55 protein-coding genes and 1 pseudogene (1 of these 56 cut by a window edge) are annotated in these 54964 nt (G+C 72.4%); 37 read left to right on the plus strand and 19 right to left on the minus strand.

Annotated elements, in window-relative coordinates; translation table 11 throughout:
- Positions 1–109: 109 nt before the first annotated feature.
- The 9 genes from IE94_RS0100005 (at position 110) to IE94_RS0100045 (ending at position 7827) form a co-directional block, all read left to right on the plus strand.
- On the plus strand, positions 110–757 hold the full coding sequence (locus IE94_RS0100005; protein ID WP_030145231.1) for an HAD family hydrolase: 648 nt from the start codon (positions 110–112) through the stop codon (positions 755–757).
- A gap of 76 nt (positions 758–833) precedes the next feature.
- Entirely contained in the window at positions 834–1568 is a 735-nt protein-coding gene (locus IE94_RS0100010) for a VC0807 family protein (RefSeq protein WP_030145232.1), read from the plus strand.
- Positions 1569–1591: 23 nt separating this feature from the next.
- The gene (locus IE94_RS0100015; RefSeq protein ID WP_030145233.1) at positions 1592–2839 is read left to right on the plus strand and encodes an MFS transporter; all 1248 of its coding nucleotides are present in this window, start codon (positions 1592–1594) and stop codon (positions 2837–2839) included.
- Positions 2790–3962, plus strand: coding sequence for an acetoin utilization protein AcuC (locus IE94_RS0100020; protein ID WP_030145234.1), 1173 nt, complete (start codon positions 2790–2792; stop codon positions 3960–3962). The genes IE94_RS0100015 and IE94_RS0100020 overlap by 50 nt, the downstream gene beginning before the upstream one ends.
- A 167-nt stretch (positions 3963–4129) precedes the next feature.
- Positions 4130–4945 (plus strand): phosphatase, encoded by an 816-nt coding sequence (locus IE94_RS0100025; protein WP_030145235.1) that lies wholly within the window; start codon positions 4130–4132, stop codon positions 4943–4945.
- Positions 4946–5074: 129 nt separating this feature from the next.
- Positions 5075–5287, plus strand: coding sequence for a helix-turn-helix domain-containing protein (locus IE94_RS0100030; protein WP_004984898.1), 213 nt, complete (start codon positions 5075–5077; stop codon positions 5285–5287).
- A gap of 109 nt (positions 5288–5396) precedes the next feature.
- Positions 5397–5495, plus strand: coding sequence for a 30S ribosomal protein bS22 (locus IE94_RS35070; protein WP_003948845.1), 99 nt, complete (start codon positions 5397–5399; stop codon positions 5493–5495).
- 191 nt (positions 5496–5686) lie between these two features.
- Positions 5687–6745, plus strand: coding sequence for an NAD-dependent epimerase/dehydratase family protein (locus IE94_RS0100040; protein WP_030145236.1), 1059 nt, complete (start codon positions 5687–5689; stop codon positions 6743–6745).
- 14 nt (positions 6746–6759) lie between these two features.
- Positions 6760–7827, plus strand: a complete 1068-nt coding sequence (locus IE94_RS0100045) for a lysophospholipid acyltransferase family protein (RefSeq protein ID WP_030145237.1) — start codon at positions 6760–6762, stop codon at positions 7825–7827.
- Between the two features lie 204 nt (positions 7828–8031).
- On the opposite strand, the gene IE94_RS0100050 is transcribed toward IE94_RS0100045, so the two are convergent.
- The 3 genes from IE94_RS0100050 to IE94_RS0100060 form a co-directional block, all read right to left on the minus strand.
- Positions 8032–9279 (minus strand): DUF5667 domain-containing protein, encoded by a 1248-nt coding sequence (locus IE94_RS0100050; RefSeq protein WP_030145238.1) that lies wholly within the window; start codon positions 9277–9279, stop codon positions 8032–8034.
- Positions 9280–9528: 249 nt separating this feature from the next.
- The gene (locus IE94_RS0100055; protein WP_030145239.1) at positions 9529–10323 is read right to left on the minus strand and encodes an ECF subfamily RNA polymerase sigma factor, BldN family; all 795 of its coding nucleotides are present in this window, start codon (positions 10321–10323) and stop codon (positions 9529–9531) included.
- A gap of 314 nt (positions 10324–10637) precedes the next feature.
- Complete coding sequence (locus IE94_RS0100060; RefSeq protein ID WP_051777215.1) at positions 10638–11582, minus strand: HAD family hydrolase; 945 nt, start codon at positions 11580–11582, stop codon at positions 10638–10640.
- Positions 11583–11702: 120 nt separating this feature from the next.
- Here IE94_RS0100060 and IE94_RS0100065 point away from each other — a divergent pair, with 120 nt between their 5' ends.
- From IE94_RS0100065 to IE94_RS0100090, 6 genes are all read left to right on the plus strand, one after another.
- Positions 11703–12008, plus strand: coding sequence for a glutaredoxin family protein (locus IE94_RS0100065; RefSeq protein WP_030145241.1), 306 nt, complete (start codon positions 11703–11705; stop codon positions 12006–12008).
- 274 nt (positions 12009–12282) lie between these two features.
- Positions 12283–13053: a redox-sensing transcriptional repressor Rex gene (locus tag IE94_RS0100070; protein ID WP_030145242.1), complete on the plus strand. Its 771-nt coding sequence runs from the start codon at positions 12283–12285 to the stop codon at positions 13051–13053.
- Complete coding sequence (locus IE94_RS0100075) at positions 13050–14765, plus strand: glutamyl-tRNA reductase (RefSeq protein WP_030145243.1); 1716 nt, start codon at positions 13050–13052, stop codon at positions 14763–14765. Before IE94_RS0100070 ends, IE94_RS0100075 begins: the two co-directional genes overlap by 4 nt.
- Positions 14762–15721 (plus strand): hydroxymethylbilane synthase, encoded by a 960-nt coding sequence (gene hemC, locus IE94_RS0100080; RefSeq protein ID WP_030145244.1) that lies wholly within the window; start codon positions 14762–14764, stop codon positions 15719–15721. The genes IE94_RS0100075 and hemC overlap by 4 nt, the downstream gene beginning before the upstream one ends.
- On the plus strand, positions 15718–17415 hold the full coding sequence (locus IE94_RS0100085; protein WP_030145245.1) for a bifunctional uroporphyrinogen-III C-methyltransferase/uroporphyrinogen-III synthase: 1698 nt from the start codon (positions 15718–15720) through the stop codon (positions 17413–17415). Before hemC ends, IE94_RS0100085 begins: the two co-directional genes overlap by 4 nt.
- A gap of 85 nt (positions 17416–17500) precedes the next feature.
- Positions 17501–18295, plus strand: coding sequence for an SDR family NAD(P)-dependent oxidoreductase (locus tag IE94_RS0100090; protein ID WP_030145246.1), 795 nt, complete (start codon positions 17501–17503; stop codon positions 18293–18295).
- Here the strand turns inward: IE94_RS0100090 and IE94_RS0100095 are convergent.
- Positions 18219–18989: a TetR/AcrR family transcriptional regulator gene (locus tag IE94_RS0100095; RefSeq protein ID WP_078606362.1), complete on the minus strand. Its 771-nt coding sequence runs from the start codon at positions 18987–18989 to the stop codon at positions 18219–18221. The genes IE94_RS0100090 and IE94_RS0100095 overlap by 77 nt on opposite strands.
- A 114-nt stretch (positions 18990–19103) precedes the next feature.
- Between IE94_RS0100095 and IE94_RS0100100 the strand changes: the two genes are divergently transcribed.
- A complete protein-coding gene (locus IE94_RS0100100) occupies positions 19104–20099 on the plus strand; it encodes an NAD(P)-dependent alcohol dehydrogenase (RefSeq protein WP_078606363.1) in 996 nt (331 codons plus the stop codon).
- Here the strand turns inward: IE94_RS0100100 and IE94_RS0100105 are convergent.
- Together IE94_RS0100105 and IE94_RS0100110 are read right to left on the minus strand one after the other, a co-directional pair.
- Positions 20096–20506: an SRPBCC family protein gene (locus tag IE94_RS0100105; RefSeq protein ID WP_030145249.1), complete on the minus strand. Its 411-nt coding sequence runs from the start codon at positions 20504–20506 to the stop codon at positions 20096–20098. The two genes, IE94_RS0100100 and IE94_RS0100105, sit on opposite strands and share 4 nt — an antisense overlap.
- A 55-nt stretch (positions 20507–20561) precedes the next feature.
- On the minus strand, positions 20562–21023 hold the full coding sequence (locus tag IE94_RS0100110) for a MarR family winged helix-turn-helix transcriptional regulator (protein WP_030145250.1): 462 nt from the start codon (positions 21021–21023) through the stop codon (positions 20562–20564).
- Positions 21024–21135: 112 nt separating this feature from the next.
- On the opposite strand from IE94_RS0100110, the gene hemB reads away from it, so the two are divergent.
- A complete protein-coding gene (gene hemB, locus IE94_RS0100115; protein ID WP_030145251.1) occupies positions 21136–22128 on the plus strand; it encodes a porphobilinogen synthase in 993 nt (330 codons plus the stop codon).
- A gap of 49 nt (positions 22129–22177) precedes the next feature.
- Here the strand turns inward: hemB and IE94_RS40225 are convergent, their stop codons facing one another.
- On the minus strand, positions 22178–22942 hold the full coding sequence (locus IE94_RS40225; protein WP_030145252.1) for a DUF4232 domain-containing protein: 765 nt from the start codon (positions 22940–22942) through the stop codon (positions 22178–22180).
- A gap of 211 nt (positions 22943–23153) precedes the next feature.
- Here IE94_RS40225 and IE94_RS0100125 point away from each other — a divergent pair, with 211 nt between their 5' ends.
- The 4 genes from IE94_RS0100125 to IE94_RS0100140 all read left to right on the plus strand — a co-directional run bounded on the left by IE94_RS0100125 (position 23154) and on the right by IE94_RS0100140 (position 27814).
- The gene (locus tag IE94_RS0100125; protein ID WP_030145253.1) at positions 23154–24488 is read left to right on the plus strand and encodes a helix-turn-helix domain-containing protein; all 1335 of its coding nucleotides are present in this window, start codon (positions 23154–23156) and stop codon (positions 24486–24488) included.
- 157 nt (positions 24489–24645) lie between these two features.
- The gene (locus tag IE94_RS0100130; protein WP_030145254.1) at positions 24646–25548 is read left to right on the plus strand and encodes an SAM-dependent methyltransferase; all 903 of its coding nucleotides are present in this window, start codon (positions 24646–24648) and stop codon (positions 25546–25548) included.
- A gap of 135 nt (positions 25549–25683) precedes the next feature.
- Complete coding sequence (locus IE94_RS0100135) at positions 25684–26967, plus strand: aminotransferase-like domain-containing protein (protein ID WP_051777218.1); 1284 nt, start codon at positions 25684–25686, stop codon at positions 26965–26967.
- 4 nt (positions 26968–26971) lie between these two features.
- Complete coding sequence (locus tag IE94_RS0100140; protein ID WP_030145256.1) at positions 26972–27814, plus strand: arylamine N-acetyltransferase family protein; 843 nt, start codon at positions 26972–26974, stop codon at positions 27812–27814.
- 6 nt (positions 27815–27820) lie between these two features.
- Here IE94_RS0100140 and argS read toward each other — a convergent pair whose 3' ends face one another.
- Positions 27821–29581, minus strand: coding sequence for an arginine--tRNA ligase (gene argS / locus IE94_RS0100145; RefSeq protein WP_030145257.1), 1761 nt, complete (start codon positions 29579–29581; stop codon positions 27821–27823).
- A 173-nt stretch (positions 29582–29754) separates the two neighbouring features.
- Here argS and lysS point away from each other — a divergent pair, with 173 nt between their 5' ends.
- Complete coding sequence (lysS, locus tag IE94_RS0100150) at positions 29755–31530, plus strand: lysine--tRNA ligase (protein WP_030145258.1); 1776 nt, start codon at positions 29755–29757, stop codon at positions 31528–31530.
- Between the two features lie 105 nt (positions 31531–31635).
- Here the strand turns inward: lysS and IE94_RS0100155 are convergent, their stop codons facing one another.
- The 3 genes from IE94_RS0100155 to IE94_RS0100165 all read right to left on the minus strand — a co-directional run bounded on the left by IE94_RS0100155 (position 31636) and on the right by IE94_RS0100165 (position 34879).
- Positions 31636–32907, minus strand: a complete 1272-nt coding sequence (locus IE94_RS0100155) for a DUF2637 domain-containing protein (RefSeq protein ID WP_030145259.1) — start codon at positions 32905–32907, stop codon at positions 31636–31638.
- A gap of 88 nt (positions 32908–32995) precedes the next feature.
- A complete protein-coding gene (locus IE94_RS0100160; protein ID WP_037921401.1) occupies positions 32996–33856 on the minus strand; it encodes a DUF3558 family protein in 861 nt (286 codons plus the stop codon).
- A gap of 117 nt (positions 33857–33973) precedes the next feature.
- Positions 33974–34879 (minus strand): hypothetical protein, encoded by a 906-nt coding sequence (locus IE94_RS0100165; protein ID WP_030145261.1) that lies wholly within the window; start codon positions 34877–34879, stop codon positions 33974–33976.
- 204 nt (positions 34880–35083) lie between these two features.
- Here IE94_RS0100165 and IE94_RS0100170 point away from each other — a divergent pair, with 204 nt between their 5' ends.
- Positions 35084–36277, plus strand: a complete 1194-nt coding sequence (locus IE94_RS0100170) for an RtcB family protein (protein ID WP_030145262.1) — start codon at positions 35084–35086, stop codon at positions 36275–36277.
- Between the two features lie 21 nt (positions 36278–36298).
- On the opposite strand, the gene IE94_RS0100175 is transcribed toward IE94_RS0100170, so the two are convergent.
- Entirely contained in the window at positions 36299–37081 is a 783-nt protein-coding gene (locus IE94_RS0100175) for an SDR family NAD(P)-dependent oxidoreductase (RefSeq protein ID WP_030145263.1), read from the minus strand.
- A 53-nt stretch (positions 37082–37134) separates the two neighbouring features.
- Complete coding sequence (locus tag IE94_RS0100180) at positions 37135–37473, minus strand: YnfA family protein (RefSeq protein ID WP_030145264.1); 339 nt, start codon at positions 37471–37473, stop codon at positions 37135–37137.
- A gap of 204 nt (positions 37474–37677) precedes the next feature.
- Here IE94_RS0100180 and IE94_RS0100185 point away from each other — a divergent pair, with 204 nt between their 5' ends.
- Both IE94_RS0100185 and IE94_RS0100190 read left to right on the plus strand, forming a co-directional pair.
- Positions 37678–38781, plus strand: a complete 1104-nt coding sequence (locus IE94_RS0100185) for an LLM class flavin-dependent oxidoreductase (RefSeq protein WP_030145265.1) — start codon at positions 37678–37680, stop codon at positions 38779–38781.
- On the plus strand, positions 38778–39440 hold the full coding sequence (locus IE94_RS0100190) for an FMN reductase (RefSeq protein WP_030145266.1): 663 nt from the start codon (positions 38778–38780) through the stop codon (positions 39438–39440). The genes IE94_RS0100185 and IE94_RS0100190 overlap by 4 nt, the downstream gene beginning before the upstream one ends.
- A gap of 198 nt (positions 39441–39638) precedes the next feature.
- Here IE94_RS0100190 and IE94_RS0100195 read toward each other — a convergent pair whose 3' ends face one another.
- A complete protein-coding gene (locus tag IE94_RS0100195; RefSeq protein ID WP_030145267.1) occupies positions 39639–41102 on the minus strand; it encodes an AfsR/SARP family transcriptional regulator in 1464 nt (487 codons plus the stop codon).
- A gap of 176 nt (positions 41103–41278) precedes the next feature.
- Here IE94_RS0100195 and IE94_RS0100200 point away from each other — a divergent pair, with 176 nt between their 5' ends.
- The gene (locus IE94_RS0100200) at positions 41279–42184 is read left to right on the plus strand and encodes a macro domain-containing protein (protein ID WP_245235136.1); all 906 of its coding nucleotides are present in this window, start codon (positions 41279–41281) and stop codon (positions 42182–42184) included.
- Positions 42185–42449: 265 nt separating this feature from the next.
- On the opposite strand, the gene IE94_RS0100205 is transcribed toward IE94_RS0100200, so the two are convergent.
- From IE94_RS0100205 to IE94_RS0100215, 3 genes are read right to left on the minus strand one after another with little or no spacing between them, the layout of a single operon-like run.
- Positions 42450–43199, minus strand: coding sequence for a TIR domain-containing protein (locus IE94_RS0100205; protein WP_030145269.1), 750 nt, complete (start codon positions 43197–43199; stop codon positions 42450–42452).
- Positions 43196–44806, minus strand: a complete 1611-nt coding sequence (locus IE94_RS0100210) for a hypothetical protein (RefSeq protein WP_030145270.1) — start codon at positions 44804–44806, stop codon at positions 43196–43198. The genes IE94_RS0100205 and IE94_RS0100210 overlap by 4 nt, the downstream gene beginning before the upstream one ends.
- 7 nt (positions 44807–44813) lie before the next feature.
- Complete coding sequence (locus tag IE94_RS0100215) at positions 44814–45539, minus strand: hypothetical protein (protein ID WP_030145271.1); 726 nt, start codon at positions 45537–45539, stop codon at positions 44814–44816.
- 421 nt (positions 45540–45960) lie between these two features.
- Here IE94_RS0100215 and IE94_RS0100220 point away from each other — a divergent pair, with 421 nt between their 5' ends.
- Entirely contained in the window at positions 45961–46734 is a 774-nt protein-coding gene (locus tag IE94_RS0100220; protein ID WP_030145272.1) for a cobalt-precorrin-6A reductase, read from the plus strand.
- Positions 46735–46761: 27 nt separating this feature from the next.
- Here IE94_RS0100220 and IE94_RS0100225 read toward each other — a convergent pair whose 3' ends face one another.
- On the minus strand, positions 46762–47448 hold the full coding sequence (locus IE94_RS0100225; protein ID WP_030145273.1) for a precorrin-8X methylmutase: 687 nt from the start codon (positions 47446–47448) through the stop codon (positions 46762–46764).
- A gap of 219 nt (positions 47449–47667) precedes the next feature.
- Between IE94_RS0100225 and IE94_RS0100230 the strand changes: the two genes are divergently transcribed.
- A complete protein-coding gene (locus tag IE94_RS0100230; RefSeq protein WP_030145274.1) occupies positions 47668–48078 on the plus strand; it encodes a four-helix bundle copper-binding protein in 411 nt (136 codons plus the stop codon).
- 22 nt (positions 48079–48100) lie between these two features.
- Here IE94_RS0100230 and IE94_RS0100235 read toward each other — a convergent pair whose 3' ends face one another.
- Positions 48101–48712 (minus strand): DUF4396 domain-containing protein, encoded by a 612-nt coding sequence (locus IE94_RS0100235; protein WP_030145275.1) that lies wholly within the window; start codon positions 48710–48712, stop codon positions 48101–48103.
- Between the two features lie 128 nt (positions 48713–48840).
- Here IE94_RS0100235 and IE94_RS0100240 point away from each other — a divergent pair, with 128 nt between their 5' ends.
- The 9 genes and pseudogenes from IE94_RS0100240 to IE94_RS0100280 all read left to right on the plus strand — a co-directional run.
- On the plus strand, positions 48841–49767 hold the full coding sequence (locus IE94_RS0100240) for an aminoglycoside phosphotransferase family protein (RefSeq protein WP_030145276.1): 927 nt from the start codon (positions 48841–48843) through the stop codon (positions 49765–49767).
- A 98-nt stretch (positions 49768–49865) separates the two neighbouring features.
- Positions 49866–50213 carry an ANTAR domain-containing protein gene (locus tag IE94_RS0100245; RefSeq protein WP_030145277.1) on the plus strand — a complete coding sequence of 116 codons (348 nt, stop codon included), beginning with the start codon at positions 49866–49868 and terminating at the stop codon, positions 50211–50213.
- 434 nt (positions 50214–50647) lie between these two features.
- Complete coding sequence (locus IE94_RS0100250; protein WP_037921405.1) at positions 50648–51067, plus strand: SAV_915 family protein; 420 nt, start codon at positions 50648–50650, stop codon at positions 51065–51067.
- A gap of 15 nt (positions 51068–51082) precedes the next feature.
- Entirely contained in the window at positions 51083–52417 is a 1335-nt protein-coding gene (gene lysA / locus IE94_RS0100255; protein WP_030145279.1) for a diaminopimelate decarboxylase, read from the plus strand.
- A gap of 180 nt (positions 52418–52597) precedes the next feature.
- Complete coding sequence (locus IE94_RS0100260; protein ID WP_030145280.1) at positions 52598–52924, plus strand: PadR family transcriptional regulator; 327 nt, start codon at positions 52598–52600, stop codon at positions 52922–52924.
- A complete protein-coding gene (locus tag IE94_RS0100265) occupies positions 52921–53277 on the plus strand; it encodes a DUF1048 domain-containing protein (RefSeq protein ID WP_030145281.1) in 357 nt (118 codons plus the stop codon). The genes IE94_RS0100260 and IE94_RS0100265 overlap by 4 nt, the downstream gene beginning before the upstream one ends.
- A 1-nt stretch (position 53278) precedes the next feature.
- A pseudogene (locus IE94_RS0100270) lies at positions 53279–53590 on the plus strand (DUF1048 domain-containing protein); the annotation flags it as partial.
- Between the two features lie 176 nt (positions 53591–53766).
- The gene (locus IE94_RS0100275; protein ID WP_030145283.1) at positions 53767–54753 is read left to right on the plus strand and encodes an ATP-binding cassette domain-containing protein; all 987 of its coding nucleotides are present in this window, start codon (positions 53767–53769) and stop codon (positions 54751–54753) included.
- Positions 54750–54964, plus strand: the beginning of a protein-coding gene (locus tag IE94_RS0100280) for an ABC transporter permease (RefSeq protein ID WP_030145284.1). The gene runs 580 nt beyond the window's last position; 215 of the gene's 795 nt are visible here — the first part of the coding sequence; it begins with the start codon at positions 54750–54752; the stop codon falls past the right edge of the window. The genes IE94_RS0100275 and IE94_RS0100280 overlap by 4 nt, the downstream gene beginning before the upstream one ends.

Raw genomic sequence — 54964 nt, forward strand, 5'->3', positions numbered from 1 at the left:
TGGTACTGCAGGGGGGACCCTGTGGGAGAGTAGGACGCCGCCGAACAATTATTGCGAGGAGACCCCGCACCGGGAACGGTGCGGGGTTTTCTGCGTTTAGGGTCTTTGTATGCGCTACGACCTGGTTATCTTCGACAACGACGGTGTTCTCGTCGACAGTGAACCGATCTCCAATCGGCTGCTCGCCGGCTATCTCACCGAGCTCGGGCACCCGACGTCCTACGAGGACTCGCTGCGGGACTACATGGGCGCCGCCCTGCACCGTGTGCACGACCTCGTCCTGGAACGGACGGGGCGCAGCCTGCCCGTGGACTTCGACGACGTGTTTCACGGGCGGGTGTTCGCCGCCTTCGAGCGGGAGCTGGAGCCGGTTCCCGGAGCTGTCGGCGTGCTGGAGAAGCTGGCCGCGGACCAGGTGGCGTACTGCGTGGCCTCGTCCGGGAGTCATGAGCGGATCCGGGTGGGGCACCGGAAGACCGGGCTGGACCGGTGGTTCGACGACGGGCGGATCTTCAGTTCCCAGGACGTGGGGCGGGGGAAGCCGGCGCCGGATCTGTTCCTGCACGCGGCCGAGCGGATGGGAGTGGCGCCGGAGCGGTGTGTCGTGGTCGAGGACAGCCCGCTCGGTGTGCGGGCCGCCGTCGCGGCCGGTATGGACGTGTACGGGTTCACCGCGATGACGCCCGCCGACAGGCTCGCCGGGGCGACGCGCCTCTTCGGGGACATGGGGGAGCTGGCCGATCTGCTGCACGGCTGACGTCTGACATTTGTCATGCGCTGTTCTGGACGGTTGTTTCTACTGCGGGACCGTGCCCGGCCGCGAAGCTGAGTGCATGACCAAGCCTCGCAAGTCTCGGACCTTCGTGTCGCTGCTCCTGGACGTGGGAGTACCCGTCGGGTCGTACTACCTGCTGAAGGGCGCGTTCGGGATGAGCGCGGTCGCGGCGCTCGGCTGGAGCAGTCTCGTGCCCGTGCTGCGGACCGGGTGGGGGGTGCTCAGGCAGCGGGAGGTGAACGCGCTGCCGCTGCTCATCCTGCTGGCCAACCTGGTCGGGCTGCTGCTGGGCTTCGTGACGGGGGACGCCCGGCTGCTGCTGGCCAAGGACAGCGCGGTCACCAGCCTGGTCGGCTTCGCGCTGCTGGGGTCGGTGCTGCTCGGTCGGCCGATGATGACGGCGACGCTCAAGCCGTGGCTGGTCAGGGAGGACGCGGGCCGGGAGCTGGCCTGGGTGAGGCTGCGGCGGGAGTCGGCGGCCTTCAGGCGGGCGGAGCTGCGGTTCTCGGCGGTGTGGGGGGTCGCCTTCGTCGGCGAGTGCGCGGTGCGGATCGTGGGGGTCTACACGCTGCCCGTCGACACGATGGTGTGGCTGGGGACGGTCGTCATGATCGCCACGATGGTCGTCGCGTTCGTGGTGAGCGGTGCGTTGGGGGCGGGGCCCATGGTCCACATGATCGGGGCCGCCGTCGGGAACGCCCAGCCGGTCGAGCCTGTCGTCCCGGTCGGCACGGGCGGTGCGGTCGTGGAAGCTGAGAAGAATTCATCTTTGGTCGGATCTACCCACGGGTAGGCCGGGGCCCTACGCTCGCCGCCATGACTGATGTGCTGCGGCGCGGCAGGGCCTCGCTCGCGTTCGGCTTCTTCGCCCAGGGGGTCGCCTTCGCGCTGCTGGTGACGCGTATCCCGGCCATCCAGGACCGGTACGGCGTCTCCGACGCGCTGCTGCCCGTCTTCCTCGCCGCCGTGCCGATCCTGGCCGGTGTCGGGAGTTTGGTGAGCGAGCGCCTGGTGCGGCGGGTGCGGCCGAGCCGGCTGCTGCGCTGGTCCCAGCCGGTCGTGCTGCTGGCGCTGCTCGGCGTCGGGGCGGGGGACCGGGTGGCGGTGCTGGCCGTCGCCCTGGCCGTCTTCGGCCTGGCCGTGGGCGCGCTGGACGCGTCGATGAACATGCTCGGGGTGAGCCTGCAACGGGCGTACGGGCGCAGCATCATGCTCGGGTTCCACGCGGCGTACAGCCTGGGCGGGATCCTGGGGGCCTCGCTGGCGTGGGCGGGCGCGCAGCGGGGCTTGGCGCTGTGGGTGTCGTATCTGCCGGTCGTGGTGCTGTTGTTGCCGACCGCGCTGGTGGGGAGCCGGTGGTACGTCGACGGGGAGCGTGGCGGCGCGGAGGGTGAGGGTACGGGCGGAGGCGGAGGCGGAGCCGGCGGTGGTGTCGGCTTCAAGGTGCTGTTGCCGCTGTGCCTGGTGATGACGTTCGCGTACATCGGGGACTCGACGGTCTCCAACTGGAGCGCGAAGTACCTCCAGGACGTGCTGGGGAGTTCGGAGCAGCTGGCCACCGTGCCGTACAACGTCTACATGGTGACCACGCTGGTGGGGCGGGCCGTCGGGGACTTCGGGGTGCGGCGGCTCGGCGCGGTGGCGGTGGTGCGGGGCGGGGCGGTCGTCGCGGCGGTCGGGTTCGCCGTGGTGGCGTCGGCGCCGGGGGCTGGGGTGGGGATGCTGGGCTTCACGCTGCTGGGGTTCGGGCTGTGTGTGCTGGTGCCGCAGACGTTCGCGGCGGCGGGGCGGCTGGCGGCGGAGAGGGACGGGCGTCCGGGGGCGTCCGATGCCGCGGTGGCGCGGCTCAATGTCTTCAACTATGTGGGCTTTCTGATCGGTTCGCCGCTGGTGGGGGCGGTGGGGGACGCCTGGAGCTATCGCGGGGCGATGCTCGTGCCGATGGTGTTGGTGCTGGTGACGGTCGTGTACGCCAGGTCGTTCGGGGCTGGACCGGACCGATACGGTGGCGGTCATGAGCGGCCGCGCACAGCTGATGTGGGACGAGGCAGTAACGGGCTATGACTTCGGGCCGGAGCATCCGATGGACCCGGTCCGGCTCGCCCTGACGTGGAGTCTGGTCGCTGCCCTCGGTCTCGACCGGGAGATGGAGGTCGTCGCGGCGCGCCCGGCCGGGGAGTCGACGCTGCGGCTCGTCCACCGCGAGGACTACATCGACGCGGTGAAGGCGGCGTCGGCCGACCCGGCTGTGGCGGACGGGTCGTACGGGCTCGGGACGATCGACGATCCGGCCTTCGCGGGGATGCACGAGGTGTCCGCGCTGATCGCGGGGCAGTCGGTGGGGGCGGCGGAGGCGGTGTGGCGCGGGGACGCGCTGCACGCGGTGAACTTCGCGGGCGGGCTGCACCACGCGATGCCGGGCGCGGCGTCCGGGTTCTGCGTGTACAACGACGCGGCGCTGGCGGTGGCGCGGCTGCTGGAGCTGGGGGCCGAGCGGGTCGCGTACGTGGACGTCGACGTGCATCACGGGGACGGGGTGCAGGCGGCGTTCTGGGAGGACCCGCGGGTTTTGACGGTGTCGCTGCACGAGCATCCGGCGACGCTGTTCCCGCAGACCGGGTGGCCGGAGGAGACGGGGGCGGACCGCGCCGAGGGGTCGGCGGTGAACGTCGCGCTGCCGGCGGGGACCGGGGACGCGGGGTGGCTGCGGGCGTTCCACGCGGTGGTGCCGGAGGTCCTCGCGGAGTTCCGGCCGCAGGTGCTGGTGACGCAGCACGGTGCGGACACGCACTTCGAGGATCCGCTGGCGCACCTGGCGGTGTCGCTGGACGCGCAGCGGGCGGTGCAGGTGGTGTGCCATGACTTGGCGCACGAGTACGCCGGGGGGCGGTGGGTGGCGCTCGGCGGGGGTGGATACGCCGTGGTGGAGGTGGTGCCGCGGTCGTGGACACACCTGGTGGGGATCGCGGCGGGGCGGCCGGTGGAGCCGGAGACGGTGATCCCGGAGGGGTGGCGGCAGGAGGTGTTCGCGCGGACGCGGCAGCTGGGGCCGATGCGGATGACCGACGGGCGGTGGCCGGTGGCCTACGCCTCCTGGGAGGCGGGGTACGACCCCGCGGACCGGTTGGACCAGGCGGTGCGGGCGGCTCGGCGGGCGGTGTTCCCGTTGCGGGGGCTCTTGCCGTAGGGGTTGTTCGCAGCGCGCCGACTCGTGCCGCCTGGGGGTGCCTCCCAGGCGTTGAGGCACTGGGGGAGGCACGACTGCCCGCGGCTGCGGTGGGGGGTTACGCCGACCGTGCGTAGCTTCTTCCGTTTCGTGTCCGGGGTGTCGGATGAACCGGCAGCATCGGGGGTGTGCTGACCCGTGGAGCTCTTCGGGCTCATCTTCTTGATGTTCGGCTGGCCGGTGTGGTGGCGACCTCTCGGGAGGTGAGTCTGCGGAGCTACCGGTTGTTCGCCGCGCGGGATCCCCGGGTGCTGCTCGGGATCGATCCGGAGGGGGCCTGGGGGCAGCGGGAGCTGCTGGGGCTGATGGCGCAGAGGTGCGGGGTTTCGGCCGATCCGCGCGACATCTCGGGCCAGGACGTGATCGACCCGGACCGGACCCTCGCGGCGCTGGACGCCTTCGCCGACCGGCTCGCGGCGGTCGCCGGGCGGCGTGCCCCGGTGCTCCTCGGTACCGGGCATCCCCATCGGCTGCTCGGTTTCTACGTCGCCTTGGCCCAGGCGCTGTCGGCGGCGGGATGTGCTGTCCTCACCCCGGCGCAGGGTCGCTCTGTCGACATAACGACCCGGTTCGGTCTACGCACGTACCACCTCGACTACGTCCGTGGAGTCGCGTTGGTGCGGGAGCCCGGCGCCGGACGCGCCGGTGGTGAGACCGGCGCACACACGCACTCGCCGCTGCCGGTTCGGGTGGCGCTGGCCGCCGCGGCGGAGGACGGGGGGCCACTGCCCGAGTTGGTGATCGGGGACCACGGGTGGGCCTGCGGAGCAGGTCAGCTGGGGTTCGAGGCCATCGGTCCGGCCGATACGGACGATCCGGCGCTCTTCGTCGGTCAGGCCGAGGGGCGGGTGTCCGTCGCCGTTCCACTCGATGACGCTGTGCGGTCCGAGCACTACCGACCGCTTACCCGCTACGTACTCAATCGGGCCTGTCTGTCACGGTAGGGAAGCGATGGGTGCACCTCTTCCCCATTCGCATCACCCGCCCCTACATTGGGGAGTGAGCACGCAGCGACGAAGAGTCACCGGAAGGGGAAGCCGGTGGCCGTCGAGTGCGGAAGGTTCAGGTGTGTCATGGCTGCAGCTGGCGAAAGGCCTCTGAACGAGGTTCAGTTCCTTACCGTGGCGGAGGTCGCCTCGGTGATGCGCGTGTCCAAGATGACCGTGTACCGGTTGGTGCACAGCGGTCATCTGCCCGCGATCCGGGTGGGACGGTCGTTCCGTGTCCCGGAGCAAGCGGTTCACGAGTACCTCCGCGAGAGCTACGTGGGGGTGGAAACGGCCTGACGGCCCTCGATTACACCCTCAGCGCTCGGACCGGTAGGCTGACCCCTCGTAGGTCGTGTGGGCCCATGGCGCTCACCAACCGAGTGATGAGAAGTGAGCGAGGACTGTCGTGGGCTCTGTTATCAAGAAGCGGCGCAAGCGGATGGCCAAGAAGAAGCACCGCAAGCTGCTGAAGCGCACGCGCGTTCAGCGTCGCAACAAGAAGTAAGCGACGCAGCGCCGTCAGCGTGTCCTGTGGCCCCCCACCGCATCCGGTGGGGGGCCACAGTCGTACACGGGCGTTGTTTTTCGTCAGGTGCCGCGTCCGGCGGTCATCACGGCGCAACACCTACCGGCTAAGTTGGCCCGCACACGGGGAACGCGGCAGGCTACGGAGCAGGTGGAAGGAAGGCGCTGATCTTGGGCAAGGTCGTGCTCGTCACCGGAGTGGCCCGGCAGCTGGGCGGGCGGTTCGTCCGGCGCGTCCAGCGTGATCCCGACGTGGAGCGGGTCGTCGGCGTGGACGCCGTGGCGCCCGAGCACCATCTGGGCGGTGCGGAGTTCGTCCAGGCGGACATCCGGCAGTCGGCCATCGGGCGGGTGCTCGCCGAGACGCGGGCGGACACGGTCGTCCACCTGGACGTGACGGGCACGCCGCTGGGCAGCGGGAGCCGCACGTCGGTGAAGGAGACCAACGTCATCGGCACGATGCAGCTGCTCGGCGCCTGCCAGAAGTCGCCGACGGTGCGGCGGCTGGTGGTGAAGTCCAGTACGAACGTCTACGGCTCCGCCCCGCGCGACCCGGCGGTCTGCACCGAGACCACCGCGCCCAAGTCCCTGCCCAGCGGCGGCTTCGCCAAGGACGCGGTCGAGGTCGAGGGGTACGTGCGGGGCTTCGCGCGCCGGCGGCCGGACGTGTCGGTGACCGTGCTGCGGTTCGCCAACATCCTCGGCCCGGCCGCGGACACGCCGCTCGCCTCGTACTTCGGACTGCCGGTGCTGCCCACGGTGTTCGGCTACGACCCGCGGTTGCAGTTCGTGCACGAGGACGACGTGATCGAGGTGCTGCGGGTCTGCGCGGACGAGCCGCGGCGGGGGACGCTGAACAGCGGGACCTTCAACATCGCCGGGGACGGTGTGCTGCTGCTCTCGCAGTGCTCGCGGCGCCTCGGCCGTCCCACCGTGCCGTTGCTGCTGCCGGCGGTCACCTGGGCGGGTTCGCTCGTGCGTACGCTGGGGATGACGGACTTCTCCCCCGAGCAGATCCGGCTGCTCACCCATGGTCGGGCGGTGGACACCACGCAGATGCGCGAGACGCTGGGCTTCAGGCCGAAGTACTCGACGGCCGGGGCGTTCGCGGACTTCGCCCGCGGCCGTGCCGGGCTGCTGCCGCCCGAGGCTCTCGCCGGGGCCGTCGACCGGATCGCGCAGCTGTCCCTGCGGGGCAGCGGTCATCTCCCGACGCAGAGCGCCAACTGAGGAGCGCATCAACGATGGCGGACGCCAAGGTCATTCCGTTCGACGACGACCGGTCGCGGGGGAGCCGCGGCGCGGGGAGCCGACGCCGGGGCAGCTCTGCGGAGTCGGCGCCGGTGGGCGACGGCCCGGGGGGCGAGGTGCAGCCGCTGCCCGTACGGGGAGCCGCCGCCGGGGACCCCGCACCCGGGCCGGACGGGCCGTCCGGGGACCCGCCGGCGGCGGAGAGCGGCGGCGGTGAGGACGGCGGCCTGGAGCGGCGTGTCGCGGCCGGCCTGTCCTTCCTGCGCCGCCGGCTCACGGGGGACTACGAGGTCGACGACTTCGGCTACGACGCCGAGCTGACCGACCAGGTCCTGATGTCCCTGCTGCGCCCGGTGTACGAGAAGTACTTCCGGGTCGAGGTGAAGGGCGTGGAGAACATCCCGGCCCGGGGCGGTGCGCTGATCGTCGCCAACCACTCCGGGACGCTGCCGCTGGACGGACTGATGATGCAGGTCGCCGTGCACGACCACCATCCGGCCGACCGGCACCTGCGGCTGCTGGCGGCGGACCTGGTGTTCGTGCTGCCGGTCGTCAACGAGCTGGCCCGCAAGCTGGGCCACACCCTGGCCTGCGCGGAGGACGCCGAACGGCTGTTGGCGCAGGGCGAGCTGGTCGGGGTGATGCCGGAGGGCTTCAAGGGCATCGGCAAGCCGTTCGGCGAGCGCTACAAGCTCCAGCGATTCGGGCGGGGCGGCTTCGTGTCCACGGCCCTGCGGCAGGGGGTGCCGATCGTTCCGTGCTCGATCGTCGGGGCGGAGGAGATCTACCCGATGATCGGCAACTCCAAGACCCTGGCGCGGCTGCTGGGCTTCCCGTACTTCCCGCTCACGCCGACCTTCCCCTGGCTCGGGCCGCTGGGTGCGGTGCCGTTGCCCACGAAGTGGACGATCCAGTTCGGTGAGCCGATCCCGACGGACGGCTACGCGCCGGAGGCGGCCGAGGACCCGGTGCTGATGTTCAACCTGACCGACCAGGTGAGGGAACAGATTCAGCACACGCTGTACAAGCTGCTGGTGCAGCGGAGGTCGGTGTTCTTCTGAGGCGGGCGGTGCGTGGACGGCGGGGCGGGAGCGCTCAGCCGGCGGACGGAGTCCGGCGCAGCCGGCCGAAGCCGCGGAGCGGTGCGAGGGCGGCAGACAGGGGGGCCAAGCTGCTGGTGCAGCGGGCGGAGGTCGGTGTTCTTCTGACGGGTGGTACGGCGGTGGGCCCGCCGTACCACCCGCCGCCGTACGCGCCGCGTCGGCTCAGTCCGCGTCCTCCGCCTCGATCCCCAGGCCGGGCAGGAGGCCCGGGAGGAGGGGCGGGAGCGTGACGTCCGGCTCCGCGGGCGGGGTGTTGCCGCCCGCGGACGGGGAAGCGGTGCGGCTGTCGTCCTTCGGCGGGTCGAGCAGGCCGCCGGTGCCGCCGCCGAGCAGGCCGTCGCTCTCGTCGCCGGAGTCGGCGGACTCGCTGGGCCGGCCGGACTGGGAACGCCCGCGCTCGGACGTGCCGTCGTCACCGGTGCGGGGCGGCGACGAGTGACCGGAGCCGGGAGTGCCGGTGGTCGTCGAGCCGGAACCGCCGGGCAGGCCGCCGTCTCCGCCGTCGTCGTCCTCGGCGGGCGGCCGGGGCAGCATGGACTCCAGCGGAGCCACGTCGTCGTCTATGGCGTCGAACACCGACGACACCTGCTCACTGACGTCCCCGAGCTGCACGGGCAGCCGGTCGCGCAGCGCTCCCCAGGTCTCCCGGTGGGACTGGGAGAAGGCGGAGAGGGCCTGCATGGGGGCCAGCGAGTCCGGATCGTGGGCGTAGGCCGCGCTGAGCAGGCGGTGGCCCTCGGAGGCGTCGTGCCGCATGCCGGACAGGGCGCGGCGCACCTCGCCGAGGGACTCGTGGTCGAGGGGACCGCTGCGACCGCGCTCCATCAGCCGACGTGCCTCGTTGAGCCGGGTCGAGGCGAGGTCCAGGTAGGCGCGGCCCCGCTCGTCGTTGCCGTCGGCGAGGCCGAGGCGGAAGTCCTCTATGCCGCGCTTGAGGCCGTAGAGCGAGTCGCCGGGCAGGGCGTCCGAACTGGCGGCGGCGACTCCGCCGAAGGCACCGGCGGCCACGCTCACGCTCAGTCCGCCCGCGGTGAGGCCCTTGGCCAGCCGCGAGCGGGGCCGGAACCTGCTCAGCGGGGCCGCCCGATGGGCGCCGCGCGCCCGGCGCTGCTCCGGTACCGACGCGTCCGCCGCCCCGCCGCTCGCGGTGCCCTCCTGCAGCATGGCCTCGAAGGCGGCCACGAGCTGGGCCCGCTGGACGACCTTGACCTCGGGATCCAGCTCGGGCCGGGGCAGCGTCTCCAGACCGTGGGCCAGGGTCACCAGGTGACCCTGCTCGGTCGGTTCCGCGGTGGCCCCGGCGGTCGCCGGCCCTCCGGACTGCTCGGCCGCCGCCCCGGGATCCGACTGCTCCTCCAGGGCCTGGGCGAAGGCGTTCGCCCGCCGGTGTGCCGATACGTTCGCGATCACTGGCGGCACCTCCTCTCGTCATCACGGTCGACTCCCCAGGGGGTCCTGAGGGTTGCACGCCCTGATCGGAACCATCCGATCGGGTGATCGGAGTCGGCCAGGGAGTGACCACAGGGAGCCTGCATCCCGCACAACGAGCGGCGCGGCACTTGGGTTACGGACGGTGGATGATCGGACCGCGGACTCAACAGACCCTCACCAGGGGTGACTTGGGGAACGCGAAGGGTGAGCGCCCTCGGGGGGCGTCTCTCAGCGGGCGTCGTCCGGGAGCAGTCGGGCGAGGGTCCGCACGGCCCGGTACTGGAGCGTCTTGATGGCGCCCTCGTTCTTGCCCATCACGCGGGCGGTCTCGGCGACCGAGAGGCCCTGGAGGAAGCGCAGGGTCACGCACTCCTGCTGTTGCGGGTTGAGCCGTCGTACGGCCTCCAGCAGGGCGGCGTTGGAGAGGGACTCCAGGACGGAGTCCTCGGGGGAGCGCTCGACCTCGTTCGCGTCGAGCATCTCGCCGGTGGTGACCTCGAGGCGGAAGCGGCTGGACTTGAAGTGGTCGGCGACCAGGTTGCGGGCGATGGTCACGAGCCAGGCGCCGAAGTCACGCCCCTGCCAGGTGAAGGTGCCGATGCGCCGCAGGGCCCGCAGAAAGGTCTCACTGGTGAGGTCCTCGGCGGTGGCCTTGCCGCCTACGCGGTAGTAGATGTAGCGGTACACGGTGTCGCTGTACTGGTCATAGAGCCGGCCGAAGGCGTCGGCCTCGCCGGCCTGGGCCCGCTCGACCAGCTCCATCATGCGGGCGCTGTCGCTGTCCGCGGCGGGGCGGCGGTGGGTGGTGGCGGCGGCCCCGGACGAGGACGACCGCGCGCGTCTGCCGACGGCGGCGCTTGCTTCGGCCAGTGCGTAGCACGGACCGGCGGGCACGGCGGCCGCGGCGAGGGCGGGGACGGCATACGCGGTGGGGACGAAGCCGCGCAACAGGTCTTGGGCTGATTTGACCGTTGCGCGCAGCGTAGCCAGGCCCGAGGCGTCAACCCCGACGTGTGGGTACACGGGACTCCCAGAGGCAGAGCTTCCATCACGTGCAGTACGGAACCTTTCACCCGTCGTAGCGAAGGTGGGGCACCGGAATGCGTCTGAGGAGAATAACGCTTCGTGCAGGCACTGCTACGCCCAGTTGCTCAAATCATCGATTACGTCGCTTCTGTGCCCGATTGACGCTCGATCAGCTGCGCCAGAATGATCGCTTGGTGACCGGAACGGTTCGGATTCGGTGTGACTACAGAGCGTGTTGTGGTCGATGTGAGAAAGGGGGACTGGAGAGCCCGTCCCGGGGGTACGTCATCCCGATTGGGTCGGCGGCCGGATCAGCGGCGGCGGCGGTGCAGCGCGATGGCCGCCGCGGTGCCGCCCGCCACCGCGCCGACGCCCGCGGCCGCGGGGATGCCGACCTTGGCCGCCTTGCGACCGGTGCGGTAGTCGCGCAGCCGCCACTCCAGCTCGCGGGCGTGCTTGCGCAGCTTGGAGTCCGGGTTGATGGCGTACGGGTGTCCGACCAGGGACAGCATCGGGATGTCGTTGTGGGAGTCGCTGTAGGCGGCGCAGCGGGACAGGTCCAGGGCCTCCGCCGCCGCCAGGGCGCGCACCGCCTCGGCCTTCGCGGGGCCGTGCAGCGGTTCACCGACGAGCTTGCCCGTGTAGACGCCGCCGATCGACTCGGCCACCGAGCCGAGCGCGCCGGTCAGGCCCAGGCGGCGGGCGATCACCTGGGCGATCTCCACCGGGGCCGCCGTGACCAGCCAGACCTTCTGCCCGGCGTCCAGGTGGGCCTGGGCGAGGGCGCGGGTGCCGGGCCAGATCCGCTCGGCCATGTACTCGTCGTAGATCTCCTCGCCGATCGACTTCAGTTCGGAGACGCGGTGGCCCTTGACGATGGAGAGCGCGGAGTCGCGGGCGTCCTGCATGTGCTCCGGGTCCTCGAACCCGGCCAGCCGGAACCACGCCTGCTGCCAGGCGAAGCGGGCGAGGTCGCGCGTCTCGAAGAACTTCCGCTTGTACAGGCCGCGGCCGAAGTGGAAGATCGCGGCGCCCTGCATCACGGTGTTGTCGAGGTCGAAGAAGGCGGCCGCCCGGTCGTCGCCGTGCACCGGGAACTCCGGTTCCGTGGCGCCGGGGGCGGTTTCCTGCGCTTTCCCCGAGGTCTCGGCGGCCTCCGCGGACTTGCGCGCCGCCTCCGCCGAGGCCTCGCCTGCCAACACGCTCCGTGCCGTGGCGGAGCGCCTACGGGGAGTGAGCCATCGAAGAGCGGCCATGCCCGTGAGCATAGCCAGTTTGTTCGGGTGCTTCGGAGTCGAGAGGTTCGCAGTCCGTGAACTCCGGGAGACCGTGCCGTTAAAGGACCTCCCACCGAGGGGGCGCCCGCGCGCGCGAGAATGGCGGGCATGAGCCCCCTCTTCCGCCGGAAGCCCGCGCAGCCCCCTGAGCACTCCGAGAACCATCTCGTCACCCTCATCCGCAAACCCGGCTGTCATCTGTGTGATGACGCACAGCTCGTCGTCGAGAAGGTCTGTGCCGAGCTCGGCGTCCCCTGGGAGGGGAAGGACATCACCGAGGACCGAGAGCTCCACGACCAGTACTGGGAGCAGATTCCGGTCGTGCTGGTCGACGGCCGGCAGCACACCTTCTGGCGTGTGAACGAGGAACGGCTGCGCAAGGCACTGACCGATCAGTACAAGTAGTCCGTATGGTCGCTTAGGATCGATGGCGACCAGGTCTCGGGGGCGTTGATCGTGAGGAGTGTGTGCGGCTTTGCCCCCGATGAATGAGGAACGAGGGCCCGTGTGCGCCGGTTCCCGTCCCGTGCGCCGGGGGCGCGTGACCCCGGTCACGTTGGCCGGGCAAATCGGACACCATCTTTGTGCACGCGTTCACAAAGACATAGCCTGCATTCGACGGGGCGGTCATGTAGGGACGTATGACCGCCTACAGCCCCGCTCTACCCGCAGGAGCACCGTGGCAACTGGCCGAGCACACCGACCGGCGACCCGCAGCCGAGGGATTCCCGAGGCCACCGTCGCCAGGCTTCCGCTGTACCTCCGTGCGCTGACCGCGCTCTCCGAGCGCTCGGTGCCCACGGTCTCCTCCGAGGAGCTGGCGGCCGCCGCGGGGGTCAACTCCGCGAAGCTGCGCAAGGACTTCTCCTACCTGGGCTCCTACGGGACGCGTGGCGTCGGCTACGACGTCGAGTATCTCGTGTACCAGATCTCCCGCGAACTCGGCCTGACCCAGGACTGGCCGGTTGTGATCGTAGGAATCGGCAACCTCGGCGCCGCGCTCGCCAACTACGGCGGCTTCGCCTCCCGCGGTTTCCGGGTCGCCGCGCTCATCGACGCCGACCCGCAGATGGCCGGAAAGCCCGTGGCCGGCATCCCGGTGCAGCACACCGACGAGCTGGAGAAGATCATCCAGGACGACGGTGTCTCCATCGGCGTGATCGCGACCCCGGCCGGTGCCGCCCAGCAGGTCTGCGACCGCCTGGTGGCCGCCGGTGTCACCTCCATCCTGAACTTCGCGCCGACCGTGCTGAACGTCCCCGAGGGCGTCGACGTGCGCAAGGTCGACCTCTCCATCGAGCTGCAGATCCTCGCCTTCCACGAGCAGCGCAAGGCGGGTGAGGAGGCCGCCGGCGACGCCGGTGTCGTGCCGCCCGTCGCCGCCCGCAAGCAGCAGCCCGCCGCCGACCAGGGACCCGACGGGGACGTACCCGCCGTGATGCCGGCATGAGCCTCCTCGTCGTCGGGCTGAGCCACCGCAGCGCCCCGGTCAGCGTGCTGGAGCGGGCCTCGCTGAACGCGGACGCGCAGCTCAAGCTGCTCCAGGACACGGTCGCCGCCGAACCGGCCGCCGAGGCCGCGGTGCTGGCCACCTGCAACCGCATCGAGCTGTACGCCGACGTCGACAAGTTCCACGCCGGTGTCGCCGAGCTGTCCACGCTGCTCGCCCAGCACAGCGGGGTCGGCCTGGAGGAGCTCACTCCCCACCTCTACGTGCACTACGAGGACCGGGCCGTCCACCACCTGTTCTCGGTGGCCTGCGGGCTGGACTCCATGGTGGTCGGCGAGGGTCAGATCCTCGGCCAGATAAAGGACTCGCTGGCCCGCGCCCAGGACCTGCACACCGCCGGACGGCTCCTGAACGAGCTGTTCCAGCAGGCCCTGCGGGTCGGCAAGCGCGCCCACTCCGAGACCGGCATCGACCGCGCCGGACAGTCCCTGGTCACCTTCGGCCTGGAGCAGCTGTCCGCCGGGGCCGACGTCCAGCGGTGGGCCCGGGGCAAGAAGGCCCTGGTGATCGGCGCCGGTTCGATGTCCTCGCTGGCCGCCGCCACGCTGGCGCGGGCCGGGGTCGCCGAGATCGTGGTCGCCAACCGCACCTTCGAGCGCGCCGAGCGCCTCGCCCGGATCCTCGGCGAGGGCGACGACACGGACGTGCTGGCCCGCGCGGTACCGATGGACTCGGTGCCGGTCGAGCTGACACGTGCCGACGTGGCCGTCTCCTGCACCGGTGCGACGGGGCTCGTCCTCACGGCCGACTCCGTGGCGGCGACGGTGGCGGGCCGCACCGGCGCACCCGCCGTCAAGTCCGCCGCGGTGCGCGAGGAGCGGCAGGGCGCGGAGACGCCGGCGCCGGGCACCGGTACCGCGGCCGGCGGCGACGAGAACTGCCCCCTGGACCTGTCCTCGGTCCCCTCCGGCTTCTCCGTCATGGGCGAGGCCGCCGTGGCCGGACTGGACGCCGCGACGCTGGAGCAGCACGGGGCGTGGGCCGCGGGCGGTACGGCGGTGGACCGGCCGCGCGAGTCGGGCCGTACCGGTCCGGAGGCGGAGGCGGAGCTGATCGGCGCGCTCGCCGTGACGGCGACGCGTGTCGGCCGCATCCCCGAGCGCCGCCGCCCGGAGCCGGTGGCCGAGGTGCCGCGCCCCGAGCCCGTGCTCTTCGTGCTCGACCTCGCCATGCCGCGCGACGTCGACGCAGCCGTGCACCGGCTGGCCGGGGTGCGCCTGGTGGACATCGAGTCGCTCGCCGACGCCTCCGCCGACGCACCGATGGCCGCCGACGTGGACATGGTCCGCCGGATCGTCGCCGACGAGGTCGCGGCCTTCGGCGCCGCCCAGCGCGCCGCGCACATCACGCCCACCGTGGTCGCGCTGCGCAGCATGGCCGCGGACGTGGTGGCCGGTGAGATCGCCCGCCTGGAAGGGCGGCTGCCGGGGCTCGACGACAAGCACCGCGCCGAGATCACCCAGACCGTCAAGCGTGTGGTCGACAAGCTCCTGCACGCGCCGACGGTGCGGGTCAAGCAGCTCGCCGCCGAACCCGGCGGGGCCGGGTACGCGGACGCGCTGCGCACCCTGTTCGACCTCGACCAGGAGACGGTGGCCTCCGTCTCCCGCGCCGAGAACAGCATCACTGAGAAGAACCGAGGGCCGGCATGACTGAGAAGGCACTGAGGCTGGGGACGAGGCGGAGCAAGCTCGCCATGGCCCAGTCCGGGCAGGTGGCGGACGCCGTGAGCCAGGTGACCGGTCGGCCCGTTGAGCTGGTCGAGATCACCACGTACGGCGACACGTCGCGCGAGCACCTGGCGCAGATCGGCGGCACGGGCGTGTTCGTCGCCGCGCTGCGGGAGGCGCTGCTCCGGGGCGAGGTGGACTTCGCGGTTCACTCGCTCAAGGATCTCCCCACCGCGCAGCACGAGGGCCTGGTCGTGGCCGCCGTGCCGGTGCGCGAGGACCCGCGGGACGTGGTCGTCGCCCGGGACGCGCGCAAGCTGACCGACCTCCCGCGCGGGGCGCGCATCGGTACGGGGGCGCCGCGCCGCATGGCGCAGCTGAACGCGTACGCCCGCACCCACGGGATGGAGATCGAGACCGTCCCGATCCGGGGCAACGTCGACACCCGCATCGGATACGTCCGCAGCGGTGAGCTGGACGCCGTCGTGCTGGCCGCCGCCGGGCTCAACCGGGTGGGACGCATCGACGAGGTGACCGACTTCCTGTCGGTCGACACGGTTTTGCCGGCTCCCGGCCAGGGGGCACTGGCGATCGAGTGCACCGCGGACAACGCGGAACTCGTCGCCGCGCTCGCCGAACTCGACGACCCGTTCACGCGGGCCGCCGTGACGGCCGAGCGGTCACTGCTCGCCGCCCTGGAGGCCGGCTGCAGCGCCCCCGTGGGCGCGTTGGCCGATCTTCTGGCCGACGGGCAGTTTGTCAAGGAAATGCGCCTGCGCGGCGTCGTCGGCACGACCGACGGCTCGACGCTGGTGCAGCTGTCCACCACCGGTCCCGTGCCCGAGACGCACGAGGCGGCGCTGGCACTCGGTCGCGAACTCGCCACCGAGATGCTCGCCCAGGGCGCGGCCGGTCTGATGGGGGAGCGAGCACAGTGAGCCCCACCACCCTTCCCGCCGGTCCTGAACACGGGCACGTCACCTTCCTCGGTGCCGGACCCGGAGATCCGGGACTGCTGACTCTGCGCGCCGTCGAGGCGCTGGCGCACGCGGACGTCCTCGTCGCCGAGCACGAGGTGCTCGACGTCGTACGCACGCATGCGCGGCAGGGCGTGTCGGAAGTGCACACGGATGCCGATCCGTCGGATCCGGGCACAGGCGCGCCCCAGCTGACGGTAGTTGACGGTGCGTCAACGACCCTCGGCGCCCCCGCTGTGCGGGATGCCGCACATCTTGTCATGGAGGCCGCGCGGGGCGGCAGGCGGGTCGTGCGTGCGGTGACCGGGGACCCCGGGCTCGACGCGTACGCCGCCGAGGAGATGCTGGCGTGCGCCGCCGCCGGGGTGCCCTTCGAGGTGGTTCCCGGTATCGCGAACGCCGTCGGTGTGCCCGCGTACGCCGGTGTGCCGCTGCGGGACGCCCAGGGCGCCGACGTGCGGTTCGTGGACGCCCGTACGGCGTCGGACCGCTGCTGGACCGAGGTGGGCGCCTCCGACGGGACGGTGGTCGTGTCGACGACGCTGGACTCGGTGGCCGCCGCGGCCGGTGAGCTGGTGTCGGCGGGCCGCAAGCCGGACACCCCGCTGACGGTGACCATCGCCGGTACGACGACGCGGCAGCGCACCTGGACGGCGACGCTCGGCACGGTCGCCCAGACGCTGAAGCAGGCGAAGGTGCTGCCGTCCCCGGACGGCGGCCGCCCGGTGATAGCCGTGGTCGGCGAGCGCTCCGCCCCCGCCCGGCGCGACCAGCTGTCGTGGTTCGAGTCCAAGCCGCTGTTCGGCTGGAAGGTCCTCGTGCCGCGCACGAAGGAGCAGGCGGCGTCGCTCTCCGACCAGCTGCGGTCCTACGGGGCCGTCCCCAGCGAGGTCCCGACCATCGCGGTGGAGCCGCCGCGCACCCCGCAGCAGATGGAGCGGGCGGTCAAGGGCCTGGTGACGGGCCGCTACGAGTGGATCGCGTTCACGTCCGTCAACGCGGTGAAGGCGGTCCGCGAGAAGTTCGAGGAGTACGGTCTCGACGCCCGCGCCTTCGCCGGCATCAAGGTCGCGGCCGTGGGCGAGCAGACGGCGAACGCCCTGATCGCCTTCGGTGTGAAGCCGGACCTGGTGCCGAGCGGCGAGCAGTCGGCCGCCGGTCTCCTGGAGGACTGGCCGCCCTACGACCCGGTCTTCGACCCGATCGACCGCGTCTTCCTGCCCCGCGCCGACATCGCCACCGAGACCCTGGTCGCCGGTCTGATCGAGCTGGGCTGGGAGGTCGACGACGTCACCGCCTACCGCACGGTGCGCGCCTCGCCGCCCCCGGCCACGACCCGTGAGGCCATCAAGGGCGGCGGCTTCGACGCGGTGCTCTTCACGTCGTCCTCCACGGTCCGCAACCTGGTCGGCATCGCGGGCAAGCCGCACAACGTCACGGTGATCGCCTGCATCGGCCCGGCGACGGCCAAGACGGCCGAGGAGCACGGGCTGCGCGTCGACGTCATGGCACCGGAGCCGTCCGTCCTCAAGCTGGCGGAGGCCCTGGCCGACTTCGGCCTGCGGCGCCGGGCGGCGGCCTTGGAGGCGGGGGATCCGGTGACGCGGCCGAGCGAACGCAGGCCGGGGGCACGGAGACGGCGGTCTTCGACCTGAGACGGTCTGCTGCGTGAGGTGAGGCGGGGCGCTCCTTGTGGGGCGCCCCGCTTTTTTCGACGCTCTTTTCGACGGTGGAGGGTGCATGACAGGGGTGGGCAGGCTCGACGGCAAGCGGACGCTGGTGATCGGCGGTGGCGGGGCGGGGATCGGCCGGAGCATCGTCCGGTCCTGTGCGGCCGCCGGGGCGGCGGTCGCGGTGGCTGACGTGGATGCCGCACGGGCGACCGAGGCGGCGGACGAGTTGCTGGCGGCGGCCGGACACGTCGCCCACGCGCTCGGTGGCGACGTCCGTTCCCGCGAGCAGCTCGACGGCATGATCGAAGGCGCGGCCGAACGGCTCGGCGGGCTGGACGTCCTGATCACCGTGGTCGGCGGACAGGTGGCGTTCGTGCCCGCGGTCAGACTGCACGAGATGGCCGACGCCGACTGGGACACCGTCTACGAACTGAACCTGCGCTACGTGGCGCGTGCGGTGCGGCGTGTGCTGCGGCTGTTCCTGGAACAGGGCACCGGCGGGACCATCGTCGGCATCGGCTCGGTCACCGGCTTCATGGCCGCGCCGATGCAGGCCGGTTACGGCGCGGCCAAGGCCGGGCTCCACAGCCTGGCGCGGACCGTCGCGGCCGAGTACGCGGCCGACGGGATCCGGATGAACGTCGTGGCGGGTGGGGCGATCAGTACCGCCGTCAACGCCGGACCCGCCGCCGCGTGGGTGCCCGAGATCCCGGCGGGCCGCTACGGCACCTCGGAGGAGATGGCCGCCGCGGCCGTCTATCTGGCCTCGGACGAGGCGCGCTACGTCACCGGCCAGCAGATCGTGCTGGACGGCGGGGTCTCGGTCCGCGGTCCGTTCCCGCAGCAGCCTCTCCCGCGGTAGCCGCGGCGAGAGGGGCCGCCGGGGGCCGGTGCAGCCCGCTCAGGTCCAGCGCGGGGGCGGGCGGCAGTGGCCCCGGGCGGGACGGCGGGTGGGCCTGGAAGGACTGGAAGAGGTAGGTGAGCAGGCGGCGGGCGGCGGGGAGGGCCGTGTCGGGGGGCTGGGCGGCCAGGCCGCTCACCGCGAGGAGGAGCAGGGGGATGTCGGCCGGGTCGAAGTCCTCGCGGAGTTGACCGGCGTCGCGGGCACGCTGGACGAGGTGTGCCAGGCGCTCCTCGGCGCAGGCGCGTTCCCGGTCGTAGTCCAGGGCTTCGGGGAAGCCGGCCATGAAGACGGTCTCGAAGCCGCGGTCGGTGACCAGGGTCGTGCAGACCTTCTCCAGCAGGGTGTACAGGCCGTGACCCGGGTCGGGGTCCGCCATCGCCTCCTCGAACGCGGTCGCGCACACGGCCAGCTGGTCCTCGAAGGCGGCGGTGACGAGTGCCGAGCGGGTGGGGAAGCGGCGGTAGAGGGTGGCCACGCCGACAGCGGCCCGGCGGGCGACCGCGCTCATCGGGGCGTCCACGCCCCGGGCGGCGAAGACCTCGCGCGCGGCCTCCAGGACGCGTTCGCGGTTGCGGCGGGCGTCGGCGCGCAGCTCCGCCGGGGCCTCCGCGGTCCCCGGCTCGGGAGGGTTGTGAGAGGTCTGATCAGGCATGTTTCTCACTTCCGGGCAAGTGGAGGGTGTCGTCCACTTAGGGGCCTAGCGTGAGCCTAGCAGCGGACGCGGGCTTCGCCTCCGCGCTTCCCCACGCGATATGGATCATGAGCCATGGCTGAGATGAAGGCGGTTCTCTTCGACCGCTTCGGGCCTCCCGAGGTGCTCTACGTCGGACGGCGGCCGGTGCCGGCCATCGGCCCCGAGGAGGTGCTGGTGCGGGTGCACGCCGCCGGGGTCAACGGCGGCGACCTGCACGACCGGACGGGCAAGGTGCGCCTGGTGACCGGCCGGGCCTTCCCCAAGGGGTGCGGTATCGACTTCGCGGGGGAGGTGGCCGAGGTCGGGGCCTCGGTGCGCGGGGTCCGGGTGGGCCGGCGGGTGTGGGGGCTGCTGGGACGGCGTACCGGCAGCATGGCCGAGTACGTCGCCGTCGGTCCCCGGCACCTGGCGCCCGCGCCGGAGAACCTCACTCCGGAGGAGGCCGTCTCGCTGCTCGCGGGCGCGGCCACGGCGCTGACCGCGCTGCGGGACAAGGCCGCACTCCAGCCAGGTGAACGGCTCCTCGTGCGAGGCGGCAGCGGGGGTGTGGGCAGCGTCGCCGTACAGGTCGGCAGGCTGCTGGGCGCCCATGTCGTCGCGCTCGCGGGTGGGAGGAACCTCGACTTCGTGCGGGGGCTGGGCGCCGAGGAGGCGCTGGACCACCGGACGACTCCGCTGTCCGCCCTCGGCCGCTTCGACGTCGTCCTCGACACCGTCGGCACCGAGCAGGCCCGGGTGCGGCGGTTGCTGGCGCCGGGCGGGCGCATGGTCGCCGTCACCGTCGACTTCGACCGGCCGCTCGCGGGGATCGCCACCGTGCTCGGTTCCCTCGTGCACGGGAAGGGGCGCATCCGCGTCTTCAGCGGGAATCCCGACAGCGCGCTGCTCGCCGAGGCCGCCCGGCTCGCCGAGCGGGGCGACCTCGTCCCCGTGGTCGACACCGTCCACCCGCTCGACGGGGTCGCCGACGCCCAACGGGCCCTGGCGGCCGGGGGAGTGCGGGGCAAGCACGTCGTGCGGGTCGCCGCACAGACTGGCCGGCCGGCCGGCCCGCCTCAGAGGGCCTAGTCGGACTCCAGGAGCTCCTTGAGCCTCGCCAGGTCGGCGGTGACCATGTCCGCGTCGCGTTCGAAGTCGGCGTCGGTCGTCCCCGGCTGCCGCCGGAGGGTGAAGACCACCTCGCTCCCGGTGCCGTCGGCGATCACGCGGACCGGGTTGTGGACGGTCACGCCGGAGGGCAGCGTGACGTGGTGGTCGAGTACGCCCAGGTCGTTGGGCGGGGTGAAGGTCACCACGACCCGGCCCAGGGGGGAGGAGTCCGCGATCCACTCGTGCCCGGCCTTCTCGATGGTGGCGCCGAGACCGTGGGCCCACGCGGGCAGGTGGGCCGGGTCCGAGGCGTAGGCGTAGACGTCGGCCGCGGTGCGGTCGATGTGGACGCCGAGGTGGCGGGACTCCCTGCCGGTGCTGTTCATACCGGTGACGGTAGCGGGCCGCCGTCGCCGCCGCCTTGAAGGAATCGGACACCCGTCAGTGGTGCCAGGCCCGGCCGCCCGTGTTGTGGATGAAGCGCTGGAGCACCTTCATGGTGGTCAGGTACTCCTCGTCGGAGATCCCGGCGTGCCGTTCCGTCCACAGGTCGTCCTGGAGGGCGGCGGCCTTCTCGTAGAACGTCCTGCCCTCGGGGGTCAGGGAGAGCAGGCCGCCGGAGGCGGCCTGGGTGATCCAGCCCGCCGTGATCGTCGCGTCGATCTCCGACTCCATCGCCTCCGGGCCCGCGTCGAGGTAGTTCCGCAGGAGGCCCGAGACCTCGGCGCGGGTCTTCGGGGTCCCGGCTCGGGCGACCTGGGCGAGCACCCACCACTGGGGCTGGGTCGTGCCGAGCTCGGCGAGGGCGGCCCGGGTCCGGGTGACGACGGCTTTGTACGCCGCCCAGCTCCAGTACCCGATGGGCTGGCGGATGAGTTCGGCGTCGCTGTGCGAGTAGTCCATGGCGTCGAACGTAGAAGCTGAAGTCCGGTTGAGGTCAAGCGCCGTCCGGGGCCGGCCCGGGCCGACTCCCCGTCGGCAAAGGCACCGCCGGGGCGGGCGTAGCGTAGGTGGTATGACGACGTACGGATCCTTCCCCGGCACCCGGCCCCGGCGGCTGCGGACCACCCCCGTGATGCGTCGGATGGTCGCCGAGACCCGGCTGCACCCCGCCGACTTCATCCTCCCCGCCTTCGTCCGCGAGGGCGTGAGCGAGCCGGTGCCGATCGCGGCGATGCCCGGTGTCGTGCAGCACTCGCGGGACACGCTGAAGAAGGCGGCCGCCGAGGCGGTCGAGGCCGGGGTCTCCGGGATCATGCTCTTCGGGGTGCCGGAGGACGGGAAGAAGGACGCCGCCGGTACGGCGGGCACCGACCCCGACGGGATCCTCCAGGTCGCGCTGCGCGACGTACGGGCCGAGGTCGGGGACGAGCTGCTCGTCATGTCCGACCTCTGCCTGGACGAGTTCACCGACCACGGGCACTGCGGGGTCCTCGACGACCAGGGACGGGTCGACAACGACGCCACCCTGGAGCGGTACGCCGAGATGGCGCAGGTCCAAGCCGACGCGGGCGCCCACGTCGTGGGGCCCAGCGGGATGATGGACGGTCAGATCGGGGTCGTCCGGGACGCGCTCGACCAGATCGGGCGGGAGGACGTCGCGATCCTCGCGTACACCGCCAAGTACGCCTCCGCCTTCTACGGGCCCTTCCGGGAGGCCGTCGGCTCCTCGCTCAAGGGGGACCGCAAGACCTACCAGCAGGACGCCGCCAACGCGCGGGAGTCGCTGCGGGAGCTGGCGCTGGACCTGGAGGAGGGCGCCGACATGGTGATGGTCAAGCCGGCCGGTCCCTACCTCGACATCCTCGCCAAGGTCGCCGAGGCCTCGGACGTGCCCGTCGCCGCCTACCAGATCTCCGGCGAGTACTCGATGATCGAGGCCGCCGCCGAGAAGGGCTGGATCGACCGCGACCGGGCCATCCTGGAGTCCCTCACCGGGATCAAGCGGGCGGGCGCGCGCAACATCCTGACGTACTGGGCGACCGAGGTCGCTCGCACACTGCGCTGAGCGACCGGTGGCGGCCCTTGACGCAAGGGGTGCGGGTGCGCGGACCCCTTCAGTACTCAAGGGCGTTCGAGGCGTCGGTCTGCCAGTAGGTGACCGTCAGCGCGGTGTCGACGTACACGCCGCCCGCGGGCAGCTTGACCGTGGCGACGGAGCCGTCCTCGAAGGGGATCGTGAGGGTGGTCGTCTCGTAGCCGTTCTCGCCGCTGCCGTCGCCGGAGGACAGCCGTACGCCCGCGTAGCCCGACTCGCCGGGGGCCAGCGTCGTCAGCGACTGCGGCTTGCTGGACTCCGCGACCGGCGGCACCGACTGGGCCTCGCCGAACCGCGCCGCCGGGTACTCGGGCAGGGCGCACGTCTTCGAGCCGGTGTTGGTGGCGGTCAGCAGCAGGTGGTTGATCGGGCGGGGGGCGTTCGCCGCGGTGATCCGCACGTCGGACGCGGAGCACTTGCCGGGCAGGTCCGGGTCGGAGCTGTCGGAGCCCTTGTCGGAGCCCTTGTCGGAGCCCTCGTCCGGGCCCTTGTCGGTTCCGGCGGCGTGGGAGCCCGAGCCGGTGCCGGAGCCGGTGTCCGACGCGTTGTCGTTCCCGGCGGAACCGTTCGAGCCGTTCGAGCCGGTGGAGTCCTTCTCACCGGTGTCGCCCTTCGCGCTGCCCGCCGGCTGGGCGTTGTTCGCGTCCGCCGTCGCGGAGGTGGCGGAGTCGGGCGCCGGGGAGCCCGTGAGCTCGTCGCCCTCGCAGGCCGTGAGCGACAGCGCGGCCAGCGCGACCGTGGTGGCGGCGAACAGACGGGTACGGGTGATGCGGCGTGCGGACATGGAAGGTCCCCTTCGGATGCGAGAGTTGGGGCGGGCCGCTCGACCGTTCGGCGGGAGCGGCTGCTTGGATGACCACAGCTTGCGGCCCTGATCGTCCCGGCCGCCAGCGACGGGGGAGTATGCGGGACGGTGGGACGCTCGGAACGCTCTGACCTGCGGGAACGACGTCCCTCTGGGATGCGCTACGGGGATGCGAGGAGAGGGAGGAACGGTGGCGGGGGACGACTTCGCGGGACTGCTTCGGGAGCTGAAGGAGCGGTCCGGACTCAGTTACGGGGCACTCGGCAAGCGGCTGCACATGAGCGGTTCGACCCTGCACCGGTACGTCAGCGGGGAGGTCGTCCCGGTCGAGTTCGCGCCCGTCGAGCGCCTCGCCCGCGTGTGCCGGGCGACGCCTGAGGAACTGCTCGAACTCCACCGCCGCTGGATCCGCGCGGACGCGTTGCGCGGCGTGCGGAAGGAGGGGATCGAGGGGACGGAGGGCGCGGAGGGTGCCCAGGGCGCCGGGAGCCCGGCCTCCGCGGCTTCCGAGACGCTGTCGGCCCCGGAGGCCGCGGAGGCCCCGGAGGCCGCGGAGGCCCCGGAGGCCCCGGAGGCCCCGGAGGCCGCGGTGGCCGCAGTGGCGCCGTCCGCCCCGGAGGGCCGCCGTCGGGTTCCGCGCGCCGCGCTGTACGCCGCGACCGGCGTCGTGGCCGTCAGCGCCGCCGTGGCGCTCGTCGCCAACCTCGTGTCGGGGCCGGACGACGACGGGCGGCGCGGTCCGGCCGGAGCCGTCGCGCAGACCTCCGCGCCGGTGTCCGGGTCCGCGACCGGGACCGGGTCGGGCTCCCCGAGCCCGAGCGCCCACACCTCCTCGCCGTCCGCGTCCGCGTCCCCGTCCGGGTCCCCCGCCGCGTCGCCGTCGCGGCCGGTCACCGCCGCGCCGAGCCGCACGGCACCCGCCGACGGGCCCCTGCTCACCGTGTCGACCACCCCGTACTACTGGGACGTGCCCTGCGACCACGCCTTCCTCGTCGACCGCAGTGCGAAGAACGTGCCCAAGCCCCCGCCCCAGCAGGACGCCGTCGGCTGGGCCACCCCCCTCAACGCGGTCTCCGCGAACCGGCAGACGGTCGTCCTCACGGTGCAGGGCACCGGCCCGCAGACGGTGGTCCTGGAGGATCTGCACGTCCGGGTGAAGCGCAGTGGCCCGCCGCTGGGCTGGAACCAGTACGTGATGGGCAACGGCTGCGGCGGCCAGGTGCACACCACGGCCTTCGACGTCTCGCTCGACCTCGGCACCCCGACCGCGACGCCGATCGGAGGCCAGCGGGACTTCCCGTACAAGGTCAGCGAGTCCGACCCCGAGGTCTTCCAGGTCGCCGCGCACACCAGCGGCCACGACGTCAGCTGGGAGTTGGAGCTGGAGTGGTCCAGCGGCGGCCGGCACGGCACGACGCGCATCGACGACAACGGCAAGCCGTTCCGCACCAGCGCCTCCCGGGACGACTCCTACTACGCGTATCCCCTCGGCAGCAGCGCCTGGGAGCTGGTCGAGGGCAGCTGAGCCGCCCCGCGCCGGGGCCGCCCCGCGCCGGGGCCGCCCCGCGCCGGGGCCGCCCCGCGCCGGGGCATCGGGGCGCCGGCAAGTCCGCGCGGGGGATAGGTTGTTGACCACCAAACCGGTTCGCTTCGTCAGGCGACATCCGAAAGGTGGGACGCGCATGCCCGGTGACGCCCTGAGCCAGGACCCCGCGGAGCTGCGGAGGAGGATCGACAGCAGCAAGGCGCACCCCGCGCGGGTCTACGACGTCTTCCTCGGCGGCAAGGACCACTACCCCGCCGACCTCGACGCCGCGGCCGCGGGGCTCGCCGCCAACCCGCGCGGCTATCTCGACGTACGGCACAACCGGGACTTCCTGCGGCGCGCGGTGACCGGGCTCGCCCGGGAGGACGGCATCCGGCAGTTCCTGGACATCGGCACCGGGCTGCCGACCGCCGAGAACGTGCACCAGATCGCCCAGCGCATCGCCCCCGAGTCGCGGGTCGTCTACGTCGACAACGACCCGGTCGTGCTCGCCCACGCCCGTGCCCTGCTCACCAGCGGTCCCGAGGGGCGTACGGACTACATCGACGCCGATCTGAAGAACCCGGCGCGGATCCTCGAACAGGCCGCCGAGACCATCGACTTCGACCGGCCCGTGGCGCTCTGCCTCGTGGCCGTCCTGCACTTCGTCGAGGACGCGGAGGCGTACCCGATCGTCCGCGAGCTGATGGACGCGCTGCCCGCAGGCAGCCGGCTCGTCCTCAGCCACCTCACCGAGGACCTCAACCCGGAGAGCATCCGCGCGGTCCAGCGGACGTACACGGAGCGGGGGTTCACCTTCGTGCTGCGCTCCCGCAAGGACGTCGAGCGCTTCTTCACCGAGACCGGTCTGGAGCCGGCCGAGCCGGGGGTCGTGCCGGTGCACCACTGGCGGCCGGACCACGCGGCGCCGGTGCCGGAGCGGCCGGAGGAGTCGTACCTCGCCGGGCTGGACGACATCGAGAAGGTCCGCTACCAGGACATCAACGACGTCACGGACGCGGACATCAACGTGTACGGCGGGCTGGGCATCAAGGGCTGACGGCCCGGCGGCCCGGCGGCCGGGCCCACGGACCGCCGGTCGCCGGCCGCCGGTCGCCGGCCGGTCGCATCGGTGTCCGGATCGCGGAAAGTTCCGTGTAGGTGACATGCACGTGCCTAGGCTGCGCTCATGACCGTGACCGTGACTGAGACCGCGTCCGCCGCCACCGCCGTCCCCAGCGCTCCGCTGCCGCCGCTCGCCGCGCGTTCCCGGTCGATCGGCGGTTCGCCGGTACGGGACATCCTCGCCGTCACCGCCCGCCCCGAGGTGATCAACTTCGCGGGCGGGCTGCCGGCCCCGGAACTGTTCGACGCGGAGGGCATCGCCGCCGCGTACCGGGACGTCCTCGCCGAGACGCCCGCGCGGGCCCTGCAGTACTCCACGACCGAGGGCGAGCCCACCCTGCGGGAGGCGCTTGCCGCCCGCACCTCGGCGCGCGGGCCGGCCACCGGCGCCGACGACATCCTCGTCACCACCGGCTCGCAGCAGGCCCTGTCGCTCCTCGCCACCGTCCTGCTCGAACCCGGCGACACCGTCCTCGTCGAGCGCCCCTGCTACCTGGCCGCGCTCCAGGCCTTCGGCCTCGCGGGCGCCCGGGTGGTGGCGGTGCCCGGGGACGAGGACGGGATCGACCCCGTGGCACTGGAGGAGCTGGTGCTGCGCGAGCGCCCCAAGCTGCTCTACACGGTCCCCACCTTCTCCAACCCCACCGGCCGCACCCTGCCCGCCGCCCGCCGCGCCGCGGTCGCCGAGGTCGCCGGGCGCCGCGGCCTGTGGATCGTCGAGGACGATCCGTACGGCGAACTGCGCTTCGAGGGCGAACGGGTGCCGTGGATCGCCTCCTACGAGGGGGCCCGGGACCGGACCGTGCTGCTGGGCTCCTTCTCCAAGGTCATGGCACCCGGCCTGCGCCTGGGCTGGCTGCGGGCGCCCGTCGAACTGCTGCGGGCCTGCACGGTCGCCAAGCAGGCCGCCGACCTGCACACCCCGACCGTCAACCAGCTCGCCGCCGCCCGCTACCTGGCCGACCGCGACCTGGACGCCCACGTCGCCCGCGTCGCCGCCGCCTACGCGGTGCGCCGGGACGCCATGCTCGCGGGCCTCGCGGACGCGCTCCCGGCGGGTTCGGTGTGGACCCGCCCCGAGGGCGGCATGTTCCTGTGGGCCCGGCTGCCCGAGGGGTACGACACCACCGCCCTGCTCCCCGCCGTGGTCCGGCACGACGTGGCGTACGTGCCCGGCGCCCCCTTCCACGCCGACGAGCCCGACCACGCCACCCTGCGGCTGTGCTTCGTCACGCAGACGCCGGACGAGATCGCGGAGGGGCTGCGCAGGCTGGGGGAGGGGCTGACCGAGGCGCGTTTGGCGGTCCAGGACCAAGGGCCGAGGGCAGGGGTGCCGTCGGCGCACGTACGGTGAGGCCATGTCTGACAGCGCACGGACGACGACTCCCTTCTCCCTCGACGCCTACTTCGAGCGCATCGGCTGGGAGGGCGGGCGGCGGCCCGACGCGGCCACGCTCCGCGGTGTGCACCTCGCCCACCTGCGGGCCGTCCCCTTCGAGAACCTCGACGCCCTCGGCGGCCGGGCCCCCTCCCTGGACCTCGCGGACCTGACGGCCAAGCTGGTCCACGGCCGTCGGCGCGGCGGCTACTGCTACGAGCACAACACCCTGTTCGCGGCGGCCCTGGAGGCCCTCGGGGTCCGGGTGACCCGGCTGACGGCGCGGGTCGTCGTCGGCGCGGACCGCTTCGAGGACCGCCCGCGCACCCACATGGCCCTCCTCGCCGAGCTGCCCGGCGATCCGCAGCCGTATCTGGCCGACGTCGGCTTCGGCGCCGTGGGCTCGCTGCTGGAACCGGTGCCGCTGCTGGCGGACACTGAGTTCCACGACGCCGGGCGCCGGCACCGGCTGGTGCACGCGCCGGGCCGGGGCCCGCTGGAGACGTGGGTGCTCCAGGCGTACACCGCGGGCCGCCCGCAGGCGCAGTACGCCTTCACCCTGGAGCCGTTCGAGCCGTCCGACTACGAGGTGATCAACTGGCACATCGCCACGAACCCGCGTTCCCCGTTCGCCCGGCGCCCCTACGTCCAGCGCCTCACCCCGGGCGCGCACCTGCTCCTCGACGGCGACCGCGTCACCGTCACGCGCACCGACGACGGCACGGTCACCGAACGGAAGCTGTCCGACGAGGCGCAGGCCCGCCGGGTGCTGGCCGAGGAGTTCGGCATCGACGCACCCGAGGGCCTGACGCTGCTGCGGTGAGGGGGGTCAGAGCCGCTCGGGCGTCCGGATGCCCAGCAGGGCCATGCCCCGGTGCAGGGTGCGGGCCGTGAGGTCGCACAGGAAGAGGCGGTTCTCCACCTGCGCCGGCGTCTCGGCCTTCAGGACCGGGCACTTGTCGTAGAACGTCGTGTAGAGCGACGCCAGCTGGTACAGGTACGCGGCCAGCTTGTGCGGGGCGTACTCCGCCGCCGCCTCGAAGACCGTGTCCCCGAACGCGTCCAGGTGCAGGCCCAGCGCGCGCTCCGCCTCGTGCAGCTCCAGCTCCGGGTGGGCGGCGGGGCGGACCTCGCCGGCCTTGCGGAGGATGGACTGGATACGGGCGTAGGCGTACTGGAGGTACACGCTGGTGTCGCCGTTGAGCGAGACCATCTGGTCCAGGTCGAACTTGTAGTCCCGGTTCGGCGACGTCGACAGGTCCGCGTACTTCACGGCCCCGATGCCGACCTGCGCGGCCCGCTCCTGGATCTCGTCCTCGGTGAGGTCCCGCGCCTTCTCCCGCACGACCTCGGCCGCCCGCTGCACGGCCTCGTCCAGCAGGTCCTCCAGGCGCACGGTCTCGCCCGCGCGCGTCTTGAAGGGCTTGCCGTCGGCGCCGAGCACCGTGCCGTAGGCCATGTTGTGCGCGGTGACCTCGTCGCCGAGCCAGCCGGCCCGGCGGGCGGTCTCGAAGACCATCCGGAAGTGCAGCGACTGGCGCACGTCCACGACGTACAGCAGCGTGGTGGCGTGCAGGTCCTGGACGCGGTTGCGGACCGCGGTCAGGTCGGAGGCGGGGTAGCCGAAGCCGCCGTCCGCCTTCTGCACGATCAGCGGGACCGGCTGGTCGTCCTTGCCGCGGATCTCGTCGAAGAACACCACGAGCGCGCCCTCGGAGCGCTCCGCGACGCCCATCTCCTCCAGGAGGCGGACGGTCTCGGGCATGCCGTCGTTGTACGCGGACTCGCCGACGATCTCCTCGTCGCGGATCTCCATGTCGAGCTTCTCGAAGACGGAGTAGAAGTAGACCTTCGACTCGTCCACGAACTGCTGCCACAGCTCCAGCGTCTCCTTGTCGCCGGACTGGAGGGCGACGACCCGCTTGCGGGCCCGCTCCTTGAAGGCGTCGTCCGCGTCGAAGACCGCACGCGACGCCTTGTACACCCGGTTCAGGTTCGACATGGCCTGCTCGCCGTCGACGTCGTCGGCCGGGGCCAGCTCGCCGGGGTGCTCGACCAGGTACTGGATGAGCATGCCGAACTGGGTGCCCCAGTCGCCGATGTGGTGCCGGCCGATCGTCTTCTCGCCGGTGAAGTCGAGCATGCCGCGCAGGGCGTCGCCGATGACCGCCGAGCGCAGGTGGCCGACGTGCATCTCCTTCGCCACGTTCGGCTGGGCGTAGTCGATGACCGTGGTGCCCGCGTTCTGCTTCAGCGGCACGCCGAGGCGCTCGCCGTCCGCGAGCCGCGCGGCGAGATTGGCGGTGATCGCCCGGTCGGCGACGGTGATGTTGAGGAAGCCGGGGCCGGAGACCTCGACGTCCTTGATCAGCTCGTCACCGGTCGTGATGTGGGCGACGACCTCGCCCGCCAGCTCCCGCGGGTTGGCCTTCGCCTTCTTGGCCAGGGCGAGGATGCCGTTGGCCTGGTAGTCCGCCCGGTCGCTACGTCGCAGCAGCGGGTCGGCGCCGGCGGCCTCCGGCCGGGTGGCCGTGAGCGCGGACGCGAGCTGCTGCTGGACGGAGTCGGTGAGGGACGTGACCGAGGCCATGGAGTGGCTGCCGTTCTGCTCGGGTTCCTGGAAGTAGTACAGAAACCGAGTATCCCATGCGGTGAAAAGCGGTTTTCGCGGATGCGGGCCGGGCTGGGAGAATGGGACGGACGGCCGTGCGACGTACCGGCCGTCTCCGGAGCAGTTGCCGAAGAAGTCTCAGGAAAGAGGACGTGCCGATCGTGGCTCAGAGCACAGAGACCACCGACTGGGTCTCCCGTTTCGCGGACGAGGTCATCGCCGAGTCGGAGCGTCGTGCCCCGGGCAAACCTGTGGTCGTCGCGTCCGGACTCTCCCCGTCCGGTCCCATCCACCTCGGCAACCTGCGCGAGGTGATGACCCCGCACCTGGTCGCCGACGAGGTGCGCCGCCGGGGCCACCAGGCGCGGCACCTGATCTCCTGGGACGACTACGACCGCTACCGCAAGGTCCCGGCCGGTGTCCCCGGCGTGGACGAGACCTGGGCCGAGCACATCGGCAAGCCCCTGACCTCCGTCCCGGCCCCCAAGGGCTCCCCGCACCCGAACTGGGCGGAGCACTTCAAGGCAGCGATGGTCGCCTCGCTCGCCGAGCTGGGCGTCGAGTTCGACGGGATCAGCCAGACCGCGCAGTACACCTCGGGTGTCTACCGCGAGCAGATCCTGCACGCCATGAAGCACCGGCGGGACATCGACGCGATCCTCGACCAGTACCGGACCAAGAAGCCCGCGAAGCAGCCGCAGAAGTCGCAGAAGCCTGTCGACGAGGCCGAGCTGGAGGCCGCCGAGGGCTCCGGCGCCGCCGCCGAGGACGACGGCAGCTCCGGCTCCGCCGGGTACTTCCCGTACAAGCCGTACTGCGGCAACTGCGAGAAGGACCTGACGACGGTCACCGCCTACGACGACGACTCCACCGAGCTGACGTACGCGTGCACGGCCTGCGGCTTCTCCGAGACCGTGCGGCTGAGCGAGTTCAACCGAGGCAAGCTGGTCTGGAAGGTCGACTGGCCGATGCGCTGGGCCTACGAGGGCGTCGTCTTCGAGCCCAGCGGCGTCGACCACTCCTCGCCCGGGTCGTCCTTCCAGGTCGGCGGGCAGATCGTCGGGATCTTCGGCGGCACGCAGCCCATCGGCCCGATGTACGCCTTCGTCGGCATCAGCGGCATGGCCAAGATGTCCTCCTCCAAGGGCGGCGTGCCCACCCCGGCCGACGCGCTCCAGATCATGGAGCCCCAGCTGCTGCGCTGGCTGTACGCCCGCCGCAGGCCCAACCAGTCCTTCAAGATCGCCTTCGACCAGGAGATCCAGCGGCTGTACGACGAGTGGGACCGCCTCGAGGCCAAGGTCGCTGGGGGTACCTCCCAGGCTATCGGCGCTGGGGGAGGCTCGGCCCTCCCCGCCGACGCCGCCGCCCACTCGCGCGCGGTGCGCACGGCCGCCGGTGAGCTGCCGCGCACGCCCAGGCCGCTGCCGTACCGCACGCTCGCCTCGGTGGCCGACATCACCGCCGGCCACGAGGACCAGGCGCTGCGCATCCTCGGCGAGCTGGACCCGGCGAACCCGATCGCGTCGCTGGAGGAGGCCCGGCCGCGCTACGACAAGGCCGAGGCGTGGATCAACACCCACGTCCCCGCCGACCAGCGCACCGTCGTGCGCCAGGAGCCCGACGCCGAGCTGCTCAAGTCCCTCGACGAGCCGAGCCGCCAGTCGCTGCGGCTGCTGCTCGACGGGCTGGCCGACCACTGGTCCCTGGACGGCCTCACCCACCACGTCTACGGCGTCCCCAAGGTCCAGGCGGGGTTCCCCGCCGACGCCACCCCCAAGGAACTGCCGCCGGAGATCAAGACCGCCCAGCGGACGTTCTTCGCGCTGCTGTACCACCTGCTCGTAGGCCGCGACACCGGCCCGCGCCTGCCCACGCTGCTGCTCGCGGTCGGACAGGACCGGGTGCGGACCCTGCTCGGGGAGTAGGACCCGCCCGACACGGCGAAGGGGGCACCCGGTCCGCACCGGGTGCCCCCTTCGCCATGCGTGCCGCACGTACGGCACGTACGGCACGTGCCGCACGTGGCTCCGTCAGGCGATGTGCTCCTCCTCCAGCTCCGCGCCGTGGCGCTCCTGGAACCGCAGCACCATGCGCTTGGCGTCGGCGTCCAGGAGGGACACACCGAAGGTGGCCTCCACGTCGTAGGCGAACTCGCGCGGGGTGGGGTAGCCGCTGCCGTTGTTGATCGACTGCTTGAAGACCTGGTAGTAGTCGTCCTCCTCCGGGCCCTCGGGCTCCGGCGTGCCGCCGCCCTCCCCCAGCTCGCGGGTGCGGTGCGGCCCGACCGGTATGGGGAAGCTGCCGGTCTCCTCCGCAGACGGCTCCTGCGGGGGCGGCTCCTCCTCGAACTGCTGCCGGTACTGCTCGGCCTGCCGCTGCTCCGCCTCCCACTGGGCGTACTGGTCCGGGTCGTACGTCGGGTCGTAGTCGCCGTGGTACTCGACCGACTGCGGGTCCCGGGCGTGCAGCCACGGGTTCTGCTCCTCCACCGCCGGCCCGTCCTCCCGCACCGGCTCCGGGTCCCGGGCGCCGACCAGCTCGGCACGCTGCTCGGCCGGGGGAGCCTGCGGGGCCGGCTCCTGGGGCCGGGGCGCCGGCGGGAGCAGGGCCGGTTCGATGCCCGCCGCCGCCAGCCCGGAGGGGGCGGTCTGGGCCAGCGGGACGCCGTAGCGGGCCAGCCGCAGCGGCATCAGGGACTCCACGGGCGCCTTGCGGCGCCAGGCGCGGCCGAAGCGGGAGCGCAGCCGGGCCTGGTAGACCAGCCGCTCCTGCTCCAGTTTGATCACCTGCTCGTAGGAGCGCAGCTCCCACAGCTTCATGCGGCGCCACAGCAGGAACGTCGGCACCGGCGAGAGCAGCCAGCGGGTGAGGCGGACGCCCTCCATGTGCTTGTCGGCGGTGATGTCGGCGATCCGGCCGGTCGCGTGCCGGGCGGCCTCCACCGACACCACGAACAGGATCGGGATCACGCCGTGCATGCCCACGCCCAGCGGGTCGGGCCAGGCCGCCGCGCCGTTGAACGCGATCGTCGCCGCCGTCAGCAGCCACGCCGTCTGACGCAGCAGCGGGAAGGGGATGCGGATCCAGGTCAGCAGCAGGTCCAGGGCGAGCAGCACGCAGATGCCCGCGTCGATGCCGATCGGGAAGACGTAACTGAAGTTCCCGAAGCCCTTCTTCAGGGCCAGCTCGCGCACCGCCGCGTACGAACCCGCGAAGCCGATTCCGGCGATGATGACGGCACCGAAGACGACCATGCCGATGAGAACACGATGCGTCCGTGTCAGCTGAAGTGGCGCGGCCACCCGTACTCCCCTCCCATTGCGTGTTGTTGCGCGCAACAGAGTGGCACATGTGTGCGGGGGACGGGTGGCCGGTAGGCCCAAGAGGCCGTCAGCCGTCCTTCGCGGGCGCCGTCGACGACGACTTCGACGGCTGTCCGGAGGACGACTTCGACGGTGACGGCGCACCGCTCGACGTGCCACCGCCGGCGGCGGCGCCGTTGGCCTTCGCCACCGCGGCCACCGCCTCCTTGGCCGCCTTCTGCGCGTCCTTCGCCAGGTCGTCGGCGTCCGGGGTCTTGTCGCCCGCCAGGCCCGCGCCGTTGAAGTCGACGGTGACGACGACGTTCTCGACCCGCGTCACGACGGTCTGCTGCTTGAAGGTGCCTTCCTTCTTCTTCAGGTCGTAGCGCACCAGCGAGGCCTCGTCGCCCGTGCCGCTCACCGGCGCGGTCTTGACGCTCTTCGCGCCCTCGGCACTCTGCGCGTCCTTCAGCTGCTTCAGGTAGTAGTCGTGCGCCAGCTTGTCGCCCTCGCCACGCGTCACGTCCGACTCGAAGCGCAGCATCGACACGCTCAGCCAGCGGAACTGGGAGCCCTTCACGCCGTTGTCGTCGAGACTGTCCCAGGAGCAACCGGCCCGCGTCGCCGTGTCGTTGGACGCGCCCTCCTTGCCGGAGTCGCCCTTGGGCACCAGGTCTTTCAGCGTCTTCTTCGACACCACCGAGCACGGCTCGGGCAGCTTCCCGAACGCCGCCGGCCGCACCGTCGGGGACGGGCTCGCGGTCCGGGACGCGGCGGACTCCTCCGCGGCCTTCTCCTTGCCGTCGTCGGAGCCGGAGTCCGAGGAGCAGCCGGCTGCCACCAGCATCACGGGTACGGCGGCCGCGCCGACAAGGACGCGGGTGAGTCGCTTCGCTCGCTTCGCTTGCGGGTCTCGCTGGGCTCGTAGCTGCATGGTTCCTTCACTCATGGCACTCGTGGTTCCTGCGTTCGGATCGGGTCCGAGGGGCCACGGTACGCGGTGAAGAAATCGTGCGGTCCCGCTCCGGAAGCGTCCCTCGCGGGCGCGGCGGAGCCCCGGCGGGACTCAGCCGCCCATCGAATCCGCCAGCTGGGAGGCCAGTTTCCGCGCCATGTCCTGCATTTCCTCGCTGTCCGGCACGACGCCGAGCGTCGCCGACTGCTCGGCGTACTCGATGGTCACCATGACGTTCGACGTGCGGAACGCCACAGTCACCGTGCGCCGCTTCGCCGTCGAACCGGAGCTGCTGAGCGCGTCGTCCACGAACGCCTCGTCGCCCAGGTCGTCCAGGAGCCGGGGCTGGACCTCGGTGAGCGGGGCGCCGGGGGCCGCGCTCGACGAGGAAGAGGAAGAGGACGCGGAGGAGGACGTGGAGGAGGACGCGGAGGAGGACGTGGAGGACGGCGAGGGCGTACCGCCCGCGCCGGAGGGCGGCTCCCCGGAGGCGCCCGAGTCCCCCGAGGACGCCGAAGGGTCACCGGTCGGGGAGTCCTCGGCGGACCCCGATTCCGAGACCACCGGCTCGGGCAGGTCGGCGGCCTCCACCTGCTGGGCGAAGAGCTGCTCGGCCTCGCTGTCGTCGCTCACGGCGCTGTCGTACGACACCACCCGCTCGAAGTCGACGAAGAGATGGTCGGTGGCCTCGGCCGACTCCACCTTCCAACGGCAGCCGACCTTGCGGTCGGTGTCGTAGGCGAGCGTCGGCTCGCCCGCGTACGCCTTCGCGCGCTGCTCCTCGTCGGTGATCTCCTCGATGCCGGGCAGGAGGGAGTCGAGCGCCTTGTGGCCGACCGCGCCGCACGGCTCCGGAAGGGTGCGGTACTTGCCGGGCTGGGCCGCCTCGGTGACGACGCCGGGCTCGCCCGGGTTGGAGTCGTCCGCGGTGGCGCCGCCCCCCGAGCCGCCGGTGCAGCCGGCCAGCAACGCCGCCATGAGGGCGGCGACGCCGGGTACGTAGGCCTTCCGCTGCACGGTGCGGCTCCTCTCGCCGGTGTGGCTGTGGTCGGTACTCCAGTGTCCCCGCTGGTTATTCGCTTGCCGCGCGGGGGCGTCCCCTGGAGACAATGTGTATCGCACGCGCCGCCGTGAACGCCGGTCAGCCGTCCCATTGGCTGCCCTTGGCGCCGGTTTTGCGCTTTGGTACTTCTGTTTGGTTTCCGGGGGAATGAGGGCGATATGTCGTACGTGGAAATGCCGGGCGCGAAGGTGCCGATCCGGATGTGGGCCGACCCGGCGACGGTCGAGGAGGGCGCGCTCCAGCAGCTGCGCAACGTCGCGACGCTGCCGTGGATCAAGGGCCTCGCGGTCATGCCGGACGTGCACTACGGCAAGGGAGCGACGGTCGGTTCCGTGATCGCGATGCGGGGCGCGGTGTGCCCGGCGGCGGTGGGCGTCGACATCGGCTGCGGGATGTCGGCGGTGAAGACGTCCCTGACGGCGAACGACCTCCCGGGCGACCTGTCCCGGCTGCGCTCGAAGATCGAGCAGGCGATTCCGGTGGGACGGGGCATGCACGACAGCCCGGTCGACCCGGGCCGCTTCCACGGGCTGGCGACGGCCGGGTGGGACGACTTCTGGGGGCGCTTCGACGGGGTGGCGGAGGCGGTCAGGTTCCGTCACGAGCGGGCCGGAAAGCAGATGGGAACGCTCGGATCCGGAAACCACTTCGTCGAAGTGTGCACGGATACGACGGGCTCCGTCTGGCTGATGCTGCACTCCGGTTCCCGCAACATCGGCAAGGAGCTGGCCGAGCACCACATCGGCGTCGCCCAGAAGCTCCCGCACAACCAGGGCCTGATCGACCGCGACCTCGCGGTGTTCGTCGCGGACACCCCGCAGATGGCCGCGTACCGCAACGACCTGTTCTGGGCGCAGGAGTACGCGAAGTACAACCGCACGCTCATGATGGCGCTCCTCAAGGACGTGGTCCGCAAGGAGTTCAAGAAGGCCAAGCCCGTCTTCGAGCAGGAGATCTCCTGCCACCACAACTACGTGGCGGAGGAGCGGTACGAGGGCATGGACCTGCTGGTGACCCGCAAGGGCGCCATCCGCGCGGGTTCCGGGGACTTCGGGATCATCCCCGGTTCCATGGGCACGGGTTCGTACATCGTCAAGGGCCTCGGCAACGACAAGTCCTTCAACTCCGCCTCCCATGGCGCCGGCCGGCGGATGAGCCGGAACGCCGCCAAGCGGCGCTTCTCCGCCAAGGACCTGGAGGAGCAGACCCGGGGCGTGGAGTGCCGCAAGGACTCCGGCGTGGTGGACGAGATCCCGGCCGCCTACAAGCCGATCGAGCAGGTCATCGACCAGCAGCGCGACCTGGTGGAGGTCGTGGCGAAGCTGAAGCAGGTCGTCTGCGTCAAGGGCTGACGCCCGGGGCGCCGTCGGGGCTCAGCCCTCCCGGTGCACCTTCGTGTTCGACGCCTGGGCGCGGGGGCGGACGACCAGGAGGTCGATGTTGACGTGGGCGGGGCGGGTGACCGCCCAGGTGATGGTGTCGGCGACGTCGTCGGCGGTCAGGGGGGCGGCGACGCCCTGGTAGACCTTGGCCGCCTTGTCCTGGTCGCCGCCGAAGCGGGTCAGGGCGAACTCGTCGGTCTTGACCATGCCGGGCGCGATCTCGATCACCCGGACGGGGCGGCCGACGATCTCCAGGCGGAGGGTCTCGGCGAGGACGTGCTCGCCGTGCTTGGCGGCGACGTAGCCCGCGCCGCCCTCGTAGGTGGACAGGCCCGCGGTCGAGGAGACGACCACGACCGTGCCGTCGCCGCTCGCCTCCAGCCTGGGGAGCAGGGCTTGGGTCAGGTTGAGGGTGCCGATGACGTTGGTCTCGTACATGCGGCGCCAGTCGTCCGGGTCGCCGGTGGCCACCGGGTCGGCGCCGAGCGCGCCGCCCGCGTTGTTGACGAGGACGCCGACCGTCTTGAACGCGGTCGCGAACTCGTCGACCGCCGCGCGGTCGGTGACGTCCAGGGGGTAGGCCGTGGCCTGGTGGCCGGCCGCCCGGATCTCCTCCGCCAGCGCCTCGACGCGGTCCTTGCGGCGGGCGGTGAGGACCACCCGGTACCCGGCCTCGGCGAGCTGCCGGGCCGTGGCGGCGCCGATGCCGCTGCTCGCGCCGGTGACGACGGCGATATGGGAGGCGGCGGACGGGACGGCGGCTGCGCTGGCCATGGGCTGCTCCTGGTGCGTACGGAGGGCGGTAGGGGCGTAGCCGCCCAGGGTAGTCAGCCGCCGTTGCGCGGGGCCCACATGATCAGGGCCATGCCGGCGAGGCAGACCAGCGCCCCCGCGATGTCCCAGCGGTCGGGGCGGTAGCCGTCGGCGACCACGCCCCACAGGATCGAGCCGGCCACGAAGATCCCGCCGTACGCGGCGAGGATGCGGCCGAAGTGCGCGTCGGGCTGGAAGGTGGCGACGAAGCCGTAGGCGCCCAGGGCCAGGACCCCGCCCGCCGCCCACAGCCAGCCGCGCTGCTCGCGCACCCCCTGCCACACCAGCCAGGCACCGCCGATCTCGAACAGGGCGGCGACGACGAAGAGGGCGGCGGAGCGGAGCACGAGCATGCGGGCAGCTTCGCACGCGCCGCGTACGCGCCGGACGGCGGACGGCGGACGGCGGACGGCGGACGGGCGGCGGGCGGCGGGCGGACGGCGGACGGGCGGCGGGCGGCGGACGGCGGGCGGACGGCGGGCGTGCGGAATAACGGCCGGTGGTGCTCCGTTCCAGGGGTATAGTTGAACAGTCAACAACCTGGAGGTTGAGCGATCATGCAGTTCGGCATCTTCACCGTCGGCGACGTCACGCCCGACCCGACCACGGGCCGTACGCCGACCGAGCGTGAGCGCATCAAGGCCATGGTCGCCATCGCGCTCAAGGCCGAAGAGGTCGGGCTCGACGTCTTCGCGACCGGCGAGCACCACAACCCGCCCTTCGTGCCCTCGTCGCCGACGACCATGCTCGGCTACATCGCGGCCCGCACCGAGCGGCTGGTGCTGTCCACCTCCACCACCCTGATCACCACGAACGACCCGGTGAAGATCGCCGAGGACTTCGCGATGCTCCAGCACCTGGCCGACGGCCGGGTGGACCTGATGATGGGCCGCGGCAACACCGGACCGGTCTACCCCTGGTTCGGCAAGGACATCCGCGAGGGCATCAACCTCGCCGTCGAGAACTACGCCCTGCTGCACCGCCTGTGGCGCGAGGACGTGGTGAACTGGGAGGGCAAGTTCCGCACGCCGCTCCAGGGCTTCACGTCCACCCCGCGTCCGCTGGACGGCGTCGCGCCCTTCGTCTGGCACGGCTCCATCCGCTCCCCGGAGATCGCCGAGCAGGCCGCCTACTACGGTGACGGCTTCTTCCACAACAACATCTTCTGGCCCGCCGACCACACCAAGCGCATGATCGAGCTGTACCGGGCCCGGTACGCCCACTACGGGCACGGCACGCCCGAGCAGGCGATCGTCGGCCTCGGCGGCCAGGTGTTCATGCGGAAGAACAGCCAGGACGCGGTCCGCGAGTTCCGGCCGTACTTCGACAACGCGCCGGTCTACGGGCACGGGCCGTCGCTGGAGGACTTCACCGCGCAGACGCCGCTGACCGTCGGCTCCCCGCAGCAGGTGATCGAGAAGACGCTCGCCTTCCGCGACTACGCCGGCGACTACCAGCGCCAGCTGTTCCTGATGGACCACGCGGGGCTGCCCCTGAAGACCGTCCTGGAGCAGCTCGACCTGCTCGGCGAGGAGGTCGTGCCGGTGCTGCGCGAGGAGTTCGCCAAGGACCGCCCGGCGGACGTGCCGGACGCGCCCACCCACGCGTCCCTGCTGGCCTCCCGGAAGGACGCCCCGACCGAGGAAGGAGTACGCGCATGAAGCTCGTCGTCGTCTCCGCGGGGCTGAGCGTCCCCTCGTCCACCCGGCTGCTCGGCGACCGGCTGGCCGCGGTCGCCGCCCCGGCCGCCACCGCGCCCGAGCCCGCTCCGGCCGACGTCCGGGTGGTCGAGCTGCGCGACCTCGCCGTGGAGATCGCGCACACCTTCACCAACGGCTTCCCGGCACCGGCGCTCGCGGACGCGTTCGCCGAGGTCGCGGACGCCGACGGGCTGATCGTCGTCACGCCGGTGTTCTCGGCGTCGTACAGCGGGCTGTTCAAGTCGTTCTTCGACGCGCTGAGCGCCACCGACGAGGACGCCCTCACCGGGAAGCCGGTGCTGATCGCCGCGACCGGCGGCAGCGCCCGGCACTCCCTGGTGCTGGAGCACGCGCTGCGACCGCTCTTCGCCTACCTGAAGGCCGTCGTCGTCCCCACCGGGGTGTACGCCGCGTCCGAGGACTGGGGCGCACAGGGGCTCGACGCCCGGATCGAGCGGGCCGCGACCGAGCTGGCGGCGCTGATGGCCGGGCTGTCGGGGCCGTCGGGGCAGGCGAAGGGGCGCACCCCGCCGCCGAAGCGGGACTCCTTCGAGGAGGTCACGCCCTTCGCGGAGCGGCTCGCCGCGCTGAGCGTTCCGGGGCCGAGCCCGGCGCCGTAGGGCGGCGGTGGCGGGCAGTGCGGGCGGGCGGTGCCGGTGGGCCGCACCAGCGTGGTGCACCGGATCGGGTGGGGCCGTCAGGGATCCCGTCGGGCGGGGCCGTCAGGGATCCCGTCGGAGTGGACCGGAAGCGGTTCGGAAGCGGTACGCCGCTGGCTCCGGAAGCGGCATCACTGATCCCCTAGGAGCATGTCGACGTCACCGGCGGCCGTACGCCCCACCGCTTTCGCCGGCGCCGGCACCGGTGTCCTGGCCCCCGGTGCCGGCGCCGACGTCGGCGCTGGTGCCCTCGCCGGTCTCGGCGCTCGTACGGGCGCCGGGGAGCCGCGCGGTGCGCAGATAGGTGCCGAGCGCCGCGAGGTCGGTCCGCTCCAGGTCGGCCGGGCGGATCACCACGCGCAGCTCCGGGGCGGTCGCCGGGTCGCGGCGGCAGTGGTCCGCGAAGCTCTCCACGATCATGAGCAGCAGCCGGGTGCGGTTCAGTTCCACGATCCGGGCGAGGCCGGAGCCGATCAGGGGGATCGCGACCGGACGGTACATGCCGAAGCGGGCGACGGCCGGCCACAGGGTGTCCAGGCTCGCCCGCAGGTCGGCCGGTCCGGAGCGGGCCACGAGGTCGTTGCCGAGCCGGGAGTAGGCCACGGCGAAGACCCGCCGGCCGCCCACCGTCAGCGGGACGGTCGTACCGAGGGGATAGCGGACCCGCCGGCCGCGCGGCTTGTCCTGGGGCCGCTCGGTGCGCAGCGGTCTGAACGCCCGCAGCCCGGCCTGGATCCGGTCGTCCAGCTGTTTGCGCTCGCCGCCGAACAGCCGCTCCACCAACTGGCCCTGCACGCTCTCCCGGCTGATCACCAGGTCCTGCTCGGTGGCGGTGTCGAAGGTGTCGGTGAACCCGACCACCAGATTGGCGTCCTCCTGGTCGAACAGGTCGCCGCGCACCACCACGACGTCACCGGCGCCGGGGAAGGGCTGCCGCAGCAGCTCCCGCCCGTGCCGCTCGCGCAGCCGGGCCCGCAGGGTGCCCAGCAGCTCGGCGACGTCCCTGTCGTCCGGCCGCTCCCGGGCCATCCGTTCGGCGACCGGCAGGGCGAGGTCGTGGCGGCCCAGGTCCATCCGGCTGCGGATCAGCTGGCGCCGGGCGGTCTCGTACAGCGCGGTGAGCCGGCGGACCAGCGGCCGGGCGAAGTCCTCGTCGCCCGCCTCGGCCAGGGGACGGCCGCGCACCAGCGCGAGCGCCGCGGCCAGCCGGTCGGCGGCCGACGCGGGTGCCGCGAGCAGCGCGGAGTCGACCAGCTCGGTGAACTCCGCGCAGTCCAGCTCCTCGGGCGCGAGCACCAGCCGGTACGCCGTCTCGGGCGCCGGACCGGCCAGCAGCTGCTCGGTGCGCAGCACCCGGGCGCCGTCACCGCACTGGGCGGGATCGAGGGCGCGGCGCAGTTCGAGGACGCGCTTTTGCACCTCGTTGCGGTGGCGCTGGGCCGCGTGCGGCTGCTCGCCGTCGAGCGCCCACACGTCCCGGTGCAGTCGGCGCACCGGTACGGGCTCGCCGTCCGCCGCCACCAGGCGGACCAGCAGCCGTGTCGTCAAGGGGGTCAACCGGGCGGGTACGCCGTCGATTTCGAGCCTGGCCGGGCCCAGGACGCTCACACGGATGCGCGCCATACAAGTGGTCTCCACTCGCTTCGCCCTCTCCCGACCTGCGGTCGCGGGGGAGGTTTCGGCAGCGTATCAATTGTCCGTTTGGGGGAGTTGTGGTTTCGGTCGGTTCGCACGGGACCGGTCCGGTCGTCCGTCCGCCGCGGGGGAGCGGACGGGGGAGCGGACGACTGAGCGGGCGGTTGAGGGGGCGGCTGGGCCGCGGGGGCCGTCGCGGCGCGTTCGGCGGGGCGCGGACCCGGCGGCTGTTCGCCGGCAGTGTGATGGCGGCCTTCGGCGGGGTGTCGGCGGTGCTCCAGTTCGTGGGGCAGCTGTGGCCCGCCGCCGTTCCCGGCCCGGCGCCGGTGACCGCGGCCTCGGTGCTGCTGTGCCTGGCCTGGGCCGTGCTGCGCAGCAGGCCCACGGTGGTCGTGCAGCAGGAGTTCGCGCGTCCGCGGATGTCCGTGACGGTCGGACCGGGCGACCTCTTCGACGAGTCCGCCCACCTCGTCGTCGGCTTCTCGGACACCTTCGACACCGATGTCCGCGACGGCGTGGTGATCAGCGCCGGCAGTGTGCAGGGGCAGTTGCTGGAGCGCCGGTACGACGGTGACCTGCGGCGGCTGGACGACGAGCTGGACGCCGCCCTCGGCGCGGTCGTGCCGGTGGCCCGGGAGACGCGCGCGGACAAGCCGTGCGGCAAGCTCGACCGCTACCCGGTCGGCACGGTGGCGGTGCTCGGCAGTCGGCCGCGGCTGGTCTTCGGGGTCGCCCACAGCCGGCTGGGCAACGACTTCGTGGCGCGCTCCAGCACCGAGGAGCTGTGGCTCAGCCTCGGCCGGGTGTGGGACGCGGTCTACCAGCACGGTCAACTGGACCGCGTCGCCGTGCCGTTGATCGGGTCGGGCCTGTCCCGGCTGCACGGCCTCGACGAGGAGAGCCTGCTGCGGCTGATACTCCTGTCCTTCATCACCCACTCCCGGGAGCGGGTCATCTGCCGCGAACTGCGGGTCGTGCTGCGCCCCGCGGAGCTGGAGCGGGTCGACCTGACGGAGGTGGCGGCGTTCCTCGGGGTGCTGGCGGCGTCCGACGCGCGCGGCCCGGCGTAGGCATCGCGCCGCGTATCGGCTCGGACCGGCCGCGTCCCAGCCCCTGCTCGGCCCCGTCCCTTCCGGCCCCGCCTCGTCCGGGCTCGCCCCCGTCCCCCCCCGACTCCGCCCCGACTCCGCCCCGACTCCGCCCCGGCTCGCCCCCGCCGGCCCTCGCCCCCGCCCCGGGACGGCGCCGGCCCCCGGGGCGCGTACCGCGGTGGCGGGACGTGCCCCGGGGGCCGGTTGCGCCGGTCCCCCGAGCGGCGCCGGATCCGCCGGACGGTTACGGCCGGCGGTGGTAGGCGGACAGGTGGCGGAAGGGGTAGGTCTGGCGCCAGTCCGAGCCGGTGTCGTTGACCGTGCAGCCCGCCAGCTTCAGCCGCTCCACGACCTTGCCGAGCGCCGTGTCGGAGCCGTCGAAGCGGACGACGTTGCGGCCGGCGATGTCGGCGATCGGCCGCACCCCGCCGACCTCGACGATCAGCGTGCGCTCCGGGTAGGCCATCAGCACCATGCCCAGCTCGATCAGGACGTTCGGGCGCGGCTGGCACACCGGCCGGGTCTCGTAGTCGGGTTCGTTGTGGCCGCGCAGCTCGGGGTGGAGGGTGACGACGTCGTCCGGGGTGAGCAGGACCAGCGCCGCCTGGGCCTGCGCGGGGGCACCGGCGACCACGTCACCGAGGAACGGAGAGGTCTGGCCGGTCGCCCGGACCAGGTCCTCCCACTCCTTGGGCCGCAGATCGAGCCGGCGCAGCAGCTCGTACATCTCGCGCCGCACCTGGTCGTCGCGGCCGTGCACGACGAAGACGCTCCGGGCCCGCTCGGCGTCCCCGGGCAGGGCGGCGGCGGGGCGCCGCCATCCGTCGGCGTACGGCTGTGCGGGCGGGGTGGACGGCGCGGGCGGTGCGGCGTGGATGGGGGAGTTGTCGCCGAAGGTCTGGGTGGTGTCGGTGTTGCCGACGCTCTGGTTGCCCCCGAAGTTGTTGGTGCTGCCCTGACCGAAGCTGTTGCCGTGGAACTGCTGCCCGCTCATGCCTGCCGTGCCTCCCTGGTGACGCCGGAGTTGTTCCCGAAGGTCTGGGTGGTGTTGGTGTTGCCGACGCTCTGGTTGCCGCCGAAGTTGTTGGTGCTGTTGGCGCCGAAGTTCTGCTGGAGGATGTTGGTCTGGTTCGCCTCGTGCTCACGGGTGTCGACGTCGTGGTCGCGCAGGAAGTCGCCGACGATCTGCAGCAGATGGCGCTCGATGATCTGGATGTACTTGATCGTGTCCGACTCCTGGAAGAAGTGGTGGAAGTCGTGGTGGGGCGCCAGCTCCCGGACGCTGGTGAGGGCGCCGCAGTCCACCGCGGTCAGGGCGTAGCGGCCGAGCCGGAACTCACTGGTGTCGGCCGGCTGGCCCACCAGCTTGCGGACGGTGTCGGTGCCGAAGCGGCTGGGCAGCCGTTCCCGCAGCGGGTTGGCGATCAGCCGCAGGAGTTCGCCGGGCGCGCTGCGGGTCACGTCCCAGGCGATGCGCAGCATGAGCATGCCGTCGATCGTGGCCGGCAGCCGGTCGGCGAGGTGGAAGCTCTCCGGCAGGGGACCGAGCACATAGGTGTAGAACTCGGTGTGCAGGGTGCTGCCCTTGATGTCGAACCCGATGAACACCGAGGTGACCAGCTCCTGTTGCCAGGCGCCGATGCGGATGCACAGGTACTCGCGTCGGGCGTCGTAGTCCTCCCGCCAGTGCGCGGCGTTGTGCTCGGGCCGGTCGGGGTCGGGCGTGTCCAGCAGTACGGCGACGGGGTCGCTGCCGTCGGCGGTCCGCACCGCCTTGGTGAACCGGCGCCGGTCGACGGAGAGCAGCTCGACGCGGTTGCTCGGCGCGGGCTTGTCGCGCAGTTCCGTGAGCATCTCCTCGCTGACCCGGGCGGTGATGTCCTCGACGGTGAAGGGGATGATCGGCTTGCGTTCCGTCCGCCCGGCCCCGTACGTGCCGTCCGTGCCATCCGTGCCGTTCGTGTCGTCCGCCGGTCCGTGCTGGGCGGGGACGTGCCCGTTCAACAGGCCCTGGCCGAGGGCGCCGGCCCGGGACTTCGGGACGCCGAGCAGCAGTTCCGCGTTGGCCCACCGCTTGATCGAGTGGCCGGCGCCCACGAACGGCTTGTAGCCGCCGTAGTACACGGTGTCCGAGGCCTGCTCCCGGTTGATCTTGCCGACCAGTTCCGGGGTGAGGCGCGAGGTGATCGGGTGGGAGCCGTCGAACCCGGCGCGGTCGTCGGCCGGCGGAGCCAGGTGCTCGGCGAGGGTCTGGAGGATGGCGAGCCGGCGCAGGAACATCGTGGCCCAGGCGAGCCAGAAGACGAACAGGGCGGCCATCCAGCCGTCCAGCACGTCCGCGGCCATGAGCAGCGCGACGACGACCGCGCCCGTCCCGAGGGCGATCAGCTGGTTGCGGCGCAGGTTGTGGGCGGCGAGGGCGTGCGCCAGGACGGGCGCGGCGTCGTAGCCGTAGGAGGGGGACACCACCCGGTAGCGGTGGGTGAGCAGCTCCCGGATGACCCCCTTGCGGTAGACGGGGTCGAGGTAGGTGCCCGCGCACATCAGCCGGGTGGCGTTGCTCGTGGCGTCCGGGGGCGGCGGGGCGGCGTGGGTGGTCATGGCTGGCTCAGTTCCCTTCCCGCATGTCGGCCGCGGTGATGACGCCCCCGCTGACCGTGTAGGTGCCCACGTACGTCGTCTGCGTGCCGTCGGTCTCCCAGGCCACGACCGTGACCGAGACGTCGTCGCCGGACGTGCCGGTCACGGTGACGTCGTCCCGCTGGGTCGTGGCGAAGCCGGCGACGAAGGAGTCGTAGTCCTGGTTGAGGTTCTTGCCGCCCAGCTCCCACGCGGCGGCGAAGTCGCGGTTGTTGATGGCGTCGAAGTACGCCGTCACGGCCGCCTCCGGCCCGGCCCCGTCGGTGGCCGAGTCGGTGGCCGTGTCGTCGGTCGCGGTGTCGTCGGAGGGAGTGTCGTCCGTGGTGTCGTCGCCGTACGTCCCGTCGTCGTACGGGCCGTCGGTGGTCACTCCGCCGGTGGTCTCGTCCCAGGGGTACGTGTCCCCGCCGGTCAGGCCGCCGGAGCCGTCGGGGTTGGTGCCGTCGTCGGACGTGGCGTCGTCGGACGTCTCGGGCCCCCAGCCCGGGAGCGCTCCGCTGCCGTAGAGCCCGTCGGTGGAGGGTGCCTGGTCGTCCGGGCCGGTCGTGGCGAGCACGACGGCCAGCACGACTATGAGGACGAACGGGATCGCGATCACGGTCAGGGCCTGGTTGCGTACAGGGCCGGGCGTGAGTGCGAGCCCCGGTGCGGGGTAGGAACCCCGGGCGCCGGACGGGACGCGGGTACTGCTCATCTGTCACCTCATTGCCGCCGGTATCCGGCCGGGCGGATACGGCACGCGCCCCCGAGTGGGCCGATGTGCCATGTGCATCGACCGATCCGACCAGTGGCGGCGCTTCCGGAACCAGATTTCTGCGGTTCCGATGCGCTTCCGATCGGCTTCCGGTATGGCCGGCCCCCCCGGCCCCCCGGCACCCCCGGCCCCCCGGCCCCCCCGGCCCCCGGCCGGTGACGCGCCGGGCGACCTCAGAGCTCCGTCACTCCGGTCGTGACGGCCAGAGTTCCGTCGGTCCGGTCGTGGCGGCCAGAGCCTCGTCGGTCCGGTCGTGGCGGACGCACCCTCTCGCGTCGGTACCGCCCGGTGACGCGGACGGAGGATGTGCTTGGCTCGACGTGACCGACTGTGCGAACTGCGGGAAGGAGGAGTTACTGCCGTGCACGTGCTGATCCTCGGCGGCACCACGGAGGCCCGCCGCCTGGCCGAACTGCTGGCGGCCGGACCCGCGGGACCGCTGCCGGGGCTGCGTGTGACGACCTCCCTGGCGGGACGGGTCTCCGCGCCCCGGACACCGCCCGGCGAGGTACGGGTCGGCGGCTTCGGCGGCGCCGACGGACTCGCCGCCTGGCTGTGCGAGCACGCCGTCGATCTGCTCGTCGACGCCACCCACCCCTTCGCCGGCACCATCGCCTTCCACGCGGCCCACGCCGCCGCCACCGTCCGGGTCCCCCTCCTCGCGCTGCGCCGCCCCGGCTGGCGGCGGGTCGAGGGGGACGTCTGGCACGAGGCCGGTTCGCTGACGGAGGCCGCGGCACTGCTGCCCGCGCTGGGCCGACGGGTCTTCCTGACCACCGGCCGCGTCGGGCTGGCGGCCTTCGCCCCGCTGGCCGACCCGTGGTTCCTCGTCCGGTCCGTCGACGCGCCCGAGGGGGCCCGCCCGCCCCGCATGGAGGTCCTGCTGGACCGCGGCCCCTTCACCCTCGACGGGGAGCGCGAGCTGCTGCGCCGGCACCGGATCGACGTCCTGGTCACCAAGGACAGCGGGGGAGCGGCCACCGCACCGAAGCTGACGGCCGCCCGTGAGGCCGGGCTGCCCGTGGTCGTGGTGCGCAGGCCGCCGGTGCCCGGGGGAGTGCCGGTCGTGACCGCGCCCGAACAGGCGGCCCGGTGGGTCGGTGAGGCCCACGCGAGGCGCCCGCCGCACCCCTAGATCACGTACGGGCCCTCGTCCCGCGGCTCACTCCTCCTCGCGCGCGATCGCGTTGATCGCGGCGGCGGCGAGCGCACTGCCCCCGCGACGCCCCCGTACGACCAGGTGTTCCACGCCCGAGGGATGGACGGCCAGCGCGTCCTTGGACTCGGCGGCTCCGACGAAGCCGACGGGTACGCCGATGACGGCGGCAGGTCGGGGTGCGCCCGCGTCGATCATCTCCAGCAGCCGGAAGAGCGCGGTGGGCGCGTTGCCGATGGCGACCACGGCCCCGTCCAGCCGGTCGCGCCACAGCTCCAGGGCGGCGGCGCTGCGCGTGGTGCCGAGCCCGGCCGCCAGCTCGGGGACGGCCGGGTCGGACAGGGTGCACACGACCTCGTTGTCCGCGGGCAGCCGCGCGCGCGTCACACCGCTGGCCACCATCCGTACGTCGCACAGCACGGGCGCACCGGCCTTCAGGGCCTCACGGGCGCGGGAGACGACGCCGGGGGACCAGGACAGGTCGCGGACCAGGTCGACCATGCCGCAGGCGTGGATCATCCGGACGGCGACCCGGCCCACGTCGGCGGGCAGACCGGAGAGGTCGGCCTCCGCGCGGATGGTGGCGAAGGACTGGCGGTAGATGGCCGCGCCGTCCTTCTCGTACTCGTACTTCTCGCACGCGTACTTCTCGTACGCGGATCCGTACTCGTGCTGGGAGTCGTGCGGGGTCACGGTGCTCTTCTCGCTGCTCTGGGTCGGCGGACGGCCACGGCGGGGAGCATACCGACACCCGAACGGGCGTCAGGGGAGCCTGTCGGCGGGGGTGGCCTCGGATCCGGAGGGGGATACCCCCGGGAGGTAAGGGATGGGCGGGGTCTGTTTGCGGTGCGCCGCACGGTGAAACCCGGCAGGCACCCAGACTCGCGCGTGAACGGAAGGGAAGCGGTCACCATGCCCACCACCGTCAACGACCTGCTCCGTACCTACCCGGCCGACCTGGGCGGCGTGGACCGGGACGCCATGGCCAGGTGCATCGAGGAGTGCCTCAGGTGCGCCCAGGCGTGCACCGCGTGCGCGGACGCCTGCCTGTCGGAGCCCGCGGTCGCCGATCTGACCAAGTGCATCCGCACCGACATGGACTGCGCCGACGTGTGCGGCACCACGGCCGCGGTCCTCTCCCGGCACACGGGCTACGACGCCAACGTCACCCGGGCCGTGCTCCAGGCCTGTGCGACCGTCTGCCGGGCGTGCGGCGACGAGTGCGCCCGGCACGCCGGCATGCACGAGCACTGCCGCGTCTGCGCCGAGGCGTGCCGCAGCTGCGAGCAGGCGTGCGACGAACTGCTCGCCGGCCTGGGCTGAGGCCGGGCCGACGGGCGGGCGGTCAGTGGTAGGCGTGGACGACGGCGTGGCCCTTGCCGCGGCCGATCATCCACTTGTTGACCGGCGTCGTGATCACGAACGCCACGGCGAAGCCGCCGAGCAGCGCGTACCAGAACAGCCCGTCCGACAGGTGCGCGTCCATGGCGCCCGGGACGAGGGCGATGATCCCGTTGTCCACCAGCTCCATCACGGCGATGGAGACGGTGTCGGCGGCCAGCGCCACCTTGAGCGCGGCCTTCATGGACACCCCGGCGCGCACGACCGCGACCAGGGTGAAGGAGTAGCCGAAGACGAAGGCCAGGGCGATGGCCAGCACCATGGTCGGCACGTTGCCCCACATCAGGGCGGTGCCGACGACCATGCCGAGGATCTCGCCGATGGCGCATCCGGTGAGGCAGTGCAGCGTCGCCTGCATCGCGGTCGCCCACGTCGTGCCGTGGCCGGGTCCGTGTCCGGGTCCGGGTCCGGGTCCGTGGCCGGGTCTGTGGCCGTGCGCGTTTCCGTGCGCGTGACCATGTGCGTTTCCGTGCCCGTGCCCGTGCCCGTGCCCGTGCTCCGCTGCGGGGTCGGGGTGGTGGTGCGCGGTACCTGGGTGGCGGCTGCTGTGGTCCATATGCGCGACCGTATACCCCCGGGGGGTATCGGTCCAGGGGTTCCGTCCGGCGTGGTCCGGAGATGCGGGCGACGAGGGGCGCGGAATCTCCGTTGCTCCCCGGTGCGCGGGGGCCTACCGTCCCGGTCATGCTGCCCCCGGTGGAAACGGACGAGGAGTGGGACGCGGTCGTCCCCGACGACACGGTGCTGCGCCCCGGCGTGGCGGCCCTCTGCGCACGCCTGGGTCTCGCCGACGCGCCGCTGATCCGTTTCACGGAGGGTTCCCAGCCGGTCTACGCGGTGGACGACGAGCACGTGCTCAAGCTGTTCCCGGGTGCCGCCGCGCGGCGCGGCATCGTGGAGGGTCGCGTCCTCACCCACCTCCAGGGAAGACTGCCGACACCGACGCCCCGGGTCCGCGAGTTCGGCCCCTGCGGGAACGGCTGGCAGTACGTCCTGATGTCCCGGCTCCGCGGCGAGAACCTGGCCCGCGCCTGGCCCCGGGTGCCGCGGCACCACCGCGAGCGGCTCGTCACCGAGGTCGGTGAAACCCTCGCGGTGCTGCACTCCCTCGACCCGGATCCCCTCGGGGACGTCCTCGGCCCCGGGGACTGGGGCGCCTTCCTGGACCGGCGGCGAGCCGGTGCCGTGGAACGGCCGCGCGCCCAGGGGCTGTCGGCCGACTGGGTGGAGCAGATCCCCGGCTTCCTGGCCTCGGTCCCGCTGCCGAGCGAACCGGACCGCTGCCTGCTGCACACCGAGGTCATGCGGCAGCACTTCCTCGTCGACCCCGACGGGTGGCGGCTGACCGGGCTCTTCGACTTCGAGCCCGCCATGACCGGCGACCGTGCCTACGACTTCGTGGCCGTCGGCCTGTTCGTCACCGGCGGCGACCCGGACCTGCTGGCCCGCCTGACCAAGGCGTACGGCCGCACCTTCGAGCCGCGGGTGCTGCTCGCGTACACGCTGCTGCACGTGTACAGCGATCTCCCCTGGTATCTGCGGGAGTTGGGCGCACCCGCGGAAGCGACCCTGCCGGCGCTCGCGGAGGCGTGGTTCGGCACGGCGGTGTGACGCGTTCCGGACCCGTGTCCCCGGGCCCGGACGGATGCCGGTACGGAACGGGGGCAGGCGTGAGGAAGCCCCTGTCCGCTGCACACACCGTGAGTGTCATGACCTCCTCCTCCGCGTCTCCCAGCCCCGAGTCCCTGCCGGCGACGACCGACGACCTGGTGACGGAACTGCGTCAGGTGCGGGCGGAGAACAGACAGCTCAAGCAGGCCCTCGCCTCCCACGCCGCGGTCGACCAGGCCATCGGTGTGCTGACGGCGCTGGGCCGCATCAGCCCCGATGACGGCTTCACCGTGCTGCGGGAGATCTCCCAGCACACCAACGTCAGACTCTCCGTCGTGGCCCAGTACCTCATCGAGCACGCGCGGGGTGCCGCGCTGCCCGGCGTTCTGCTCGGTGAACTGCATGCGGCCCTCTCCCGCCACGCCGGCCCGCGCGAGAGCCGCTGACGGCGGGACCGCAGACCGCGAGGGCCGCTGACGGCGGGGGCCGCTGACGGCGGGGGCCGCTGACGGCGGGACCGCAGACCGGGGGGACACGCGTCACACGGCGGGTCGAAATCGACGGGAAGGCCCTCGGCGCGGTTCCTGATCTCGTCGCGGATCGGGCGGACGGCCTCGACACCTGGCCGGCCGGGTCGGGGCGCACACGCCCGACTCCCGCACCGCGTCCCCGGACCTGAAGGACCCGGGCGGGCAGGAGGAGACCGTCAGCGTTCCGTCAACATCGTCCGCGGGGTCGTCAGCGTCCCGTCATGGGCGGCCCCGGCACCGGGACGACGGGCCTAGCGTCGTGGGCGCGTCCCGGTGCGCCTCCCCGCGCCCGGGACCCCAGACCACCTTCGACGCTCCTGCGCACACCACCGCAGGCCTCGGGAGTACCGATGACGCAAACGCCGTACGGCGAGGACCCCGACCCCTCCGAACCCCTCCCGGCCGGACCCCTGTACGTCCCGGTCCGGCCGGGATCCTCCAGTTGCACGATCCGGCTCTTCCGCACGCCGCTGGGCGGGCGCACGGCCGTCGGCTTCACCTCCGAGCGTCGGCTCGTGGCCACCCTCGGTGCCCACCAGGCACGGATCCGGTTGGCCGAGCCCGCCCTGCGCGCGCTGACCACGCCCCTGGGCGTCACCACCGTCACGGTGAACCCGCAGTTCACGGCCCCGGCCCCGGCCCCGGATCCCGCGTCGTCCCCGGCCCCGGTCCCCGCGTCGGCCCCGGCCCCGGACCTGGACCCGGACCCCGCGTCGGCCGCCGCCACGCCCGCCCAGCCGAAGCCCGCCCCCGCGCTGCGGGCCGGCTGAGAGGGGTCGTACACCATGGCCACCGTCCGCGTACCCGCGCCCCGGTCCACCGCCGCCGACCTCTCGGTGTGGCCCGCGTCCACCACCGAGCCGGCCCACGGCGGGCTCGCCGTGGGCGGCGTGCCCCTCACCGAGATCGCCGACCGCTTCGGCACCCCTGTCTACGTCCTCGACGAGGCGGAGGTCCGCGAACGCTGCGGCGCCTACCGCGACGCGTTCCCCGACGCCGAGATCCTCTTCGCCGCCAAGGCGTTCCTGTGCCGGGCCATGGCCCACTGGATCGACCAGGAGGGCCTCGGCCTCGACGTCTGCTCCGCCGGCGAACTCGAACTCGCCGTCGCCACCGGCTTCCCGGCGGAGCGGATCGTGCTGCACGGCAACGCCAAGTCCCCGCGCGATCTCGAAGCGGCCCTGCGCCTGGGGGTCGGGCGCGTCGTCATCGACAGTCCCTCGGAGATCGCACGGCTGGCCGCCGCCGTAGGTCCGAACGGGCACCAGAAGGTGATGGTCCGGGTGGTGCCCGGCATCAGCGCCGGCGGCCACGAGAAGATCCGCACCGGCACCGACGACCAGAAGTTCGGGCTGCCGATCGCCGACGGCTACGCCCAGCACGCCATCGCCCGCATCCTCGACCAGCCCCAGCTCGAACTGACCGGCCTGCACTGCCATCTGGGCTCCCAGATCACCGCCGTCAAGCCCTACCTCGTCGCCGTACGGCGCATGGTCGGCCTGATGATGCGCCTGCACGACCAGCACGGCGTCGTCCTTCCCGAACTCGACCTCGGCGGCGGGCACGGCATCGCCTACCGCCCCGGCGAACCGGCCCTCGACCTGACGACCCTGGCCCGCAGGGTCCGCGCCGAACTGGCCGACGCCTGCGCCACGGCCGGCCTGCCCGTGCCGCGCCTCATCATCGAACCGGGCCGGGCCATCGCCGGACCGGCGGGCGTCGCCCTCTACCGCGTGCTGGCCGTCAAGCACGCGGGTGACCAGGTCTTCGTGGCGGTGGACGGCGGCATGAGCGACAACCCGCGCCCCGCCCTGTACGGCGTCCGCTACGCGCCCCGTCTCGTCGGCCGGCGCAGTACGGCGAGCCCGGCGCGGGTGACCGTGGTGGGCCGGCACTGCGAGGCGGGCGACGTGCTGGCGTCCGACGTGGACCTGCCCCGCGACGTACACCCCGGGGATCTGCTGGCCGTACCCGTGGCCGGCGCGTACCACCTGTCCATGGCGTCCGGCTACAACCTGGTCGGCCGCCCGCCCCTGACCGCCGTACGCGACGGACGCGCCCGCCTCCTGATCCGCCGGGAGTCCCTGGAGGACATCCGCAACCGCGACGTGGGCCTGTAGCGCCGGGAGCCTGCGCAAGCCCCAACTCCCGCCCCGCGGGAGCGAGATCCTCCGCCCGTGCCCGACGAGCACGGGCGCCGCCGCACCGGCGCCGTCGCACTGGCGTCTCCCGCTACTCGGTGATACTTTGTAGCAGTACTCGGTAGCACCAAGTACCGATGGAGCTGAGGTGGGCTGGCGATGGAAGACCTGACGGAAATGCTGAAGGGCACGCTCGAAGGATGCGTGCTCGAAATCATCGGCGGCGAGGAAACCTACGGCTACGCCATCACCCGCCGGCTGAACGAGCTCGGCTTCACCGACGTCGTCGAGGGGACGGTGTACACCATCCTCCTGCGGCTGGAGCGGAACGGGCTCGTCCAGGTGGTGAAGCGGCGTTCGGAGGCCGGTCCGCCGCGCAAGTTCTACTCGCTCAACGACGCCGGACGCGAGGAACGCGCGAAGTTCTGGGCGAAGTGGCAGTACGTCTCGACGCGTATCGACAAGCTCAAGGAGGGCGGGAGATGAACTTCTGGGAGAAGGTCACGGGCAGCGACATCAGCCGGGACTGGAAGGCGTTCGAAGTCCGGGCCGAAGCACTGCCGGACGACTACCGGGCGGCCTGGGAGCAGATCAAGGCCCACCTCATGCCCCACGGGGACTTCACCGGCCGCAACCTGGTACCGATCTTCGACGCCGCCCTGGCGCTGCTCGAAGAGACCGCGGCGGACGGACTGGGCGTCCAGGAGGTGCTCGGCGACGACATCCCGGGCTTCTGCGCCGCGCTGGCCGGCGGACACGGGGCCCGCACCTACCGCGACCGGTGGCGCGAGCAGCTGAACAGGAACGTGGCGAGGAAACTGAACCGGCTGGAGGACTGACGTGAGCATCCACGACATCATCGAGGGCAAGAAGCAGTGGCGCGCGCACATGGCCCGGGTCAAGGCGCTCCCGCCGGACTACCAGATCGTCTACAAGGAGATGCAGAGGTACCTGTTCAAGGTCGGGCCGACCGACCTGTCCGACGGGCCCCTGCTCCCCGGGATCGTCGACTTCTTCGAGGAGGGCGTCGCCGCGGGCAAGGGCGTCCTGGAACTCGTCGGCGAGGACGTCGCCGCGTTCTGCGACGGCCTGATCAAGGACTCGCGCACCTATGCGGACGTCTATCAGGAGTCCCTCGGCGAAAAGCTCGGTGCGAAGCCCGGCGCAGGGCCCGGTGCAGGGCCCGGTGCAGGGCCCGGCGCGAAGCCCGGCGCGGCCGAGAAGTAGTACCCGTCACCATCGCCGGCCCGGCTTCGTCCTGCGGGCCGGCCCCCGGACCCCTCCAACACCCCACCTTCCCAGGGAAGTCCCTCATGCCGTCATCTGTCATGCCCACATCCACCGAGAGAAGGGGGCGCCGCCCGTCGCCGCCCGCCGTCTCCGCCGTCGGCCTGCGCAAGGCGTACGGCGCCAAGACCGTCCTCGACGGCATCGACCTGCACATCCCGGAAGGCTCCGTCTTCGCGCTGCTCGGTCCGAACGGCGCCGGCAAGACCACCACCGTGCAGATTCTGTCCACCCTCATCTCCGCCGACGGCGGTCAGGCCCAGGTGGCGGGCCACGACCTCGCCACCGCCCCGCAGGCCGTACGGGGCGCCATCGGTGTCACCGGCCAGTTCTCGGCCGTGGACGGCCTGATCACCGGCGAGGAGAACATGCGCCTCATGGCCGACCTGCACCACCTCTCCAGGAGCAGGGGCAAGCAGGTCACCGCCGAGCTGTTGGAACGCTTCGACCTCACCGACGCCGCCGGCAAGCCGGTGCAGAGCTACTCCGGCGGCATGAAGCGGCGCCTGGACATCGCCATGACCCTGGTGGGCGGCCCGCGCATCATCTTCCTCGACGAGCCGACGACCGGCCTCGACCCGCGCTCCCGCCACACCATGTGGGGCATCATCCGCGAACTCGTCACCGGCGGGGTCACCGTCTTCCTCACCACCCAGTACCTGGAGGAGGCCGACGAACTCGCCGACCGCATCGCCGTGCTCAACGACGGCAGGATCGCCGCCGAAGGCACCGCAGAGGAACTCAAGCGGCTCGTCCCCGGCGGCCACGTCCGCCTTCGCTTCACCGACCCGGACGCCTACCGCGGCGCCGTCACCGCGCTGCGCGACGGGCGGCGGGACGACGAGGCGCTGGCGGTGCAGATTCCGAGTGGCGGCAGCCAGCGCGAACTGCGGGCTCTCCTGGACGCGTTGGACGCCGCCGGCATTGAGGCGGACGAGCTGACCGTGCACACCCCCGACCTCGACGACGTCTTCTTCGCCCTCACCGGCGACGACGTCGCCATCCCGGCCAAGGAGGCCACCCGATGAGCTCCCTGTCCCTGGCCGTGCGCGACTCCTCCACGATGCTGCGCCGCAACCTGCTGCACGCGCGTCGCTACCCGTCCGCGACGCTCAACCTGCTGCTGACGCCCATCATGCTGCTCCTGCTCTTCGTCTACGTCTTCGGCGACGCGATGAGCGCCGGTCTCGGCGGCGGAAGCGGCGCGGACCGCTCCGACTACGTCGCCTACATCGTGCC

Source organism: Streptomyces violaceorubidus (assembly GCF_000717995.1).
In the GTDB taxonomy this organism is placed as follows: Bacteria; Actinomycetota; Actinomycetes; order Streptomycetales; family Streptomycetaceae; genus Streptomyces; species Streptomyces violaceorubidus.

Coding starts and splice junctions, on each gene's coding strand:
- IE94_RS0100260 (WP_030145280.1), top strand. CDS start 52,598: ATGGAAGACCTGACGGAAATGCTGAAGGGCACGCTCGAAGGATGCGTG.
- IE94_RS40225 (WP_030145252.1), bottom strand. CDS start 22,942: ATGTCCGCACGCCGCATCACCCGTACCCGTCTGTTCGCCGCCACCACG.
- IE94_RS0100060 (WP_051777215.1), bottom strand. CDS start 11,582: ATGGCCGCTCTTCGATGGCTCACTCCCCGTAGGCGCTCCGCCACGGCA.
- IE94_RS0100245 (WP_030145277.1), top strand. CDS start 49,866: ATGACCTCCTCCTCCGCGTCTCCCAGCCCCGAGTCCCTGCCGGCGACG.
- IE94_RS0100170 (WP_030145262.1), top strand. CDS start 35,084: ATGTCGTACGTGGAAATGCCGGGCGCGAAGGTGCCGATCCGGATGTGG.
- IE94_RS0100065 (WP_030145241.1), top strand. CDS start 11,703: ATGGCGGGCATGAGCCCCCTCTTCCGCCGGAAGCCCGCGCAGCCCCCT.
- IE94_RS0100230 (WP_030145274.1), top strand. CDS start 47,668: ATGCCCACCACCGTCAACGACCTGCTCCGTACCTACCCGGCCGACCTG.
- IE94_RS0100045 (WP_030145237.1), top strand. CDS start 6,760: ATGGCGGACGCCAAGGTCATTCCGTTCGACGACGACCGGTCGCGGGGG.
- IE94_RS0100110 (WP_030145250.1), bottom strand. CDS start 21,023: ATGGACTACTCGCACAGCGACGCCGAACTCATCCGCCAGCCCATCGGG.
- IE94_RS0100130 (WP_030145254.1), top strand. CDS start 24,646: ATGCCCGGTGACGCCCTGAGCCAGGACCCCGCGGAGCTGCGGAGGAGG.
- IE94_RS0100095 (WP_078606362.1), bottom strand. CDS start 18,989: ATGCCTGATCAGACCTCTCACAACCCTCCCGAGCCGGGGACCGCGGAG.
- IE94_RS0100240 (WP_030145276.1), top strand. CDS start 48,841: ATGCTGCCCCCGGTGGAAACGGACGAGGAGTGGGACGCGGTCGTCCCC.
- IE94_RS0100105 (WP_030145249.1), bottom strand. CDS start 20,506: ATGAACAGCACCGGCAGGGAGTCCCGCCACCTCGGCGTCCACATCGAC.
- IE94_RS0100090 (WP_030145246.1), top strand. CDS start 17,501: ATGACAGGGGTGGGCAGGCTCGACGGCAAGCGGACGCTGGTGATCGGC.
- IE94_RS0100005 (WP_030145231.1), top strand. CDS start 110: ATGCGCTACGACCTGGTTATCTTCGACAACGACGGTGTTCTCGTCGAC.
- IE94_RS0100185 (WP_030145265.1), top strand. CDS start 37,678: ATGCAGTTCGGCATCTTCACCGTCGGCGACGTCACGCCCGACCCGACC.
- IE94_RS0100235 (WP_030145275.1), bottom strand. CDS start 48,712: ATGGACCACAGCAGCCGCCACCCAGGTACCGCGCACCACCACCCCGAC.
- lysA (WP_030145279.1), top strand. CDS start 51,083: ATGGCCACCGTCCGCGTACCCGCGCCCCGGTCCACCGCCGCCGACCTC.
- IE94_RS0100215 (WP_030145271.1), bottom strand. CDS start 45,539: ATGAGCAGTACCCGCGTCCCGTCCGGCGCCCGGGGTTCCTACCCCGCA.
- IE94_RS0100175 (WP_030145263.1), bottom strand. CDS start 37,081: ATGGCCAGCGCAGCCGCCGTCCCGTCCGCCGCCTCCCATATCGCCGTC.
- IE94_RS0100195 (WP_030145267.1), bottom strand. CDS start 41,102: ATGGCGCGCATCCGTGTGAGCGTCCTGGGCCCGGCCAGGCTCGAAATC.
- argS (WP_030145257.1), bottom strand. CDS start 29,581: ATGGCCTCGGTCACGTCCCTCACCGACTCCGTCCAGCAGCAGCTCGCG.
- hemB (WP_030145251.1), top strand. CDS start 21,136: ATGACGACGTACGGATCCTTCCCCGGCACCCGGCCCCGGCGGCTGCGG.
- IE94_RS0100075 (WP_030145243.1), top strand. CDS start 13,050: ATGAGCCTCCTCGTCGTCGGGCTGAGCCACCGCAGCGCCCCGGTCAGC.
- hemC (WP_030145244.1), top strand. CDS start 14,762: ATGACTGAGAAGGCACTGAGGCTGGGGACGAGGCGGAGCAAGCTCGCC.
- IE94_RS0100160 (WP_037921401.1), bottom strand. CDS start 33,856: ATGAGTGAAGGAACCATGCAGCTACGAGCCCAGCGAGACCCGCAAGCG.
- IE94_RS0100010 (WP_030145232.1), top strand. CDS start 834: ATGACCAAGCCTCGCAAGTCTCGGACCTTCGTGTCGCTGCTCCTGGAC.
- IE94_RS0100265 (WP_030145281.1), top strand. CDS start 52,921: ATGAACTTCTGGGAGAAGGTCACGGGCAGCGACATCAGCCGGGACTGG.
- IE94_RS0100015 (WP_030145233.1), top strand. CDS start 1,592: ATGACTGATGTGCTGCGGCGCGGCAGGGCCTCGCTCGCGTTCGGCTTC.
- IE94_RS0100020 (WP_030145234.1), top strand. CDS start 2,790: ATGAGCGGCCGCGCACAGCTGATGTGGGACGAGGCAGTAACGGGCTAT.
- IE94_RS0100180 (WP_030145264.1), bottom strand. CDS start 37,473: ATGCTCGTGCTCCGCTCCGCCGCCCTCTTCGTCGTCGCCGCCCTGTTC.
- IE94_RS0100190 (WP_030145266.1), top strand. CDS start 38,778: ATGAAGCTCGTCGTCGTCTCCGCGGGGCTGAGCGTCCCCTCGTCCACC.
- IE94_RS0100275 (WP_030145283.1), top strand. CDS start 53,767: ATGCCCACATCCACCGAGAGAAGGGGGCGCCGCCCGTCGCCGCCCGCC.
- IE94_RS0100030 (WP_004984898.1), top strand. CDS start 5,075: ATGGCTGCAGCTGGCGAAAGGCCTCTGAACGAGGTTCAGTTCCTTACC.
- IE94_RS0100205 (WP_030145269.1), bottom strand. CDS start 43,199: ATGAGCGGGCAGCAGTTCCACGGCAACAGCTTCGGTCAGGGCAGCACC.
- IE94_RS0100140 (WP_030145256.1), top strand. CDS start 26,972: ATGTCTGACAGCGCACGGACGACGACTCCCTTCTCCCTCGACGCCTAC.
- IE94_RS0100100 (WP_078606363.1), top strand. CDS start 19,104: ATGGCTGAGATGAAGGCGGTTCTCTTCGACCGCTTCGGGCCTCCCGAG.
- IE94_RS0100250 (WP_037921405.1), top strand. CDS start 50,648: ATGACGCAAACGCCGTACGGCGAGGACCCCGACCCCTCCGAACCCCTC.
- IE94_RS0100210 (WP_030145270.1), bottom strand. CDS start 44,806: ATGACCACCCACGCCGCCCCGCCGCCCCCGGACGCCACGAGCAACGCC.